The organism is Melissococcus plutonius ATCC 35311 (assembly GCF_000270185.1).
Classification (GTDB): Bacteria; Bacillota; Bacilli; order Lactobacillales; family Enterococcaceae; genus Melissococcus; species Melissococcus plutonius.
On record NC_015516.1, the window covers coordinates 1753154 to 1810824 of the forward strand.

Annotated in this window: 42 protein-coding genes and 7 pseudogenes (2 of these 49 running past the window's edge); 13 read left to right on the forward strand and 36 right to left on the reverse strand. The window is 31.2% G+C overall.

Annotated features, from left to right (window positions below; all coding sequences use genetic code 11):
• From kduI to MPTP_RS07645, 7 genes and pseudogenes are all read right to left on the reverse strand, one after another.
• A protein-coding gene (kduI, locus tag MPTP_RS07620; RefSeq protein WP_013774562.1) for a 5-dehydro-4-deoxy-D-glucuronate isomerase crosses the window boundary here: on the reverse strand, positions 1–396 show its 5' portion. 450 nt of this gene lie to the left of the window's left edge; only the first 396 of its 846 coding nucleotides appear in the window; its start codon is at positions 394–396; its stop codon lies beyond the left edge, outside the window.
• Between the two features lie 15 nt (positions 397–411).
• A complete protein-coding gene (locus tag MPTP_RS07625; protein WP_013774563.1) occupies positions 412–1416 on the reverse strand; it encodes a sugar kinase in 1005 nt (334 codons plus the stop codon).
• A gap of 1 nt (position 1417) precedes the next feature.
• Positions 1418–2067, reverse strand: a pseudogene (locus tag MPTP_RS07630) (bifunctional 4-hydroxy-2-oxoglutarate aldolase/2-dehydro-3-deoxy-phosphogluconate aldolase).
• Positions 2068–2223: 156 nt separating this feature from the next.
• The gene (locus MPTP_RS07635; protein ID WP_013774564.1) at positions 2224–2973 is read right to left on the reverse strand and encodes an IclR family transcriptional regulator; all 750 of its coding nucleotides are present in this window, start codon (positions 2971–2973) and stop codon (positions 2224–2226) included.
• Positions 2974–3042: 69 nt separating this feature from the next.
• Positions 3043–3480, reverse strand: a complete 438-nt coding sequence (locus tag MPTP_RS10075) for a sugar phosphate isomerase/epimerase family protein (RefSeq protein ID WP_231849636.1) — start codon at positions 3478–3480, stop codon at positions 3043–3045.
• Positions 3465–3875 (reverse strand): hypothetical protein, encoded by a 411-nt coding sequence (locus MPTP_RS10080; RefSeq protein ID WP_013774566.1) that lies wholly within the window; start codon positions 3873–3875, stop codon positions 3465–3467. Before MPTP_RS10080 ends, MPTP_RS10075 begins: the two co-directional genes overlap by 16 nt.
• Before the next feature lie 16 nt (positions 3876–3891).
• Positions 3892–4787, reverse strand: a pseudogene (locus MPTP_RS07645) (AraC family transcriptional regulator).
• 212 nt (positions 4788–4999) lie between these two features.
• Here MPTP_RS07645 and MPTP_RS10265 point away from each other — a divergent pair.
• The 3 genes from MPTP_RS10265 (at position 5000) to bglB (ending at position 7760) form a co-directional block, all read left to right on the forward strand.
• A complete protein-coding gene (locus MPTP_RS10265; RefSeq protein WP_013774569.1) occupies positions 5000–5767 on the forward strand; it encodes an MFS transporter in 768 nt (255 codons plus the stop codon).
• A complete protein-coding gene (locus tag MPTP_RS10270) occupies positions 5758–6540 on the forward strand; it encodes an MFS transporter (RefSeq protein ID WP_013774570.1) in 783 nt (260 codons plus the stop codon). The genes MPTP_RS10265 and MPTP_RS10270 overlap by 10 nt, the downstream gene beginning before the upstream one ends.
• 107 nt (positions 6541–6647) lie before the next feature.
• A complete protein-coding gene (bglB, locus tag MPTP_RS07660; RefSeq protein ID WP_013774571.1) occupies positions 6648–7760 on the forward strand; it encodes a beta-galactosidase BglB in 1113 nt (370 codons plus the stop codon).
• 164 nt (positions 7761–7924) lie between these two features.
• On the opposite strand, the gene pepV is transcribed toward bglB, so the two are convergent.
• A complete protein-coding gene (pepV, locus tag MPTP_RS07665; protein WP_013774572.1) occupies positions 7925–9343 on the reverse strand; it encodes a dipeptidase PepV in 1419 nt (472 codons plus the stop codon).
• A gap of 140 nt (positions 9344–9483) precedes the next feature.
• On the opposite strand from pepV, the gene MPTP_RS07670 reads away from it, so the two are divergent.
• Complete coding sequence (locus MPTP_RS07670) at positions 9484–10317, forward strand: NAD(P)H-hydrate dehydratase (RefSeq protein ID WP_013774573.1); 834 nt, start codon at positions 9484–9486, stop codon at positions 10315–10317.
• 248 nt (positions 10318–10565) lie between these two features.
• Here the strand turns inward: MPTP_RS07670 and MPTP_RS07675 are convergent, their stop codons facing one another.
• Both MPTP_RS07675 and MPTP_RS07680 read right to left on the reverse strand, forming a co-directional pair.
• Positions 10566–11297, reverse strand: a complete 732-nt coding sequence (locus MPTP_RS07675) for a pseudouridine synthase (RefSeq protein ID WP_013774574.1) — start codon at positions 11295–11297, stop codon at positions 10566–10568.
• 167 nt (positions 11298–11464) lie between these two features.
• Positions 11465–13126 carry a putative polysaccharide biosynthesis protein gene (locus tag MPTP_RS07680; RefSeq protein WP_013774575.1) on the reverse strand — a complete coding sequence of 554 codons (1662 nt, stop codon included), beginning with the start codon at positions 13124–13126 and terminating at the stop codon, positions 11465–11467.
• 193 nt (positions 13127–13319) lie between these two features.
• Here MPTP_RS07680 and MPTP_RS07685 point away from each other — a divergent pair, with 193 nt between their 5' ends.
• Positions 13320–14852, forward strand: coding sequence for a UDP-N-acetylmuramoyl-L-alanyl-D-glutamate--L-lysine ligase (locus tag MPTP_RS07685; RefSeq protein ID WP_013774576.1), 1533 nt, complete (start codon positions 13320–13322; stop codon positions 14850–14852).
• Between the two features lie 121 nt (positions 14853–14973).
• On the opposite strand, the gene MPTP_RS07690 is transcribed toward MPTP_RS07685, so the two are convergent.
• The 5 genes from MPTP_RS07690 to MPTP_RS07710 form a co-directional block, all read right to left on the reverse strand.
• Positions 14974–16611: a peptide ABC transporter substrate-binding protein gene (locus MPTP_RS07690; protein WP_013774577.1), complete on the reverse strand. Its 1638-nt coding sequence runs from the start codon at positions 16609–16611 to the stop codon at positions 14974–14976.
• 564 nt (positions 16612–17175) lie between these two features.
• On the reverse strand, positions 17176–17898 hold the full coding sequence (locus tag MPTP_RS07695) for a YebC/PmpR family DNA-binding transcriptional regulator (protein WP_013774578.1): 723 nt from the start codon (positions 17896–17898) through the stop codon (positions 17176–17178).
• A gap of 309 nt (positions 17899–18207) precedes the next feature.
• Complete coding sequence (gene apf, locus MPTP_RS07700) at positions 18208–18798, reverse strand: aggregation-promoting factor (protein ID WP_013774579.1); 591 nt, start codon at positions 18796–18798, stop codon at positions 18208–18210.
• Positions 18799–19399: 601 nt separating this feature from the next.
• Positions 19400–19924 (reverse strand): VanZ family protein, encoded by a 525-nt coding sequence (locus MPTP_RS07705; RefSeq protein ID WP_013774580.1) that lies wholly within the window; start codon positions 19922–19924, stop codon positions 19400–19402.
• A gap of 329 nt (positions 19925–20253) precedes the next feature.
• Positions 20254–21378, reverse strand: a complete 1125-nt coding sequence (locus MPTP_RS07710; RefSeq protein ID WP_231849637.1) for a pectate lyase family protein — start codon at positions 21376–21378, stop codon at positions 20254–20256.
• Between the two features lie 138 nt (positions 21379–21516).
• Here MPTP_RS07710 and MPTP_RS07715 point away from each other — a divergent pair.
• Together MPTP_RS07715 and MPTP_RS07720 are read left to right on the forward strand one after the other, a co-directional pair.
• Positions 21517–23321: pseudogene (locus tag MPTP_RS07715) on the forward strand (M3 family oligoendopeptidase).
• A gap of 222 nt (positions 23322–23543) precedes the next feature.
• Complete coding sequence (locus MPTP_RS07720; RefSeq protein WP_013774582.1) at positions 23544–23918, forward strand: TIGR02328 family protein; 375 nt, start codon at positions 23544–23546, stop codon at positions 23916–23918.
• Positions 23919–23985: 67 nt separating this feature from the next.
• On the opposite strand, the gene MPTP_RS07725 is transcribed toward MPTP_RS07720, so the two are convergent.
• The 6 genes from MPTP_RS07725 to MPTP_RS07750 form a co-directional block, all read right to left on the reverse strand.
• Positions 23986–24426 (reverse strand): DUF2188 domain-containing protein, encoded by a 441-nt coding sequence (locus tag MPTP_RS07725; protein WP_013774583.1) that lies wholly within the window; start codon positions 24424–24426, stop codon positions 23986–23988.
• Between the two features lie 151 nt (positions 24427–24577).
• Positions 24578–25468: an SDR family oxidoreductase gene (locus tag MPTP_RS07730; RefSeq protein WP_013774584.1), complete on the reverse strand. Its 891-nt coding sequence runs from the start codon at positions 25466–25468 to the stop codon at positions 24578–24580.
• A gap of 652 nt (positions 25469–26120) precedes the next feature.
• Complete coding sequence (gene trmB, locus MPTP_RS07735) at positions 26121–26768, reverse strand: tRNA (guanosine(46)-N7)-methyltransferase TrmB (protein WP_013774585.1); 648 nt, start codon at positions 26766–26768, stop codon at positions 26121–26123.
• Positions 26769–26879: 111 nt separating this feature from the next.
• On the reverse strand, positions 26880–27659 hold the full coding sequence (locus tag MPTP_RS07740) for a phosphotransferase family protein (protein WP_013774586.1): 780 nt from the start codon (positions 27657–27659) through the stop codon (positions 26880–26882).
• Positions 27660–27934: 275 nt separating this feature from the next.
• Positions 27935–29152 (reverse strand): ABC transporter permease, encoded by a 1218-nt coding sequence (locus tag MPTP_RS07745; RefSeq protein WP_070209689.1) that lies wholly within the window; start codon positions 29150–29152, stop codon positions 27935–27937.
• On the reverse strand, positions 29136–29894 hold the full coding sequence (locus MPTP_RS07750; protein WP_013774588.1) for an ABC transporter ATP-binding protein: 759 nt from the start codon (positions 29892–29894) through the stop codon (positions 29136–29138). The genes MPTP_RS07745 and MPTP_RS07750 overlap by 17 nt, the downstream gene beginning before the upstream one ends.
• A gap of 132 nt (positions 29895–30026) precedes the next feature.
• Here MPTP_RS07750 and MPTP_RS07755 point away from each other — a divergent pair, with 132 nt between their 5' ends.
• The 3 genes from MPTP_RS07755 (at position 30027) to MPTP_RS07765 (ending at position 31997) form a co-directional block, all read left to right on the forward strand.
• The gene (locus MPTP_RS07755) at positions 30027–30461 is read left to right on the forward strand and encodes an HIT family protein (protein ID WP_013774589.1); all 435 of its coding nucleotides are present in this window, start codon (positions 30027–30029) and stop codon (positions 30459–30461) included.
• On the forward strand, positions 30451–30789 hold the full coding sequence (locus tag MPTP_RS07760) for a YtxH domain-containing protein (protein ID WP_231849638.1): 339 nt from the start codon (positions 30451–30453) through the stop codon (positions 30787–30789). The genes MPTP_RS07755 and MPTP_RS07760 overlap by 11 nt, the downstream gene beginning before the upstream one ends.
• Positions 30790–31013: 224 nt before the next feature.
• Entirely contained in the window at positions 31014–31997 is a 984-nt protein-coding gene (locus MPTP_RS07765; RefSeq protein WP_013774591.1) for a peptidylprolyl isomerase, read from the forward strand.
• 218 nt (positions 31998–32215) lie between these two features.
• On the opposite strand, the gene MPTP_RS07770 is transcribed toward MPTP_RS07765, so the two are convergent.
• The 8 genes and pseudogenes from MPTP_RS07770 to MPTP_RS07800 all read right to left on the reverse strand — a co-directional run bounded on the left by MPTP_RS07770 (position 32216) and on the right by MPTP_RS07800 (position 43171).
• Positions 32216–33160, reverse strand: coding sequence for a 3'-5' exoribonuclease YhaM family protein (locus tag MPTP_RS07770; protein WP_013774592.1), 945 nt, complete (start codon positions 33158–33160; stop codon positions 32216–32218).
• Positions 33144–33512: pseudogene (locus tag MPTP_RS10450) on the reverse strand (ATP-binding protein); the annotation flags it as partial. The pseudogene MPTP_RS10450 and the gene MPTP_RS07770, both read right to left, overlap by 17 nt.
• Before the next feature lie 488 nt (positions 33513–34000).
• A complete protein-coding gene (locus MPTP_RS07775) occupies positions 34001–35863 on the reverse strand; it encodes an ATP-binding protein (RefSeq protein WP_013774594.1) in 1863 nt (620 codons plus the stop codon).
• Positions 35860–37092 carry a metallophosphoesterase family protein gene (locus tag MPTP_RS07780; RefSeq protein ID WP_013774595.1) on the reverse strand — a complete coding sequence of 411 codons (1233 nt, stop codon included), beginning with the start codon at positions 37090–37092 and terminating at the stop codon, positions 35860–35862. Before MPTP_RS07780 ends, MPTP_RS07775 begins: the two co-directional genes overlap by 4 nt.
• Positions 37093–37542: 450 nt before the next feature.
• Positions 37543–38304, reverse strand: a complete 762-nt coding sequence (locus MPTP_RS07785) for a formate/nitrite transporter family protein (RefSeq protein WP_013774596.1) — start codon at positions 38302–38304, stop codon at positions 37543–37545.
• A 328-nt stretch (positions 38305–38632) separates the two neighbouring features.
• Positions 38633–40207 (reverse strand): peptide chain release factor 3, encoded by a 1575-nt coding sequence (locus MPTP_RS07790; RefSeq protein WP_013774597.1) that lies wholly within the window; start codon positions 40205–40207, stop codon positions 38633–38635.
• Between the two features lie 376 nt (positions 40208–40583).
• A complete protein-coding gene (locus MPTP_RS07795; protein ID WP_013774598.1) occupies positions 40584–41921 on the reverse strand; it encodes a hemolysin family protein in 1338 nt (445 codons plus the stop codon).
• 98 nt (positions 41922–42019) lie between these two features.
• Positions 42020–43171, reverse strand: coding sequence for an AI-2E family transporter (locus MPTP_RS07800; RefSeq protein ID WP_013774599.1), 1152 nt, complete (start codon positions 43169–43171; stop codon positions 42020–42022).
• A 174-nt stretch (positions 43172–43345) separates the two neighbouring features.
• On the opposite strand from MPTP_RS07800, the pseudogene MPTP_RS07805 reads away from it, so the two are divergent.
• A pseudogene (locus MPTP_RS07805) lies at positions 43346–43779 on the forward strand (GNAT family N-acetyltransferase).
• A 70-nt stretch (positions 43780–43849) separates the two neighbouring features.
• On the opposite strand, the gene ntdP reads toward MPTP_RS07805, so the two are convergent.
• The 3 genes and pseudogenes from ntdP to recX form a co-directional block, all read right to left on the reverse strand.
• On the reverse strand, positions 43850–44383 hold the full coding sequence (ntdP, locus tag MPTP_RS07810; protein ID WP_013774601.1) for a nucleoside tri-diphosphate phosphatase: 534 nt from the start codon (positions 44381–44383) through the stop codon (positions 43850–43852).
• A 174-nt stretch (positions 44384–44557) separates the two neighbouring features.
• Positions 44558–45735 (reverse strand): annotated as a pseudogene (gene mutY / locus MPTP_RS07815) (A/G-specific adenine glycosylase).
• Positions 45725–46534, reverse strand: coding sequence for a recombination regulator RecX (recX, locus tag MPTP_RS07820; protein ID WP_013774602.1), 810 nt, complete (start codon positions 46532–46534; stop codon positions 45725–45727). The pseudogene mutY and the gene recX overlap by 11 nt, the downstream one beginning before the upstream one ends.
• A gap of 113 nt (positions 46535–46647) precedes the next feature.
• Here recX and rlmD point away from each other — a divergent pair.
• Positions 46648–48018, forward strand: a pseudogene (gene rlmD / locus MPTP_RS07825) (23S rRNA (uracil(1939)-C(5))-methyltransferase RlmD).
• 342 nt (positions 48019–48360) lie between these two features.
• Here the strand turns inward: rlmD and MPTP_RS07830 are convergent.
• Positions 48361–48837 carry a Dps family protein gene (locus tag MPTP_RS07830; RefSeq protein WP_013774605.1) on the reverse strand — a complete coding sequence of 159 codons (477 nt, stop codon included), beginning with the start codon at positions 48835–48837 and terminating at the stop codon, positions 48361–48363.
• A 224-nt stretch (positions 48838–49061) separates the two neighbouring features.
• On the opposite strand from MPTP_RS07830, the gene MPTP_RS07835 reads away from it, so the two are divergent.
• The gene (locus MPTP_RS07835) at positions 49062–49772 is read left to right on the forward strand and encodes a prepilin peptidase (RefSeq protein WP_231849639.1); all 711 of its coding nucleotides are present in this window, start codon (positions 49062–49064) and stop codon (positions 49770–49772) included.
• Between the two features lie 201 nt (positions 49773–49973).
• On the opposite strand, the gene msrA is transcribed toward MPTP_RS07835, so the two are convergent.
• The 3 genes from msrA to rpoB form a co-directional block, all read right to left on the reverse strand.
• Positions 49974–50516 carry a peptide-methionine (S)-S-oxide reductase MsrA gene (gene msrA / locus MPTP_RS07840; protein WP_013774607.1) on the reverse strand — a complete coding sequence of 181 codons (543 nt, stop codon included), beginning with the start codon at positions 50514–50516 and terminating at the stop codon, positions 49974–49976.
• A 282-nt stretch (positions 50517–50798) separates the two neighbouring features.
• Positions 50799–54455: a DNA-directed RNA polymerase subunit beta' gene (rpoC, locus tag MPTP_RS07845; protein WP_013774608.1), complete on the reverse strand. Its 3657-nt coding sequence runs from the start codon at positions 54453–54455 to the stop codon at positions 50799–50801.
• A 173-nt stretch (positions 54456–54628) separates the two neighbouring features.
• Positions 54629–57671, reverse strand: partial view of a DNA-directed RNA polymerase subunit beta gene (gene rpoB, locus MPTP_RS07850; protein WP_013774609.1) — the 3' portion only. Its footprint extends 578 nt past the window's final position; the window shows 3043 of its 3621 coding nt (coding positions 579–3621); its start codon lies off the right edge, out of view; it ends in the stop codon at positions 54629–54631.

The following is a 57671-nucleotide window of genomic DNA, read 5'->3' on the forward strand; positions in this document are numbered from 1 at the left end:
GCTGATATAAAATTTTGCTGGATTCTTAGCATCTTCTGATGAAAAAATGACATGTTTGGTTTCTTTACCAATATAATAACCATCTTGTTTTTTCATTGATTCTTTTTGACCATCAATCTCAATGAACCCAGCACCGCCAATATTAATGACTCCTAATTCCCGCCGCTCTAAAAAATAGGTAACTCCTAATTCTTTATCTAGCTTAATCTCAAGCGCAGTGCTTGTTGGAACAACACCACCAAAAATCATACGATCATTATGCGTATAAGTTAAATTAATCTCACCTGGTACAAAGACCTTCTCAACTAAAAATTCTTTTCGTAATTGTTCTGTTGAATAATGACGAATATCTTCTGGACTGTGTGTATAACGGACTTCCATATTTTGACTTTGCATTGTTTAAATTCCTCCCTATCTAATTATTTTTCCAGAACCAGCAGCCATAATTGCTTCTACCTCTGTTACTGTAAACTGATTACAATCGCCATGAATCGTATGTTTTAATGCAGATGCCGTTGTAGCAAATTCAACCAACCGATTAGGATCATAATTACTAATAATCCCATGAAGGATCCCTGCTGAAAAAGCATCACCGCCACCTACCCGATCTACAATAGGTAGCATTTCATGGAGTGTTGATTCATAATAATGATCATTTATCCATAGTGTTCCGATTAAATGATTTTCACTAGCAGAAAGAACTTTTCGCTTTGTCGAATAAAGTACCTGAATATTAGGGTAACGTTTTCTAATTTCTTGATAGTAATAGATCAACTCTTCTTCGTTTCCCTGATAAGCAGGAATTTTTAGAAGATAAATAGCATCTAAGGTTCCCATTGAACAATAATCGACAACCGGTAAAATTTTCTTTAAGAAATTTCCAGCTACTTCTTGATTCCACAATTTACCACGATAATTAACATCAAAACTGATTTTCATCTGATTTTTTTTAGCCAATGAAACAATTTCCAAAATTAGCGTTTCCCAGGTGCTAGATAAAGCTGGTGTAATTCCTGATAAGTGTAGTATATTTGCCTGCTCAAAAAGTGGTGTCAACGACCATTCTACCGTTTTCATTTCTGAAAAACTTGAATATTTTCGATCATAAACAACATTTGCGGCCCGCTCACCCACGCCAGCTTCCATATAATAACTACCTAAGCGTTCTCCACCAAACAATAAATAATCGGTATTCACTTGATAGCAATTTAAATGTTTTTTAACGCCTTCTCCTAAAGCGTTATCAGGAACTTTACTAACAAAAAAAGTTTCATGTCCAAAATTTGCTAGAGAAATCGCAACGTTTGCTTCCCCTCCCCCATAAATTGCCTGAAACGAATGAGTTTCAGACAAGCGGGTACCAACTTCAGTTGCTAGGCGTAGCATAATTTCTCCTAAAGTAACAATTTTTGCCATCTTAATGAGCTCCTTGAACCTGATAGAATTTTTCCATATACTTTTTAGCCATTTCTGTTACCTTATCAAAATCTCCTGTTTTAGCAGGTGCTAATAGATTACCACCTACACCAGCCGCTACTACGCCAGCTTTAAACCAAGCTTCCATGTTTTCTAAATCAATGCCACCTGTTGGCATAATATTTACTTGTGGCATTGGTGCTTTAAAGGCAGAAATAACACTTGGACTATAGACGCTACTTGGAAATAATTTGATGATATCAACACCACTTTTTAATGCTTTCTGCATTTCAGTAATTGTCATACATCCGGTAGATAAGGAATTTGATATAAATTACATAATTCTGCTGTTTCGCTATCAAAACTTGGACTAACAATGTATTCCGCTCCGGCCATAATTGCCATCCTAGCAGTAATCCCATCTAAAACAGTGCCTGCACCAATGATAATATCTTTTTGATCTTGATATTCTGTTGATAATTCTTGAATTATTTCATCTGCTTGTGGTGTGGTAAATGTTAACTCGATTCCTTTCATACCACCTGTAATAATTGCATGACTAACTTTTAATGCTTCCTCTTTTGTTTTACTTCTAACTACAGCAATAATTCCTGCCTGTGTTAATCGATTTAAACTATCTACTTTTTTCAAACTCATTCACCTTTCCTATTTGGAAAATAATTTTATAAATAAGAAACATTTCTCAATTTTTATTATACCTATTTTTTTCTAATTGACAACGTTTTTTTGAAAAACTTTATATCTATACGAAATAATAGAGCCTACAAATAGAAAAGATAGAACTTGCTATAAAGCATTCTCTATCTTTTCCTTGGTAATAATCATTTGCTGAATGATTTTCTGCTTTGTTTCTTCACTTAATCGATATTTAGGAATACTAATACTAAATGCACCTAAAATGGCATCTTGATTTTGGATTGATGCACCAATACAAAAAATATCCTTTTCTACTTCTTCATCATCAAAAGCTACTTGTAATTTTTTAATATCGGCTAATTCTTTTTTTAGTTTTAAGGGATTGGTAATGGTATTTTCTGTATAAGCGATTAATTCAGTCATTGCTAAATAATCATTAATTGCCTCTTCTGTATAATTACTTAAAACAGCCTTGCCCATTGCAGAGTTGTACAATGGACGTGTAATACCAATTTTTGAGGACATTCTAATCGTTTGATTTTTTGGCTCAAGTTTGTTAACATATAAAATTTCATTGGTGTTTAAAATGCCTAAATGAATCGTTTCATCAATCTCCTGTTGCAACTTCTCTAAAAAAGGTTGTGTAGTTTCAAGTAAATCCAATTGTTCTAAATTTTGATTTGCATATCTAATTAGACGAGTTCCAATTGAAAATTTTTTTGCTGGACTTTTTTTTACATAGCCAATTAAAATGAGCGTATCTAAAATTTTTGATGTTGTCGGTGAAGTTAAAGTAGTTGCTTGAGCAATTGTATAAAGTGAACTATTTGGATGGTCGACTAAAAAATCTAAAATTTTTGCTGCTTTAATTAATACAGTGCCATAAGGCTTTTCGCTCATTTTTGTCATCCTCCATATTTCTTTATAAGAAATATGGTATACTATAAAAAAATTTTTAGCAATAATTATTTAATAGCTATTGATAATTTTATCCCTAGCTGTTTGAATCTTATTTCCTGTCGTTCCTTCTAAAATTATGTAAATATATGGCTTTAAATGCTGTATTTGGGTAATTGTTTCTTCAATATTCATTTTGCCATCACCAATATTGGTCATTGTTAATTCTTTTTTTTCATTACTAATAAAGTCCTTCAAATGAATAGCAACAATTTTTGAACCAAAAAGTTGAAACGCCTCTTCAATAATCTTATTGTATTCTAAATAGGTTGTAGGTCGGATTAAATTAGAAGGATCTAAAATAATGCCTAAATTTGAAGAATCGACAGCCTCGATGAGTGCTTTTGTATGAGCCAAATCATAGAGTGGATGGTTAATTCCTGGTTCAATTCCAACAATTACCCCATATTTTTCTGCCTCTTCTGTCATCATTCTTACTGAATCAACCACTTTCTCAAATGCTTCTTCGGTATAATTTTTCTCTGTATAATGCATTCTTTTATCACACAACCTGTTTCTGTAGCAACAATTTTCGAACCAAAGGTAGAAGCATACCGAATATATGTCTTAAATTTGTCAAGTAATACTGTTTTTTGATTTTCATCAGGATGGATAATATTACAGTAACAACTTAAAATGGCAATATTAATTTCATTCTTAGCGAAGGTTTGTTTCACATAATTTCCAAGCCCAGGGGATAAAACAGCAGGTTCCGACAGTTCAGGAAATGATTTCGAAAGAGCTAATTGAATATGTTTAAATCCAACTCTAGCCACCGTTTCTGACAGTTCCTCGATTGTTTTTGTTTGTGGTAAGTCGTGTGCACGTATTCCTAAAGACAACATGGTAATTTTCTCCTATCTATTGATGATAATGATCAAAGTAAAGCATTTGATTACTTTTATTCTGTTTTAAGAATTCTTTTGGTGTTAGATTAAATTCACGTTTAAAGCATTTTAAAAAATGTGAATAAGATTTAAAGCCACAAATAGCAAATATTTCACTTGCTTGTCGTTGCTCTTTCAATAACTGTTTTGCATAGGCTAATCGCCTATTTAGTATAAATTGATGTAAGGTAAAGCCGGTATATTTTTTAAATTCTCTCATAACATAATATTTACTGACAAAAAATGCTTTTTCAATTTCCGCTAATGTTAATGGTTGATCCAGATTAGTGGAAATATATTCTATAATCGCCTCTATTCGTTTATTCTCAACACCGTATTTAGTAATTGACGTATGTTCATCCTGCAATACCAACTGATTTAAATAAATAATAAAATCAATCAATTGTTGCTCATAAAAAATATCGGCGCCAAAACATTTCTTGTCAGGCTGTTTTTTTAATTTTCCCATATATTTCATTAAATGAGCAAGATTAATTTTTAATACTCGACTTTTCAAATGTCCAATGGTTGATTCAAAGCAGGCTTCTAAATGACCTTGCTTAGTAGAACGATTTTGTAAAAATTCAGGAGTCAAAAATATGTATACCCTTTCAAAACAATCGGTTGTTTGTCTGATTATTCGATGGATCTCTTGTGGATGAATTAAAAGAATAGAACCTTCTTCTAAAATAATTTGCCTTCCCCCTAAAAAAAGTAGGCATTTCCATGCAATGTACAATGAATTTCATAAAAATCATGGGTATGATATAGCGTTTTTGATTGATCCACCTGATCTTTTACAAAAAAAATCTCATATTGATCAGAAACCATAGTATTTACATTGATATTTTTCTGTTTACTTACAACCATATCCTTTCTTCCCCTCTTTTACCATTAATCTAAATTTAACATAAATCAATGAATCAACCAAGCTAAATGGCATTTTTTGACAATAATTGAGCAAGGTTAGTTATATTTTTTTCTATTCTGCCTTGCTATACTTTTTATGAAATAGTTTTCAACCGTCTATTTGTAAGCGCTAAATAAATATTCGATATTTTTTTATTAAAGGAGAAAAACAAATGGTGAATAAGCAACATACAGTTAAATGGTATAATTATTTTTCTTATGGCATTGTTGATTTTTTGGGTGCTGGTTCAACCGCCCTAACAGGTGCTTGGTTATTATTCTTCTACACCACTTTTTGTGGATTAACGGCTACCGAAGGAGCCACAATCTTTGCTAGCGCTCGGGTTATTGATGCAATTGCCAGTCCTTTGATGGAAATTATTACAGATAATTTTCATAAAACAGCATTAGGTCGTAAATTTGGTCGTAGAAAATTTTTTATTTTATTAGGTATTCCCTTTGTATTTAATTATGTTTTATTTTGGATTAGTAATCAATCCTTTATTTATTACTTGGTTACATATATCGCTTTTGATCTTATTTACACAATGATTTTAGTTCCTTATGAAACACTGGCATCTGAAATGACACAGGACTATCATAAGCGATCAATTTTTTCAGGTATGCGCTTATTCTGTGGACAAATTTCTGCTTTTTTTGCAGCTTTTATTCCTGGTCGTTTAATTTCTTTATTAGGCAAAAACAATGCCAATTCTTTTTTCTATGCTGCAAGTATCTTTGCCTTTACTTTCATTTTTATTTTAATTCTTCTCTATTTATTTACATGGGAACGTCCAATAGATGAGATTGAGCCAATTACAATAAAACAACAAAAAAAGAAGAGTCCTCTTCACTTCTTGATAAATTTCAAAAAATCTATCTCGATTTATTTTCTACTTTCCGTATCCGTTCATTTAGGATTCATATTCTCATGTATTTAGGTTGTTACATTTCTCAAGATATTTTTTCACAGGTATTTACCTATTTCATTGTTTTTTCTTTAGCTTATACGGCAGTTGTTGCTTCCAACCTACTTAGTATTATTTCAATTGCTTGTATTTTTGGTGTTTTAATTGGGATTTTTACCATTTCACGTTTTAATCCAGCGATCATTTATCGTTTTTCAGTTGCTTTATTTTCAATAGGGATCCTTGGCTTTTTGATTGCTTATGGCATACCAAATGCCAATCGTTTATGGTTACTTTCACTTTCTGGGTTTGTTAGTGGTCTTGGCCGTGGCGCATTAGCCTACATTCCTTGGAACATCTATAGTTTTATCCCAGATGTTGATGAATTGGTCACTGGTAAACGTAGAGAAGGAATTTTTGCTGGTATCATGACTTTTACTAGAAAATCAACACAAGCTGTTGCTGTTTTCCTCGTTGGAATTCTTTTAGATCATTCTGGTTTTATCGCAAAAGCAAGTGTTCAATCTGCCTCTGTCACTCATACTATTGTTTTAATTATGACTATTGGAACTTTCTCCTTTTTAATTATGGGAGTTATTGCTTCCTTTAAATTTTGTTTAACCAAAGAAACACATCAATTATTAATTGAAACAATTGAAGAATTTCGAAAGAATCCTACCTATCAAATGGATGAACAAACAGCAACTTGCTTAAAACAGCTTACTGGTTGGGATCAACAATATTTATGGGGAAATAATAATGTCATCTTTAAGGGAAAGACAACAGAAAAAGCAGAACAAAATTAGCGTTTTATTCTTATTATTCGGTAATCCTATTATTTACTTTTATCGATTCAAATAAGAAATTTAAAATAAATGAAAAATAAATTTTTTATCAATAAGGGGAGAAAAATATGCAAAATTCTGTCATTAACGAGCAACAAATTCAACAAAGTACCATTGATGAAACAATAAAAAAATTGATGAATAATCTTATTACAATTAAAGATACAGATGGTGAGTTTTTATTAGATTTTGATGATATCATCGTTGATGATAAAAGTTGGAATGTTTGGAATTGGCCACAAGGGATCGGTCTTTATGGTATTTATAAATATTGGGAAATAACCAAAAATGAAAAGGCCTGGCAAATTATTATAGATTGGTTTGAACAGCAATTTGCTTTAGGTTCTCCATCTAAAAATGTTAATACAATGGCTCCTTTATTGACTATGGCTTACCTATATGAACAAAGTAACGACTGTCGCTTCCTACCTTACTTAGAAAATTGGGCAGAATGGGTAATGAATGATATGCCAAGAACAGAAGAAGAAGGTTTGGAACACTTTACCTATGGACCAGAAAATATTGAACAATTATGGGATGATACTTTGATGATGACTGTCTTACCCTTGGCAAAAATTGGGCTATTATTAAACCGACCACAATATTTAGAAGAAGCTAAACGACAATTTATTTTGCATACTAAATATTTGTGTGATAAAAAAACTGGATTATGGTTCCATGGTTGGACATTTTTAGAAAATCATAATTATGCTGAAGCCCTTTGGGCACGTGGAAATTGTTGGATTACAATTGCAATTCCAGAAATTATTGATTTGTTAGACTTGAAGCCTGGTGATGCATTCCGAGAATTCTTAATCGAAACATTAAAAAAACAAGTTTCAACTCTAAAAAAATTGCAATCTCCTTCGGGTTTATGGCATACCCTACTTGATGATGAAACTTCTTATTGTGAAGCTTCTGCTACAGCTGGTTTTGCTTATGGATTATTAAAGGCAGCACGTAAAAATTATATTGATAAAGAATATAAAGCAGTCGCCGAAAAAGCAATTTCAGGTCTGTTAAACGAAATAAACGAAGTAGGTGCAGTCCAAAAAGTTTCTATAGGTACAGGATTAGGAGAAGATTTAACCTTTTATCAAAATATACGTACGACAGAAATGCCTTATGGTCAATCTCTCACTATCTTAGCTTTATCCGAATATTTATATGAATATATTTAATTAAGAAAAAAGGTTTGGTGTATTAAGAATTTGACCAATAAAAAGATAGAAAATCTGATCAATATTAATCAGGTTTTCTATCTTTTTTGATCTATTAAACGATTAAAAAACAATCAAAATATCCAAAATATACATTAAAAAATGAACGAAACAAGGTATTTTTATTATTTAACCAAGCGATAAATGGCATCTGCATAAATAACTGCTGATTTAAATAAATCTTCTAATTCCATAAATTCATTTGCTTGATGCATTGTGTCTACGTAGCCTGGGAACATAGCACCATAAGCAACACCACGTTTTAGTAGGCGGCCATAAGTACCACCACCGATAATTTTTTCTTCACCTTTTTGACCTGTATGATCTTCATAAACTTGCAATAAAGTTTTCACCAATGGATCATCAGTTGGTACATAGTGAGGTGCCATATTATGAGAACCCTGACTTGTTTTTACTGAATCTCCTACTGTTTTTTGGACTTTTTGTTGCAATTCATCTAAGGTTGTTCCTTGAGGATAACGGAAATTTAGGGTAACAAGATTGTTATTTTCAGAATTATTATCAACGTCGAAATCAATAATACCAGCATTCATTGTTAAACTACCCATTTTAGTATCTTCAAAAGCAACACCTAATTTTTCACCATAAAAATCTTCATGAATATAAGCAGCCAGCGTATGAATAAAGTCTTTCGCACCACCGCCAAATGCATAGCCATCTAAAAAGAAAGCTAAAAATGTCCCAGCATTGATTCCTGTTTGTGGCGCAGCACCATGAGCTCCTTTTCCAGATAGTTCAATAGTAATTTTTTTACCATCTATTTCAATCGTTCCAGAAATAGGTTGTTCTTTAACATAGATATCAAAAGCAGCTTGCATTTCTAAAGCAGCTTGTTCAGAAGCAACCACTAACTTAGCAATTGCTGTATTAGGTACCATATTTTCTCGTAAGCCAGATTTAAAGCTATTTAAAATATATTCACCTTGATTTTCATTCCTAAAATTTAAACGAATCGTGCCATTTCCTTTTTCTCCATTAATAATTGGAAATTCAGCATCTGGTGAGAAACCAAAATCTGGAGTAGCTTCATGTTTGAAGTAATAATCCATATCACCCCAACCACTTTCTTCATCACTCCCAATAACGAAACGAATTCTCTTTGAGATTGGTAATCCTAAATCTTTAATAATTTTCAGTGCATAATAAGCAGCAATACTTGGTCCCTTATCGTCACTAGCACCACGAGCATAAATTTTACCATCTTTAATCATAGGTTCATAAGGATTGGTTGTCCAACCTGCACTGGCAGGTACCACATCCATATGAGCAAAAATGCCTAATGTTTCTTCTCCTTCACCATATTCAATATGTCCAGCATAATTATCAACATTTTTTACAGTAAATCCATCACGTTCACCATAAGATAACATGTGAAGTAAAGCTTCTTTAGGACCAGGACCAAAAGGTGCATCTGGTGTTGCTTTTGAATCATCACGCTCACTATTAATACGTAAGAGGTTCTCTAGATCTTCAAGCATGGCATCTTTACGAAGTTCTACTTCCTTTTTCCAGTCAATTGTCATTTTCTTCACTCCAATTCATTCTTTTTTTCCCCTACTATAATACCATTCTTTCTATCTAAAAAGGAAAAATTAATAAAATTTTTTTCATTTTTCTATTTGTTTTATAATAAAGAAGAAAATACAAAAGAAAGGAAATCCTAATGAAAAAACTAACATCCTCTATTTTAACCGAACTTATTCAACCTAGACCAGAAAATAGTCACAAAGGGAACTTTGGCAGAATTGTCTTAATTGGAGGAAATAACCAATTTGGTGGTGCAATTATTATGAGCACCCAAGCAGCTATTGGGACAGGAGCAGGATTAACTACTGTAGTTACCGAAGAAAAAAATCATGCACCTCTTCATGCACGTTGTCCAGAAGCCATGGCAGTTAATCTTATTAATCAAGAAGAAATTTCTGCTTTACTGCCTTCTGCAAATGTTGTTTTAATCGGACCCGGTTTAGGCGTCGATTCTTCAAGTCAGCAGTTATTAGAATTAGTTTTAAAGCAGCAATCTGAAAATCAGTGGCTTGTTATTGATGGTTCTGCAATTACATTATTTGCTAAAAAATGGTTACCATTAAATTATCCCCATCATATTATTTTCACACCACATCAAATGGAATGGCAGCGTCTATCTGGTATTCCTATTGCTGAACAGACAGAGATGAAAAATCAATCTGTTCAGCAACAATTAAATACGAACATTGTTTTAAAAAGTCATCGAACAGAAATTTATACAGAAAAAAATCATTACCAAAATCCAATTGGTACACCAGCAATGGCTACCGGTGGTATGGGAGACACCTTGTCAGGTATCATTACTGGTTTTTTAGCTCAATTTGAAGAAAAAGAAATCGCTTTGATAGGTGCAGTCTATTTGCACAGCTATATTGGAGAAGAACTGGGTAAGAAAAATTATGTAGTTCTGCCTACACGAATTAGTGAACAAATTCCTGTATATATGAAATACTTTGAAACACATCACTAAAATTGAAAAGCAATAAAATGGAAAGATTTTTATAGGAATAAACAAGCTCCAATTGACTTAAAACAGAATTATGCGTTATCAAAGAACTCTTTTATTAATAAAACTTTTTATTGAGTTAAGTAGTTTTGATGAAACAAAAAAAAAACGATAAATCATCAATCGATTGTAAGTTTGATGATTTATCGTTCTTCTGTTTGGTTTTTTTATTATTTTCCTGGCTTTTAACTAATTTTTCAAAAAATATAAATTTATTTTTCATTTTTAAATTGTTTTAATTGAGCAAGTTCAACTGTAGTTAATGGTCGATATTTCCCTAATGGGAGGTCACTATCTAGGGATAAAGAGCCCATTTTCAAACGTTTTAAATAGGTTACTCTTTTTCCAATTGTTTCAAACACTCTCTTCACCTGATGAAATTTTCCTTCCTGTATTGTTAAATGAACAATTGTCATTTGATGTCCTTCATCCATTTGATCAATAATGAGTCTAGCTGGTTTTACTGCTTCACCATTCTTCAGAGTAAAACCTTTGGCAAACAGTTTAATATCTTGTTCTGTAACTATTCCATCAATTTCTGCCAAATACTCTTTATCGACATGTTTTTTTGGTGATAATAATTGATGTGCTAAATCTCCGTCATTTGTTAATAGTAATAATCCTTCAGTATCTTTATCTAATCGACCCACCGGGAAAATGTCTTTTCGATAGTGTTTTTTTGCTAATAGATCAACTACAGTTCTTTCGATTGGATCCTTAGTTGAAGAAATCACATTTTTAGGTTTATTTAATACATAATAAAAATATTTTTGATAAACGATTTTTTCTCCTGCATGGGTAACATAATCATCGATTTGAGAAATTTGTTGCTTTCCATCTTTTGCCAAAGTTCCATTCACTTTAATACATTTTTGTTTTAATAATTGCTTAACTTCTTTTCTACTACCTAATCCAGAATCCGAAAGAAATTTATCTAAACGCATACCATACATCCCTTAATTTATATTGATCTGTTCATTTCAAAATAATTGACTATCATTAAATTTTTCTTCCATCTTTATTAAATGATTATCATTTGTATATTTATTAGGAAGATAAAAATTAGACGTAAAAATGAATGATTGATCATCCTTACGTCTAATAAATAAACCTAACTTTTCATTCTTAGTTTTTCTCGTAATCGTATTGAAATATTTCCCAAAAGCTTGTCCGCTAATTTGAATTTTAATGTTAAATACATATAAACAGCTCCACCAAAAGTCGCTACCAAAACAACAATTAAAAAGGATTGAAATCTACGTTCTGGGTTAAGAAATAGATATAAAAATTGTCGAAAAATAAATGATACAACAACCATTACCAATGTCAGTAAAAAGATCAGCAAACTTCGGCGAATCGTTAGGTTCAAATTAAAGCGTGTTTCTTGTTTCAACTTCCTCACAATTAAAACGCAAGGTAAAGTGAATCCAATCATTGAGGCAAGTAATGGACCAAAAGATTCGAATAACCGAATACATGGATACTGAATCAATAACTTCAATGCGAGTCCGTAGACTAAATATTTGATAGCTATCCGGTTCTGATAGATTCCCATTAACATATTTGATACCAACATATAAAATCCTAGGAATAAAGCAGTATAGCAAGCTTCTACCAATAAGGATGTTCCTAGTTTATCGAAACGATAAAATAATGTATAGAGTGGTTTTGATAAAATTATCATTCCAAAGGTTGAAGGAAGCATAATGAACATAAACAATTGTAAATTATTACTAATTAACTTAGAAAGCTCTCTATAATTCTTCAATGTAAACATTTCAGTAATGAGTGGCAACCCGGTTGCTGATATAGAGGTTGCCAATGCTACGACAACCATAGTTAATTTATCTGGATTGGCATTAAATAAACCAAACAATTCACGTAATTGTGTGTCGGAATAATTAGTAAACAGACGCATAAAATTAGAAAATGTAAATTGATCCACCATTTTAAATAACGTAACACCAGATCCAACAATAATAAAAGGAATAGCCTCTTTGATCGTTTCAATTAATAATCTTTTAGTGGGTACATGATGCTCATTCGCACTATGTTCAATCAAATAGTCAAACATTGCTTTTTGCTTATGTAAAAAATAGAATAACACGATAAAACTTGCTAACATTCCAATAAGAGCAGCAAAAGTTGACTGAGTTACTGCAGACACATAATCTCCAGAACCTAATTTCATAATAATAAAAGCAGTTAATAACATGTAAAATACGCGAATAATTTGTTCGACTATTTGAGATAGAGCAAATGGCATCATTTCTTGATTTCCTTGAAAAAATCCACGAATCACACTCATACTTGGAAAAATCAATACCGCTAAACTTAAAGAACGCATAGTAGGAATTAATTCATCACCACCACCAGACCATTTAGCTAAAGCAGGAGATGCGATATACATGAGCAAGGCTGAAACAAAACCTAGAATAGCCATCATTTGTAAAGCACGAATAAAGATTTGGCGACTAATTTTATATTCATTTAGTGAATTATAATGAGATGTTTGTTTAGCAATTGCAGCAGGTAGTCCTGCTGTTGAAATGGTTAAAAACAAAGAATACACCGTATACCCCATTGAAAATAGACTATTTGCCTCTGTTCCATGTGTGCCCATCCAAGCAAACCATGGAATGATGTAAACAGCGCCAAGCAGTCGAGAAATAATATTGCTAGCTGTCAGCCATGCAGAGCCTTTGACCATTTTATCCTGACTAGTCAAAATTGATTCTTCTGACTGTTCAACAGAATTCGATTGATTTATCATATTAGCCTCCAATTATATAAAACATACATCTCTTATTTTAATTGTAAAATTACCGATATGCAACGCTTTTTTCCTTTAATTTTTATTTTTATAAACTTATAATAGATTTATCAAGTTTATGAATAAATGACGTTTATTTAAAAAAATTATGCTATAATTATTTAAATTTTATCATTTAGTTGGAGTGAATAATATGCAACTTTCTTTGAAAACAATTCAAGATTGTTTAGTGAAAGAACAACTTTTAAAAGAGTTTGTCACAAAGGATGCTTGGACGTTTCGTCTACCTAACGCATTTAATAAACAATTTGTCGATCATCTTTCTTATAATTCACAGGATATAACAAAAAATACTTTGTTTTTTTGCAAAGGATTAAATTTTAAAAAAGATTATTTAGTAGATGCTGTTCAAAATGGTCTTTCTATTTACATTTCTGAGCAACCTTATGATGTGCCAGCAGATTTGGGTATTATTGTTTCAGATGTAAAAAAAGCAATGGCTATTCTCAGCATGGCTTTTTACAATTATCCACAGAATAAACTAAAAGTTATTGGATTTACAGGCACCAAGGGAAAGACAACAGCTGCCTATTTTGCGAAGTCTATCTTAACTAATGCAACAAAAGGAAAAACAGCCATGCTTTCTACCATGTGTTCCACGTTAGATGGAAAAACATTCTTCAAATCAAAATTAACAACACCAGAATCTTTAGACTTGTATCGAATGATGAATGAAGCTGTTCAAAATAATATGACGCATTTTGTCATGGAAGTTTCTTCACAAGCTTATAAAATTGATCGTGTCTATCAATTATTTTATGATGTGGGAATATTTTTAAACATTACTCCTGATCATATCAGTCCGATCGAACACCCGACATTTGATGATTATTTTTATTGCAAACGTCAAATTATTGCTCATTCAAAACAAATTATTTTAAATAGAGAAACTGATTATTTTCAATTATTAAAAGAAACCGCCGATTATTTCAATGTTCCAACCATTGTTTATGGAAATCAACCAACTACTGAAGTTGATTATTGGTATCAAAAAAAATCGCAAGATTCATTGGCCTTTACCATTGTTGCTGAAAAAGACTTTCTCTTTATTTCAGGTGACTACCAATTACACCTAGCTGGTGATTTCAACAAAAGTAATGCATTGAGTGCTGTCATTGCTAGTTCTTTATTGGGTGCTAATAAGAAAGATTGTCAAACTGGTATCAATGAGACAATTGTACCTGGACGAATGGAATTACTGAAAAATAAAAATAATGCACAAGTTTATATTGATTATGCCCATAATTATGATAGTCTTTATCATTTGTTATCATTTGTTAAACAAGATCATAAAAATGGTCGTGTTATTGTTGTTATCGGTAGCACAGGAAACAAAGGTATTTCACGTCGAAAAGATTTTGGTGCCGTTCTTTCAAAATTTGCTGATATTGCAATTCTTACTATGGATGATCCAGCTGATGAGGATCCAAAAGCGATCTGCCAAGAAATTGCGAATTCAATTACAACGAATGTAACTAGTTTTATTACTGTAGATCGAAAAAAAGCAATCCAACAAGCTTTAGAGATGAGTCAACCCGCTGATGCAGTGGTACTTGCGGGTAAAGGAGCTGACCTGTATCAAAAAATAAAAGGTGAAGACATTCCTTATGAAGGAGATAGCAATATTGCAAAGGAATTAATTAATCAAGAAATGACTTCATGGTAAAAACAATCAAGCATCACACTTAGATTAACTACAAAATAACCAAGTACGTTTTTAAATTAAACATACTTGGTTATTTTGATTGACTTATTTATTTTTATTGTTATACCAAAAATTTTATTTATTATTTAATCGTAATGTCTTTGTAGTAAGGTGCACCAATTGCACGATAGGTTAGCCCCTTAACTTTATCATTTACCAAGAATGCTTGGGCAGATTGATATAGTGGTGTAATTGGTGAATCTTTCATCATAACTTTTTGTGCATCTAGCAATGTATCCCAACGTTTTTGATTGTCAGTTGCATAAGTTGTTGCAGAATCCTTTAGTAATTTATCATAGTCTGTGTTACTATATTTTCCATAATTTTGGACATTACCTGTTTGTAGTAATTGTAAGAAGTCGTAAGGATCAGGATAGGTTGCTAGCCAACCAGCTAACACGATATCAAAATCACCACTACTCATTCGATCCATTCTATTCTTGAACGGTACACTTGAAACCGTTACTTTTAAACCACTTAGATTTTCAGACATTAATCCTTCGAGATATTCAGCAAGTTTCTTTGAAGAATCAAGATCAGATGTTAGTAATTCAACCGATGCTGTCTTAATTCCTAATTCATTTTTAGCTTTTTTCCAAAGAGCCTTTGCTTCTTTGTTATTTGTTTCAATTAATTTACCAGATTCCTTTGCAAAATCTTTTTTAGTTTCTTTATTTATAAGTCCAGTAGGGACAAAATCTGAGATTTTTTTCGAGCCATCTTTTAAAATATTTTTAGCAATTTGATCTGTATTTACTAATTTGGTCATTGCGTTTCTTGCATTTACATTTGTGAATATTTTGTTCTTTTTACTATTAAAATTATATTGTAAATAGTTCGTTGAAGGATAGTTACGTATCACTAATTGTGGCGTATTTTTTTCTTGATCTACATATTCGCCTTTAATTTGGGTGACATCTACTGCATTTGATTTAAACAAGTTAACGTTTTTACTAACCTCTTTACTTACTTGTACGTCAACTTCATTTAAATTCACTTTTTTTGCGTTATAATAATTTTTATTTTTTTCAAATTTCCAATCAATCCCTGTTCCATCCCAATCTTTCATAACAAAAGGACCATTATAGATCATATTCTCACTATTTCTTCCATAATCTTTGCCTTTTTTTTCTACATATTTTTGATTAAGTGGATAGAAAGTTGGTCTTGCTAATAATGATGATAAATATGGAATTGGATGATCCAAATTAATTTCCAATGTATAATCATCTATTGCTTTAACACCTAAATCTGTACTTGGTTTTTCTCCCTTTGTAATTGCTTCATAATTTTTAAAACCATCAAATAAATAGATATACTCAGAACCTGTCTTTGGATCTGTTGTTCGTTGCCAAGAATAAACAAAGTCTTTTGCAGTTACTGGTTCACCATTGCTCCATTTCGCATTTTTTCTTAATTTGATTGTATAGGTTTTTCCATCATTTGTTGGCCTAGCTACCTGTTCAGCAATACCAGGAATTGGTACACTATCTTTGTCAAATAAATATAATCCTTCCATTACTTGAGTAAGTGCATTAAAACTTTCTTCATCTGTTGCTTTTGAAACGTCCATTGTTGGTATTTCAGCATTTGCAACGACCTTTAATACTTGTTTTTGTTCTGAACTATTCCCTTCTTTATTGTTTTCTGAACCACCACATGCAGATAATGAGAACAACAAACCACTTGCTGTTATTGCAGTAAATAGCCACTTTTTCATTCAATTGTTCCTCCTAAATTTTATTATTAAAGCTTTTTAGATAAAAGCTATTAACTCATTGTATTCATAATTAGGTTCCTATATATTGCTTACTATTTACTCATAAATAAGTTTTTTATTGTTTATATCAATAACTGTTATCCCTAGATGGGTTTTTATATTCGATGATTGCCTCAATTGATGAATAGAATAACTACTATTTCAATCATCTTTCCAACAAAAGAAATACTATGTAAATTTTTTATTTCAAATGTTCATTAAATATCAATCTAATGATACTTATTTAATATTTTTTCTAAAAATTTTTATTCCTTTGCTTAGTTAATGTCTAATTATAGCAAGCTAAATTATAATTTAATGAAAATATAAATGCAATATGAAAATTATTTAATTATATATTAATATTAATCACCTCATTTGTTCATCAAAATGTAAAATTGATTAAAAAATAAAAGTTCAGCTGCTAATAAACTTAGACAACCAAACTTTTTATTAAAGATGATTAAAAAACATTAGCTATTCATTCTAAGATTAATTAATACAAAAAAGAAAAATAAAATTTTCTTAATCAGCAGAGGTAAATACCTGGGTTACATCATCATCATCTTCTAACCTATCCACCAATTTTTGTAATTTTCCAAGTTGTTCTTCATCTAGGGTGACGGTAGTTTGAGGAACTATTGTTAACTCGGCTTGTGCTAACTGATAACCAACCATTTCTAGTGCATCACGAACAGAGACGAAATCTTCTGGTGACGTATAGATTTCAAAAACTTCTTCAGAAACCTCCATATCTTCAGCTCCTGCTTCAAGAACTGCTTCAAGCATCTCATCTTCATCAATTTCTAATGCTTCACGTGTGATTACTATATATCCTTTACGGTCAAACATATACGAAACGGAACCTGTTTCACCTAGAGAACCACCATTTCTTGTAAATGCTACTCGTACATTGGTGGCCGTACGATTTCTATTATCTGTTAATGCATAAACTAAGATCGCAGTGCCACCCGGTCCATATCCTTCATAGGTAACTTCATCATAATTCTCTCCATCTGTTGATGAACTAGCTTTTTTTATTGCACGATCAATATTATCATTCGGCATATTTGCTGCCTTGCCCTTATCTACGGCCAATCGAAGACTAGGATTCATTGCTGGATCTATGCCACCAGTTTTGGCAGCCATATAAATTTCTCTAGAAAGTTTTTGAAAAATTTTTCCTCTTTTCGCATCTTGTGCATTTTTTCGTCCTTGAATGTTATTCCATTTACTATGTCCTGACATGATAATTTCTCCTTTGCGTGTCTCTTATTAATCTTATTTTACTACTCTCGATTTTGAATGCAATTAAATTAGAAAATAAATCTAGCAGTAAGTAGGATTTATAAAAAATAAATCATCCTTTCATTTATTACTGAAAAGTTTGAAAATATTAAATAAAAAGTTTAATTGATGTTCAGTTCTACAAAATTATATGATAGACAAATAAAGCAACAAACAAGTCGGAGACATTATCTATAACTTGTTTGTTGCTTTATTTTATATGTATGTAGTATAGGATAGTAACCCTTCAAAACATTTATGTATTAAAGTTTAGTACCAACCATGACTCATCCAAAATGTTTGTGCTTGTTCCCAAGAACCATAACGTTGCGCTACATAATTATCAGCTGTGCGTTCTTGGTTTGCTGGTGAGTAATCGCCATTTAGATATGAAGCATCTAATTGATATCTCCCAATATACTTACCATTTGTTGCATTATAAGAACCACTTGATTCTCTTTGAGCAATCCATTCCTTTGCAGAATTGCTATCTACAGCACTGGTTTGGTTTGTAACAGCTGATGCTGGCGCTGGTTGCTGTACAGGTTGTGAAGCCTGTTTCTGTTGTACGGGTGCTGCTTGTTGAGCAGATGCTGCTTGTACAGGTTCAGCTTGTTGGTCAGCTGTTTTGATTGTTAGTTGTTGACCTGTATAGATCATATCTATATTAGCAATACTGTTATCTTGAGCAATGCGTTGAATCAATTGATTACCTCCGCTAAATTGTTTAGAAATAGCAGATAATGTATCGCCAGATTGTACTGTATATAGACTGTCTGCATGAGCATTTGAGGCTCCTAAAAATAAACCAAATCCTGCTGCCAATGTCGTTCCTAATAAGATTGCTTTAAGTGATTTCATAGTAATCTCCTTTATGTAATTATTATTTCGTCGCTCTTAACAACAATCAATACTTTACCATCTATTTATGTTGCGTAGGTAAAAGGCGTGTAACAATTCATTTCAATTATTAATATTATATAACTATAAAATTAAATAATGTTTTTAATACTATACTTTATGTTTTTAACTCTTAATAAATAAGAAAAATACCTAAAAAACAAACAATTAGTAATTATTTTTTTGATATTTACACATATAATATTTAATAATAAAAATATAATAAATATCTGAAAAATATTCGATCAATTTGATTAATTAGAAACAACTAGATAAGTATAATATTATTATTTTTTAAATTTAATAATAAATTCTCTTTTTATTTATTACTTATTCAATTTAAAATACAAGAAAAATGCTTTTTTATAGTTGGTTATCAAAAATTGACTTATTTTTATTAGAACCTTTATTAAAAAATAAAAGCATAAACAAATTTTAATTCATTAAAATCTGTTTATGCTTTACTTTTAAATAGCAAATACTAAATATTCCTTCAATCTGTATGTAAGCTTCATAAATATAAAAAATTGACAATTATAAAAAAGGAGTTTGTTATTGATAACTAAATAATTCTACTTTTTATTTGTTTGCCTTTGAAGAAAAAAAGCATACTCCTATGGCATCCTATGGCAACAGCTGTTAATGCACCAATTGAATCTAACATGACATCTTGAAAAGAAGGTGTTCGATCGCCTGTAATCATTTGATGAAATTCATCCAAACCAGCATAACCAGTTGCACTAAGCCATGAAATAATGCCCGTCAATAAGATACTTTTTATTTTTGGAAGCAATCCAAGAAACCAACTTCCTCCCAAAATAAAATATAATCCATAATGGGCGCCTTTTCTAATAAAAAATTCAATAAACTTAATATATCCTTTTGCTTGAATACTGACTTCATTTTCATCATATTGAAAACAAATGCCCTGTAATTGTTTCTCAAAAGGATGATGTTTCAATAGATGGTCTAAGGGGCTAACTAAAGATTGTTGGGTATAAGTTTGTGAAGAACTATAAAATAAAAGTGCCATCACAATAAAGGCAATCATAAGATATAGATGGCTATTTTTTTCTAATTTTTTCATTTTTTCCCTCATTTATAAAAACTATTTTTAGTTTTATAGTACCTTTTTTTAATTATTGAAACAATTCATTTCTATAAAATTTTGTGAAAAAAATTAACAATAATCAACCAAACATTATGATTCATACTTTCATTCAAAAATTGATTCACTATTTTATTAGTACCCTCCTACTATGTAAAACATCTATCAAAACAATAATCAGTTTCTTTTAATGCTTGAAGATAACTAAAGAAACAACAGGATATTCCTATTAATAAATAATAGAAAATCTTGTTATTTCCTTATCTTTCTATTTATAAAAATTTTTAATAACCTTGTCTTTTATCTATTTAATTTAGGGGACCAGCATGATGCCGTACAAATTCTTCTACCTCATCAACAGCCATTGAACGATAGGAATAATAATCAATTGGACGCCATTTCACACCATCACTAGGTACAGCGGGATACTTTCCAGTAGGTTCATCATGATCAAAACAACTATTTTTCAATAAATTATTCTTATTTAATAAATAACCCATGGGATCTGGTACTTTATTTGGATGTCCCCAAGCACGTTTTGTGTTAACAAAAACATTTTCTTCTGCATAAATTTTAGCACCACTTCCTGCACCAATACCATAAGAAGAAATATCTGTATATAAATTATTTAATAAATGCACCTCACCAAAACGAACACGTGGATTTCTTTGATCAGTTCTGTTAAACCAATTATAGGCAAATGTTATTTTTAATTTGTTGTTATCTTGTGTACTGTTTTTATCTGAATGACCAATTAAACTTGTTTTGTTATGATTTGTAAAAATATTGTTTGAAAGTGTTATCCAATTAGCACCTTTTTTAATATCCATCAAGCCATCATGACGATTTTTTCCTTGTGGCACTTCACTGGCAATCCAGGGATCATCTGTAAATTTATTATGATTGATCCAGATATGCTCACTGCTTTCAATATTAATTGCATCAATTTCCGTAAAATCTCCCGGATTTGCTTGTGTATTACCTGTAGTTATGATTCCACCTTTTCCATCTGGACGTTCCCCCTTAGCAAAAGACAAGGCATTGGTTAAATTTAGGTTTTTAATAATAACTTGTTTTTGTTTTTTTATTCGTAGACCACTACCAGTAATCTCTGCATCTTTTCCCATACCAATAATCGTTTTATTGGATCCAACATCAATTGTTACTCCTGGTGAAAATTCGAATAAATTAGTTAAATCAATTTTTCCTACAACTTTTACTATTGTTGGTCTATCTCCTTTGACTGCTTCTTTTAATTGAGCTGCAGTATAAACAAATTTTTCCTCTCCACCTACTCCGCCTATTGTTCCTTCACCGACACTTGCAAAGCCAAAACTATCTTCATAAGCTAAATTTTCAGCACTCAAAACCGTTTTGTCGATAAAGAAGAACGTGGATATGGAAAAAATAGCAAACAACAAATACTTTTTCAATTTCTTCACCTCACTCATTTAATCTATTAAAATTATATAATTTTTATTATCCAAACACAAATGTTACATGTTGGTAAAAATCATAGATCATAGAATATATGTTATACTAAATAAAAATATTGGAAAGAAGGAATAAGTATGGATTATTCACCAAATTGGGATTTGGAAAGTATTTTTCCAGGTGGTAGTCATTCAGAGAAACTAGAACAACAAATGGAACAACTAAAAAAACAAACAACACAGTTTCAACAATTAATTGAAGGCTGGTTCCCTGAAAAAGACTTAGAATCAAGCAAACTTACTGAAATTCTACTACTTATGCAAACCATTTCTGATAGCTTTGATCAATGCGGAAATTTTATTGAAAATCTAATGTCTGCCAATACAAAAGATACACAAGCAAATGTCTTAAATAATCGTTTATTTACTTTACTTCCGGCTATTCAATTGCTGAAACCACCTTTATTAAAAAATTAACCTATATTAATGATGATCAATGGCAAGTATTAATAACCAGTAAATCGTTCAAGCCTCTTACCTTTCGTTTAAATGAAATGAGAAGTGAAGGAGAAAAACTACTATCAGAAAACGATGAGAATATCATAAATACTCTCTCACTTGATGGACTAAAAGCTTGGAGTAGTCATTATGATACAATTGTCTCTAGTATGGAAATTCCCTTTAAAGATGAATCTGGAAACATCCATCACTATTCAATTGGACAAGCAGCCAACAAAATGACTAGTGATGCAAATAAAAAGGTACGTCAATAGTTTTTTACCATTTGGGAGCAAACTTGGTGTGAAAAAGCACCTTTATTTGCAGATACTTTAAATCATCTAGATGGTTTTCGCTTATCAAATTATAAATTTCATAAAATCAACGACTTTTTAGAACAACCTTTAAAAGATAATCGTATGAGTAAAAAGACACTGAACACATTGTGGGCAACAATAGAGAAAAACAAACAACCTTTTGTTGACTATCTAACAAGAAAAGCTAAATTATTTGGAAATGACAAGATGGAATGGCAAGACCAAGAAGCACCTGTTATTCTTGGAAATTTAAAAGAGCAGTCCTTTAGCTATAATCAAGCAGCTGCCTTTATTATTGAAAACTTTCAGGCTTTTAGTCCTAAAATGGCTAAATTTGCCGAAATGGCTTTTCAAAAAAATTGGATCGAGGCAGAAAATCGTCCACATAAACGACCAGGTGGTTATTGCATTGATCTACCAGAATCAAAAGAATCAAGAATTTTTATGACTTTTAATCATTCAATCAATGAAGTTGCTACACTGGCACATGAATTAGGTTATGCTTTTCATAGTAGTGTCATGTGGGATTTACCTCAACTAAATCGTGAATATGCTATGAATGTTGCAGAAACAGCAAGTACCTTTGCCGAACTGATTGTTTCATATGCCACATTAAAAAAAGCTAAAACCAAAGAAGAAAAAATAAACCTATTGGATAATAAATTACAAAATGCTAATGCTATGTTTATGAATATTCACGCTCGGTTTCTCTTTGAAACAAACTTCTATACAGCACGTCAAAAAGGATTCGTGGGAGAAGAGGCGATTACAGAGTTAATGCTGCAAGCACAAAAAGACAGTTACCAAAATTGCCTAGCCAGTTATCATCCACATTTTTGGGCAAGCAAACTGCATTTCTTTATTGATGAACCACCTTTTTATAATTTTCCTTATACTTTTGGCTATCTTTTTAGCATGGGCATTTATGCTTATGCGAATCAGCAAAAACGTGCCTTTGAAGATCACTATATCGCCTTATTAAGAGATACTGGCTCTATGACAAGTGAAGAACTCGCCCAAAAGCATCTAGGTGTCGATCTAACAAAACCAGATTTCTGGCAAAGTGGGATTGATCAAGTAGTTAAGGATGTTGAGTTATTTATGGAATTAACGGAATCTTATATCTAAATTATTTTTTCAATTGAGAGAGGGATATTTTCTTTTACCCTCTCAATTTTTGATAAATATTAAACCATTCTCAATAATCCATCCACCTATTCACTATTTTTTATTGAAATTAATATTATTTTATTGACAAATACCTTTATTTTATCTAGTTTCTTCTCTTTCTTTTTAATTTTAAATTTTTCATGCTACAGTTTTTATGAAAAGAAAAGGGAGGTTAGGAAAATGCGGCTCTGGCATGAAGCACTTATTCCTTTATTACCACGTCAACAATTACTTGGTCAACATAGAGAAATTGCGGCATTAAGAGGAAAAGGTTGGGGGAAAAAACATAAAACAGTCAATTATGTCTTTTCCTATTCACCATTTAAATTGTTTCAATATCATCTTTTAGTTATGTATGAAATGCAAAAGAGAGGATATCACCCAAACTCCTTGTGGTTTAATCCTCTTTATCGGGGGAAACACCTATCCTCTTATAATTTCTTAATCTATGAACCAATTACTTCACCTATCTATCCAGAACATGATGAACAATATTTAATAGAATGTTTAATCAATCTAGCAGAAAAAAATATTTTTCCCTTTTCAGTTATTTAACTTTTTATTGATTAATTAGTATACCTTGCTATGAACTGTATAGGTATATTGTTAGAAATAAATCATTTTATTTATTATTGTTTGGTGGATTATTTTTATTATACGTAACAACCTTTGAATTTTTATAGTGGGCTATTTTTTGCGCACGAGCCATTGCTTCTTGTTGTGTTGAAAATGATCCTGCTGGATGCTCAGCTCCCTTTGTTTCTACATACCATTTATTATCTTCAAAGTAAACCATCACATCACTATTCCATAATTCCGTATTTACTCTTTCTTTTCTATGCGGACTATTTTTTTGCGGATTTGGCTGTTTTGCAAAATCTTCTTTTTTGTTTGTGGAAGCATCTCTTTCCCATCTTTCCGCTTCAGCTGTAGCAATTGGGATAGCATGACTCTCCGGATAACCTTCTTCAATCAAAGCATTCGCTATATCAATTGCTTTTTTTCTAAGTAATGGATCAAAGTTTTTGAATGAACGTGGATAATCATTTAAATCCCAAGGCACTCTTCTTCCTCCCTTATTTCCCGATCTAATCCTACCAATGATGTGAAAAATAATAACAACGGTAGAATAAAACAAAAGAAGTTGACTAATAGAATAGATTTAACTATTAGAATATCCTGCTTGTTTATTCTACCGTTCAGTTTATTTTACATTAAAGGAATCTACCACCTGTTACACCATAAATTTGGCCTGTAACAAAGCTAGCTTCTTCTGAAGCTAATAAAACATAAATAGGCGCTAATTCAGCTGGTTGACCTGCACGACCCATTAGATCAGCTGGTCCATGACCAAAAGTAGGAATATTTTCAGTTATTTGTCCACCACTAATTTGTAATGCTGTCCAAATTGGTCCAGGTGCGACCGTATTAACCCGAATTCCTTCTGATGCTACCTGTTCAGAAAGTCCTTTACTAAATGCAGCAATTGCAGCTTTTGTAGCCGCATAATCGACTAATGGTTCACTTGGAGAAAAAGCTTCAATTGAAGTAGTAGTTACAATGCTTCCACCTGCTGGCAAGTAATCTAAAGCTTCCTGAACAATCCAATACATAGAGATAATATTTACTGTAAATATATCTTTAAGATGTTGACTAGGAATTTGTTTAATATTACTATAGGCAGCTTGTATTCCAGCATTCAATACTAACGTATCGAGTCCACCTAACTCCTTGTGTGCATTGTGTACGAGTTGACGTGTAAAAGTTTCATCTTTCAAATCACCTGGAAGTAAAACAGCCTTGCGGCCAGCTTTTTCAATCCAACTTTTTACTTCTTGTGCATCATCTTCTTCACTTGGCAAGTAATTAATGGCTACATCTGCGCCTTCTCTTGCATAAGCAATAGCCACTGCTCGACCTATTCCTGAATCTCCACCTGTAATTAATGCTTTACGCCCCTCAAGCTTACCAGCACCTTTATAAGTAGACTCACCACAATCAGGTACTGGATTCATTTTTCCTTGTAAACCGGGATATTGTTGTGTTTGTTCCTTAAGTTTTGCATCAGGAAACTGTGTTCTAGGGTCTTTAATTTTTTTGTCCATACATTTTCCTCCTATCATTTTAGTTATTAAGAATAAATGAAATAAGCAAAAGAACATTCGATTGCTATTTCTTTTCTTTAATGAAAAAATTGGATTCAAAACCAATTTCTATTTTAAGCTTAGTATAGAAAAAAGCCATTTTCAAATGATATGCATAGAGATTTTATCCATTCAAATTTATTTCATAAAATGGTATTTTGATCATTCACTAATTATTTATACTATAATTATCATTCATCATTTGATCTATCTAAATTTAGCTAGAAATATTTACTTACTTTTATTTAATGATTATATACCTATTTTTCATAATCTCTATTACAATTAGGCAAACAAAAAAGCCTTATATAAAGTAAACTTACTCTACATAAAGCTTTTTTACAAAAAATTATCTATCTAAAAATGAAAAATATCCAAATAAATTATACTAAATTGATTAAACATTTAAGTAAATTTATTCTACTGCCAAAGTAGTTGAGAAAAAATAGATTATTCTATCTCTATTTTTATTAAAAAGACTACCTATCAATCGACTAGCCAACAGATATCAACTATAAAACATAGTTTATAGTTCATTCTATATAACTTTACTTGCTTAATAGAGAACAACATTCATTTTAGTTCTATTCTTTAGATCATAATCTTATTGTGTTTAGTTAGTAATAGGGAATCGAGCTTCTACACGATAAATAGTTTGATTTTTAGCCACAAATTTTTCTTCATATTCTGTCATCACGTTTCCTTCATAATTGCTATTATGTAAGTCTAACCAAACTTGCTCTAAAATCATACCATATTTTGAAAAACTACTAAGCGAATATTCAAATAATGCACGATTATCTGTTTTAAAATGTATCTCGCCATTTGGTTTTAAAATTTTTTCATCTGTAGCTAAAAAATTTTTTGAAGTTAATCGTCGTTTTTCATGTTTTGCTTTTGGCCAGGGATCAGAAAAATTTAGATAAATGCGATCAATCTCACCTTCTGCAAAATATTGTGTTAATGTTCTTCCATCCACATGTAATAATTGTAAATTAGGTAATGGGTTTTCAATCAATTTATCTAATGCCATTGATAACACACTGACTTGCATATCAATCCCTATATAATTAATTTCTGGATGTAATCTTGCCATTTCAATAATAAATTGCCCTTTGCCTGTCCCTATCTCAATATGTATTGGATGATCATTTTTAAATCGTTCATACCATTTTCCTTGCCATTTTTCTGGTTCATTTGCCACAAATTGGGGATACTCAGCTAGAAGCTGAGCGGCTCCCTGTCTATATCTTACACGCATCTTTTCTAAATTTCCTCTCTTATATAAGTATAACGTCAACATAGGATTAAACATTATTCAAAAATAAATTATCAAAAAGTATTTTTCATGCTTTTTGATAATTTATTTTTGTTAATGACCGAATATTTTCTTTAACTGGAGAATTTCCATGTTTGTTTCTTTTCTTTCACCAATTTTATAATGATGAAAAATTTCTTGTAAAAAACTAAATAATACATACCAATAAACGCGCTTCATTACTTTATCTGTAGGTCGTAATCCATAAGCTAGTAACCATTGATTCCAGTTTGCTTGTGAAACATGGTGTCCTAAGATCATCCCTAAGTCTATGGCTGGATCTGCCAGCATAACAGAATTCCAATCTACAAGATAGAGATAATTATTTGAAAGTAACCAATTCCTATAATTAACATCACCATGAACAACTCGGTAATCATCTGTAGAATAATCCGGTAAATTTTCTTCTAAATAATGAATAATTTTTAAAAGGTAAGAATTGTTTTTTAATCCCTTAGGTAAAAGTTTTCGATAGTTATCAAGCATTACTTGAGGTGTAACTATCTGACCACCAATTTTTCTTAACATTTCTTTTAACATATAAGAATGATGAAGATGATACAACACATCAATAACATCGTTTCGTTGTCCAATTTCATCCGTTTTTAATAACCGACCATCCAACCATTCTTGGGCCGTTAGAACATCACCATTAACTGTTCGTTTTGTCCAAACTAGCTTAGGAGCAATTCCTTCCTTGGATAGCGCTGCTAAGAGTGGAGAAGTATTTCGTTTAATGAACACTTTTTCTGTTGCTCGTGTTCCCATGTAGGCTTGACCAGTTGCTCCTTTTATTGGTTGTAACTGCCATTCATTATCCAGTTGAAATTCCATGGAAACTAACCCCTTATCCTACACTTTTATTAACTCTTTTATCGCAGCGTCTCTTATTGTATCTTCCCTCTATTGCTACGTCAAGTTTATACCAAATTCTTTTATAAATTTTGGTAACTTTTTATCTAGTATTTTTTATGAAACAACTTTTATAAATTTCTTCTACATTTATTATACTGACTAACTATTTTTTTTGTAAAAAATAACTCTTAAAAGACCAATAAAATTTCAATTATTAAGATAAATTATTCTTATTTAATTGACCTGTCTATCATTTAATCGTTGATTTTTTTTAATCGATAAGCCACATACCATTTAGAAAAAATTAAAACTTCAACTATTAAGAGACCGAAAATAAAGCATGCCTCTAGTTTATTCGCTAAGGCAACCAATAGACAAATTCCAAACAAGATAACAGCTATTAATAAAAGTCCCGTAATTAATTGATTCACTGCCTTCTTTTTCTTCTCTAATGGAACAGGATACAATTGTACCATTACCATATAGTCAAATTGAGTATAAATCGGAATTAACTGGAATCCAATCAAATAGATAAACAATAAAGAGACGCCAAGAGCAAACCAGAATTCTTGAATGAAAAATAAAAGAATCATGCCAACAATGACTAAACGAATAAACAGTCCACTATAAGCCGAACGTCTAATAAAACTATGCATATACAAGTAAAGATAGGTATTCTTTGATTTTTGTTTTACTTGGTTAAGAAATGGGTCAAAGACCTTTCTTCGTTTTATACTACTTGTCACCTCAGGAACATCGGTAAACAGATGAATAAATTGATAAATACGATAAATACGATTTTTCTCTTTTTGAATCATTTTTTCCCAATCTAGCAATACTTGATTTTGTGTTTTCTTCAATAAGAAATAAAAAATGAATATTTGTAAAAAAGCCAGTAAATTTCCTATATATGGAAAAAGATATAAACTAAGAAAGATAGCTATTGTACTGATTATAAACCATAAACTCCACCATATTCTATAATGAAATGAAGAAATTTGGTATAACCCATATTCCTGTAAAAATAAATGGCCTATTTTTAAACAAATAAACATAACTAAAAAGTAAAAGAACGTATCAAAAGTTAATTTGGTTGAAACAACAAGCAAAGGTAACATGATTCCACAACCAAATATGTACAAAATAAATGGAAAAATGAGTGAATATTGACAAGCTTTCTTAAGATAGTCTGTCATTTTCTTTTCTTTTGGTAAAATAAATACTTCATCAGCTGCTTTTGCTAGCGTTACAAGCCGTCCAACTTGCAACATCAACAACCAAACCACTAAAACAATAATTCTGCTCCAAAAAAAATTTTTTGGTAGTTGTTTTAAAATTTGTGAATAATAAAATCCAAAACCACCAAATAAGAAAATGCAAACTAATACAAAATGGTCATTTAGTACATAACGCATATATTTCATCATATGTTTCAAATGATAGGATAGACGAGTGTTATAAAGATTTTTCATAGGTTTCTTTCTTCTCTCCTTCTTTTGTTAATGCAACATAAATATCATCAAGTGAAGAATTAGGTAAATTGAATTCATTTCTCAATCTATCAAGAGAACCAATTGCACGAATCTTTCCTTCATGTAAAACAATAAATCGATCACAATATTTTTCTGCTGTAGCTAAAATATGGGTAGACATTAGAATATCAGCTCCCTGTTTACGCATCTCATCCATTAATTCTAATAACGAACGAATAGCTAAAGGATCTAATCCCAAAAAAGGCTCATCAATGATATAAAGACTGGGCTTAATTAGAAAGGCACAAAGAATCATAACCTTCTGCTTCATTCCCTTGGAAAAATTTGTTGGAAACCAATCCAATTTATCTTCAAGTCTAAAAGTCTCCAGTAAGGATTCTGCTCTTTTAAAAGCTTGATCTTTTGGTATATCATATGCCATTGCAGTAATTTCTATATGTTCACGTAATGTCAACTCTTCATATAATGCAGGGGTTTCTGGAATATAGCCAATTTTCTTTCGATAACTTTCTGGTTGTGTTTGCAATGTTTCTCCATCAATTGAAATTTTTCCTTTTTGAGGTGTCAACAAACCAATAATATTTTTAATTGTTGTACTTTTTCCAGCCCCATTTAATCCAATTAAACCAACCATTTCACCAGCATTCACTTCAAAATTAATATCTTTTAAAACAGGAATATGGCCATATCCACCTGTTAAGTGTTCTATTTGTAAACTCATTTTTTTCCTCCAAAGTTAAGCATACTTTTTTTTATTATACCATGAACATTTCTAGTCGTTTATATTTTTTCTCCCACTTATAAAACAAGTATGTTAAAGTAAAATAAATGGTAAAGAAAAGAGGTTTAATTAATGGAAAATTGTATTTTTTGTAAAATTATTCAACAAGAAATTCCTGGCTATAAAATTTATGAAGATGATCAGGTATACGCCTTTTTAGATATTACCCAGGTAACAGAAGGACATACATTATTAGTTCCTAAACAACATGTTTCTGATATTTTCAGTTATAATCAAGAAATGGCAGCTGCTATTTTCTCATGTCTGCCAAGGATTGCTAAAGCATTAGAAAAAACTTTCCCAACAATGAAGGGACTTAATATTCTTAACAATAATAAAGAATTGGCTTACCAAAGTGTTTTTCATTCTCATATTCATTTAATTCCTCGTTATACAGAAAAGGATGATTTTTCAATTCATTTTGGTAATCATCAAGAAGACTATACCCCTGATTTGATGACAAAAATTGCTGATTCTATTGCAAGCCAGGTAATAAATGATGCGTAAATTAACTAGTGGATTATTATTCGGCTCAACTATTGGTACTATTACTGGTCTTTTTCTTGCTCCACACTCTGGCAAAGAAACTCGAACAAACATTAGAAATAGTACAACTGATTTTATATATTCAGTTCAAGATACCCATGAAAAAATCATCAACGTACAAAAGGCAATTGGTGAAATAAAAGAGGTAAGCAAGACAACTATTCCTATTTTAACAAAAGAATTAACTAGAGATATCGAAAGATATCATTTTCAAATGGAACCACGTATACAACGGGCAACACAACAAGTTAAAAAGATTCAATCAGAATACCTAAATGTTGAAAAGTAACGTAATAATTAACAATATTGATAGTATAGAATTATTTTTATTAACAATATTTTAATATTTAAATAATATCTTTTTTTAAAAAAACAAACTATTTTTTCGAAAAAATTTTAATTGAAGTATGAAGATTGTTTGAAACTATAGAAATTCACTTTCTTTTATTAATTAAATTGTGGTATAGTTACTAATGTGAAAATTATTTAAAAAAACTAGGAGTGCTTAATAAAATGAAGAAAAAATTAGTTTTAGCTGCTGCAGGCGTATTCAGTGTTTTTGCTCTCGCAGCGTGTTCATCATCTGATAAAAATGAAGATATCGCAACAATGAAAGGATCAACAATTACCGTTCAAGATTTTTATGATCAAATCAAACATGAACAATCAAGTCAACAGCAAGTAATGCAAATGATTGTTTACAAAGTTTTTGATGATAAATATGGCAAAAAAGTATCTGACAAAGATGTTGATAAACAATACGATGAGACTGCAAAAGCAGCAGAAGCGCAAGGAACTACTATTGAAGATTATTTAAAACAAAATGGTCAAACAGTAAAAGAATACAAAAAAACAATTAAACAAGGTTTAGCTTACCAAAAAGGTATAGAAGATCATATTAAAATCTCAAACAAAGATTTGAAAACAGCATGGAAATCATTCCATCCAGAAGTAGAAGCTCAAATTATCCAAATTCCTGCTGAAAAGGATGCTAAGGATATTAAGAAACAACTTACAGATGGTGGAGACTTTACAAAAATTGCAAAAGAGAAATCAACAGATAATCAAACCAAAAAAGACGGTGGTAAAATCAAATTTGATTCTCAAACTCAATCTATTCCTCAAGAAGTGAAAGATGCAGCATTCAAACTAAAAGATGGTGAAGTTTCTGAACCTATTCAAACAACAAACAGTTCTACTTACCAATCTTCTTATTATTTAGTTAAGATGAATAAAAACAAAGCTAAAGGCAATGATATGAAACCTTATAATAAAGAATTAAAGAAAATTGCCAAACAAACAAAAATGAATGACCAAGCATTTACTACAAAAGTCATTGGTGATGAATTAAAAGATGCAAATGTCAAAATCAAAGATGATGCTTTCAAAAATATTTTAGCAAACTTCACAAAAACAAATGATTCATCAAACAAATCTTCAAATAACCAATCTAAAGATGTAAAAGACAACGCTAAAACAAAAAATTCTAATAAATAAGATTAAATAAAAAATACAGAGAATAAATTATTCTCTGTATTTTTTATTTATAATTTGTTAACCAATCATACATATAAACAATAACTTAGACAATCAACGTCTTAATCATTCAATAAAAATCCTACACTAAAAACAAAACCAAATTATGCTATTTTTATAATTAATTTAGACAGTAGATCATTCATTAGTATTAACTATTTTATTCAAAGTTAAATTCTTCAAATCGTTTTAGGCACATAAAAACTGCGTTTGTCCATTCCAAAAATTCGTTCTGTATATTTACCAGGTTCTGTTTGTTGAATTGCCTGTTTCATCATTTGAATAGAAGCATCCATTGTGTCAATTTGATGTAGAACTTCAGCTTCCATAATTCTTGGACGTACTGGTGAACCATATTCTAAGAGTCCATGATGTGCTAGTACCATATGTCTTAAAAGAATAACGTCTTCTGTTGATTCATCAATTTTAAGTGAAATACATGCCTTTGCGATTTCTTCATCGACTAAAACCAAATGGCCAATCAAATTTCCAGATAAGGTATATTCGGTTGTCAGATTTCCAGATAATTCAATTACCTTACCTAAATCATGAAGAATAATTCCTGCATAAAGTAAGGAGGCATTTAGTATAGGATATTCATTGCAAATCGATTTACCTAAACGAAGCATTGAGAGAGTATGATAAGCTAATCCACCAGTAAATGCATGATGATTTTTTTTAGCTGCTGGAAATTGATAAAATTCTTGCTGGTATTTTGTTAATAAATATCGAACAATGCGATTCCAATTCGGATTGGTAATTTCAAATAGTTGCTGATTAATTTCTTGCAGCATATCCTCCTTTTTCAAAGGGGATTGTTCCATGTAAGACTCCGGTTGGTTCGGCTCATCTGAATGTGCTAAGCGCATATGTATAATCTTTATCTGTGGTCTTCCTTGATAATTCTCTCTTTTACCATTCAACAATACTACCTGTCCAGAAACAAAATGATTGATTTCTTCCTCTGAAGCATCCCAATATTTTCCATCAATTGTGCCAGAGGTGTCTTGAAATGTAAATGCGATAAATTTTTTGCCATTTTTAGCTACACGTATTTCGGCCACTTTAATCAATACATAGGATTCAAACAATTCGTCTACACTTAATTCATGAAGTTTTTTCATTTTTTTCTCCTTCTAGATAAATAATTGGTTGACTTAACTCTTGATAATAGCTTAACATTTCTTGATCAGAAGAAAAACAAATGATTTGATATTTTCTCCCAAATTCTTTAAATAACATTGCTAATTGATATTTTCTAGTTTCATCATAATGTAACCAACCATCATCAATAATGATTGGGCAAAGAGGTTTTTCTTGTAAGGATAAAAAAGCAAATCGAACAGCCATAATTAATTGATCTTTTGTTCCAGATGAAAGATCATAAATAGTAAAATATTGTGAATTTTTGTCAATAACATAAATTACATTATCAATTATTTGTACAGTTTGATAGTTATCGGCAGTTAATAATTGAAAATAATAGGAAGTTTGCTTCATCAATGCAGGCAATTGTTTATCTGATAGCTCTGTTAACAGATCCATCAATAATTGACCCGCTAATTGATTAATGGTCCATTCCTGTGCCAATTCATCTATTTCTGCTTTTAAATCTGCTTGTTGCTGATAAAGTTCATCCAAAGAACCATTTGTTAGAAATTGTTGTTTAGCATAAAGTAGTTTTTGTTCATCTTTTCTTAAATCTTGTGTTTGATTGATTAACTCGTTCAATTCCCCGTTTAAACGTTCAAACTCAGTAGCTAACTCTTCTTTTGTTATGATTTCTTTCTTTTCAAAAATTCCTGTCACCATAGATTCTAATTCTAATTGATGTCTTTTTTGTGCTTGTCGTTTACGCAAATATTTTAACTTAGATTCAATCATAGTTACAGAAGAAATATGATAGCGAATCAATAAAGGCTGCAATGAATCTAATAACTCTTGTTTTTGATTTTTCAATTCATTTATTGTATGTTTTTTAATTTATCTAATTGATCATCTTCAGCTATACGAAAACTTTCCATCTGCTCAGCAAAATTATTAATAAATTCTAATTGTTCATCTAATGACTTACCTTGAAGTGGTAAATAATCGGTTAGCTGATTGATCTGTTTGATAAACTGTTGAACAAAGGCTGCATTCTCTTTACGTTGGATCGTTAAATCATCAATGGTATGTATCAGAAAATGATAGCGTTCAATATCTTGTTTTTGATTTATCCAAAAATCAAGCTGATCCATTCTCCCTAAATGATTTGCTTTTGCCTGTTGTTTAATATTATGCATTAATTGTTTTTCTTTTTCTTTAATAAGTTGTAATTGTTCCTGTAAGACGTGTAATTGTTCATTTAAATAATCAATTTGCGAAAGTTTTTCCTGCCATTGTTTTTTTTCCTCTTTTAACAGATTCTTTGTTTTCATTTTAAATGTATATAAAATAAACATAATAGGAAATATTTCAACGATTAAGCCAAAATACTTGATTGGATTTGGCAATAAAAAACTAATAAAAAGAATACAAATAACACCAAAAATTCCCAAAAAATAATATTTTTTCTGCTTGTTTGTTATGATTTTTGGATGAAACATTTCTTGATGTTCAGCTTCAAAAATAGTTAAACTATTTTCCTTGACATTAAGTTCTTCTTTTTTTATTTCTAGTTGATTTTGTAACTGTTGTGCATGTTTTTTATATTCAGATAACTGTTTTTTTAAATTTTGAATTCCTTCCACGTTCATTGTTAATTGGGGAGGATATGCTCGACTCCACTGCCAACATTTTTCTAAAGATTCTATTTCTTTTTGATGTTTAATACAAGATTGCTCTAACCATTCCTGATCTAAAATTAACTGTTTGATCAACTTTTTTTGTGACAAAAAAGATTGAATTGTCTCTTCTTCTTTTAAATAAAATTGGTAATCATCAATTAATTTTTTATCTACTTCTTTTTTGACTTCTTTTTGCTCAAGTTCCAATAACTGACTGGTTAAAAATTGATATTTCTGATAGCCTTCTTCTAATTGATGCCAATCTTGCTTATTAATAGTTATTGGTTCATCAAGAGATTTCAACGTTTGAAGCTCTTTATAAATAGCAAAATTTTGTTTCTTACTTTCTACCTTAGCTAGCTCTTGTTTCTTTTTAGTAATCAACTGTTGGTTATTTTGGATAAGCGTTTGTTTTTCTTTAATATTCTTTGTTATTTGTTGAAATGAATATTGCTGTTCTTCTTGTTGGTTAATTTTTTCTTGCAATTGTTGATAATTCTTCAACTGTTGATTTAAGGGTGGTTGAATTCCTTTTCCACGATAAATCATTTGTGCTGTCTTAAGATATTCAGCTTTTTTTATTAATAGATTCTGACTACCTGAGATACCAAGAGCTAACAACGATGTCTGCAATTGTTCTTCTGTTAATTTTCCTAATTCGTTTAACTGTTCTTGCTGAAAAGTAAAGACTTCTTGAAAGAGTTCTTTTGTAAGTGGATAAAGGATTTCTTCTAACTTTTTCTCATCCCCTACCTGTCCATTATAATAAACTTTTGCTTGTCCTTTATTTTTGTCTTTAAAACGTTCAATCTGGATAATTCCATAAGTAGTATGTTTAATCCATAATCTACCACCATAAGCACCACCATTTTTGGGCAAAAATTCTCTCTTTTTTTTTCCTCTTGCAGGAAATCCAAATAGAATGGTTTGGATAAATTGATAAATAGTCGATTTTCCCGCTTCATTTTTTCCATTTACAAGTTGGTTGTTTTCAGTAAAATTAATTTTTTTTTGCTGCCATTTACCAAAGCCCACAATCTCGATTGCTGTTATCTTCATGAAGGATCCTCCTGAATAATAAAATCCTCTGAAATTTTTTTGTATGTTTGATCCACACATTGTTGTCGCCATTTTTCATCAATCGTAAGAATTTTTGATCCTACTGGATTTTCTGTTAACTCTCTTGTTATATCTGAAAAAATTGTTGGTTGCAAATAATTTTTTGCGAGTTGGTGAATTAACTCAGAAGTTGCATTAAGGTAATATTTATCATCTTTTTGGTTATTATTAATAACAACATCTGTAATCCATAAATTATTCAATTGATTTTGTAACAATGCCTCATGCAGATAACTTAAAAGTTCTTTATTTTTTATTGCTATTTGAAATGTTTCATTAAGGTGCTCGATATGGTTAATCTGCAATTCTACCAAACAGAATTGTTCAATATCTATAAATTTTTGTGCTAAATAATTCATTAAAAAAGACAATACTTCTTGAAGACTTTGACATGTTTCCAATGAACAATTGCATTTATGCCAACAAACTTCAGCCACCGACTCAAACTTGAGAGTTGGTTTTGCTTGATTAAATTCAACAATTGCAATTCCCTTGACATCTCGCTCTTTTTTTGTATGTCCTTGTGGTGTGCCTGAATAGGCAATCAGTGGTTTTGTGCTGAGAATTTGTGGTTGATGGATATGCCCAAGTGCCCAATAATCATATCCCTTAGCTTTCATCTCACTTAAAGAAAAGGGAGCATATCTTTGTTCACTGCCTCTTATTGAATCACCATGATAAATACCAATATGAATAGCTGCTTTTGAATCTCTTATTGGAAAATTTGTTAATTTATCTTCATTAATCCAAGGATGTTCATAACTAAAACCAGAAATTGCAATTGTTTCCTTTTGTTTGCTTAATAAATGAATTGTTTCTACCTGTTCACTAGCAAATACGAAAACATTTTCAGGAAAAGCAAACCAATAACGATCCTTATTATAATAATCATGATTACCAAAAGTTAATACTACAGGTATATTGACTTCCTCTAGTCGCTTTAACTCATTAATGAACAATGATTGCATCTGAATAGACGTAAGGCTTTGATGAAAATTATCGCCAGCAAAAATAACTAAATCAACATCTAAAGCTATTGCCTTATTAACAATTTTTGTTATCAATGTCTGATTTGCCTGCTGTAATTTTTTTATAATGACTTCAGGAAGATTTTTCAATCCTTCAAATGTACGATCCATATGAAGATCTGCTGTATGTAAAATTCTCATAATTTTTCTCACAATCGTTTGAACTTTTTTCTATTTTATCATTTTCTATTGAATTGGTTAAGTAAATATACGAAAATTCGTTCGTGCATTTTTTATTTGTAATTCATTTATTCTAATCTAACTTACTTATAAAACATTTCCTTTCAATTATCTCATGAATAATAACTATTTTATAGTATTATTTATCTATATATATTAAACAATATATAAATATATTATAGACAATTTTAATAAGATATAATCATATAGCTATCTAACAAACAACAGATTAAATGTCTCTATAAATAAAGTGAACAAATCTGCTAAACAGTTGTTCACTTTAATCGTATAAATAATGATAGTTTATCCTAAGTAACATTTCTATATAAATATTTTTCAGTATTGAATATTACCTTCTATATTTATATTAAAAAATTCCATAGTTGTTTAGACTATGGAAAAAGTAAAGTATTAATGCTTTTTATAACTTAAATAGTAAAAACCTGATACAAAAATACTACCGCCAATAATATTACCAATATAAACAAAAATAAAATTTTGTATAAAACGAAGCCAACTTAAATCTCCCTCAAAAATAGCAGCTGGAATAACAAATGCATTTGCTACACTATGTTGAAATCCAATGGCTACAAAGATCATGACTGGAAACCAAATTCCTAGCAATTTTCCCGCTGCATCTTTTGCGCCATAGCAGAGCCATAAAGCAAGACCAACGAACCAATTACAGCCAATTCCTGATATAATTGCTTGTCCCCATGAAGCTTCCACCTTGTGTTCTGCTAAGGATCGAACTTGATTAAGATAGACACCAGTATGTGTTAATCCTAAAATATGACCAAAAAAATAAGCAACAAAAAGTGCACCAACAATATTAGCAAAAGTAATTGTAAACCAGTTTATTATCAAATCTTTTAAAGAAATTTTCTTGCCCATATAAGCACAGCTAACTGCCATCATATTTCCTGTAATTAACTCTCCACCAGCCATTAAAATGACAATCAATCCGATTGGAAAGACAGAAGACCCAATTAATGCTTGAATGCTTGCTAGATTTGCTGGAATGGAAGCAGACACACGAATATAGGCTAAATAACCTAATGAAATCATTGCGCCACCAATAAAACCTAAAATCAATTTAGCTAGTAGCGGTTTTTCAATTTTTTTCTTTCCATTATCAATACTAATTTCTAAAATTTCATATGGTGTAAACACTATTCTCTCTCCTCTATTATTCCTTCTCCTATCACTTTACCGTGAAAAAAAAATAATGCAAGATGTTTATTGGTTTTAACAACGCTTACAATCAAATTTTTTCTGATACTTAGTAATTTTTAATTAATTATTCTTAAATATTTAATAAAAATAATCCATTTAAGAATAAAATTCCTAAATCTTATCTCTGATCTATAATTAGCTGAAATAAAATAATTTTTCATGATTAATAATAAAAAATTTCTCTTACCTCAATGGATAAGAGAAGAACAATCTATTAATATATCTATCTTACTTCAGCAAAACTAAAAACGGCAAATCTAAAATGTTACATCAAACTTTTTAGTTCTACCTTTGGATATTTATCTGCAAACCAACACATGGCAAATTCATTTTCAAATAAGAATAAGGGTTGATCAAACCGATCTTTTACTAAAATATTACGACTAGAACTCATTCTTTCATCTAAATCAGCCGGTGAAATCCAACGAGCAATCTTATTTCCCATTGGTGTCATAATAACTTCTGCATTATATTCATTCAACATACGATAGCGGAAGACTTCAAATTGTAGTTGACCAACGGCTCCAATAATGTATTCATCAGTTAAATAAGTTTTATATAATTGGATAGCTCCTTCTTGTACAAGTTGATGAATGCCTTTATGGAAAGATTTTTGTTTCATCACATTTTTTGCTGTTACTTTCATAAATAATTCAGGTGTAAATAAAGGCAATGGTTCGTATTCAACATTTAATTTTCCTTGGTATAACGTATCACCAATTTGATAGTTACCTGTATCATAGATACCAATAATATCACCTGCAACTGCTTGATCAACCGTTTGTCTTGCATCAGCCATAAATTGAGTGACATTACTTAATTTAATTTTCTTATCGGTACGCTCAAGTGTAACATCCATTCCTCTTTCAAAAGTTCCTGAACAGATTCGGACAAAAGCAATCCGATCACGATGAGCGGGATTCATATTTGCTTGGATTTTAAATACAAAACCAGAAAAATCCTTCTCATATGGACTAATCTCCTTGCCAGTTGTAGTCTTATGCGAATAAGGAGCAGGTGCAAACTTTAAAAATGTTTCTAAAAAGGTTTGTACACCAAAATTAGTTAAAGCAGAACCAAAAAATACTGGTGTCTGCTCACCCTTAGCAATTTTTTCTTCATTAAAAGCATCGCCTGCCTCAACAAGCAATTCAATATCTTCTAATGCTTGTTGATATACACTGTCTTGATGAAGAGGTAAATCACTAGCAATATCACCATTTTTTAAGGGAATAAACCGTTCATTATTACTTGTTTCTGGACGATAAATTTCTATTCTTTGATTATAAATATCATAAATACCTTTAAATCCTTTTCCCATGCCGATTGGCCAATTCATTGGATAAGATTCAATATCTAAAAGTTCTTCTAATTCTTCTAACAATTCTAAAGGTTCTCTTCCATCACGATCAAGCTTATTAATAAAAGTAAAGATCGGAATCCCTCTTTTTTTCACTACTTGAAATAGTTTTTTTGTCTGTGCTTCTATTCCTTTAGCGCTATCAATAACCATAACTACACTATCAACGGCCATTAATGTACGATAGGTATCTTCTGAAAAATCTTCATGTCCTGGAGTATCCAAAATATTGATATGTTTTCCTTGATAGGCAAACTGCATAACAGAACTAGTTACCGAAATCCCACGTTGCTTTTCAATTTCCATCCAATCAGATTTTGCAAAATTACCAGTTTTTTTGCCTTTAACAGTTCCAGCTTGACGAATTGCGCCACCAAATAATAATAATTGTTCAGTCATTGTTGTTTTTCCGGCATCTGGATGAGAGATAATAGCGAAAGTTCTTCTGCTGTCTACTTCATTGTTTTGATCTATACTCATTTTTTTCTCCTTATATAAATGGTTTAAAATAAAAAATTTAATAATCGTTCATTTTTAATCGTTCATTTTTGTTATGAAAGTGCAACTATTTTCAACTCTTGCTAGTATAGCATGAGTTAAAAATAGAATAAAGAAAACTCAGTATTTAAAATATAACTCTTTTAATTAACTTTTCTGAAATAAGCGAATTAAATAAAAAACTCAAAAAGAGACTGAGGTATTAATACTCAGTCTGACATTTTATAAATGAGAACAAGAAGATAACCCAATAACTTTTCTCAATATTAAGAATGATGCAAATATTAACTATTTGTTTTTCTATTTATCGATGGATAAAACCTGCCATCTAAATATGTTCTACATTCTCTTGATACTTCTAGCGATGATTTTCCCCAGGTTCTTCATCGACATTATGATCATGAAAAATAACTCTTAAAACAAGTAACCGTGTACCTTCCACCTGTTCAGAAGTTAGCGTTAAATTATTGACATTAAAAGAAAGCTTTTCTTTTTCATCTGGAATAGTTCCTAAAGCAGTGATTAGATAACCTGCCATTGTATCTACATCATTCATATGGAGATCTGTTTTAAACACTTCATTAAATTCGTCAATTAACATTCTCCCTTGGATAAGGTACTCATGTTCATTTACCTTTGAATAAAGATTTGCAATTTCATCGGATTCATCATCAATTTCACCGACAATTTCTTCAAGCAAATCTTCCAAGGTCACTGTACCAACTACACCACCATATTCATCTAGTAAAATAGCCATTTGGTTTTGTGTTCGTTTTAACTCATAGAGTAAATCATCAATAAAGACAGTTTCAGGAACAAATAAGGGTTCTTGTAAAAGTTTCCTTAAATCGATATTCGCAAATCCATCTTTATAAGCCGCTTTTAATAAATTGTTGGTATGTAATATACCAACAATCTTATCTTTATCTTCTTTGTAAACAGGAATTCTTGAATAATTTTCAGTTAAAATTGCATTAAGAACTTTTGGCACATTATCCTGAATATCAACCATGAAGGTATCAGTTCTTGGCACCATTACTTCCCGAGCAACCTTTGTATCCAAAGAAAATATTCCTTGAAGCATCTCAATTTCATCGTTATCCAAACTACTTTCTGTTTCAAGCATATATCGAATTTCTTCTCTAGATAGTTTTGGATTTTCATCAGTAAATGTTATCGGTGTTATTCGTGTCAATAAGTCTGTAGAAACAGACAGTAACCAAACAAATGGTTGTGTAAAGAATCCAAGCACTGTAATCAATATAGAAGTGAAATTCAATACTTCTTCAGGTCGATTTAATGCGATTTTTTTAGGATACAATTCTCCAAATACAATTGCTATATATGTCAATAATACTAAAATAAAAATGCTTGAAAGACTTTTAGCAAGTGGCGTATTACCAAAAACAACTGCCAATCGACCAGATAGCGATTCTGTCAATGACGCTCCCGATACAATGGTCACTAAAGTAATACCTATTTGTGTCGTTGATAAATAATTAATTGGATTTTTAAGAATACCCAATAGTTTTTTTGCCTTTACATTTCCCTCTTCTGCTTTTTGCTCAATACGGTTCCGATTTACAGAAGCTACAGCTAATTCAGAAGCTGACAAAAGAGCATTGAATAAAGTAAAAATAATTAATAATAAAATTTGTAAAATAAGCGACTGACTATCAGGGTCAGCATTGTTCATAATTTTTTCTCTCCTTAAAAGTAATAAACGATAGCAATGTAACTGTTTTTATGCAGTCACGGTGAAATCGTACCATAGTTAACCAACAAATTCAATTATTATTCATCACTTTGTTTTTTCCCAATTAGCTGGTTTTCATTACCAGTAAATTCAGAAGTTACTTTTTCTAATCGACTTGTTTTTACTACATTAAATAAATAAATAAAAACAATTCTACAAATTGCATAAAAAGGAACACCAAGAAAAATTCCTAATAACCCTGCTAGATTACCTGCAACCAATAGAATTAAAATGATTGTAAGTGGATGAATTTTTAGTGACTTTCCAATTACATTTGGATAAATAACATTCCCATCAATTTGCTGAATAATAATAACAACTATACAACATAAGATAGCTTTAAATGGTTCACTAAACACTGTAACCAAAACAGCTGGTGCAAGTCCAAGATAGGGACCTATATAGGGAATAAGATTTGTCAATCCAGCAATAATCCCAAATAAGAAAGCATAACGAACTCCCAATAGAGAATAACCAATAATAGTAAATGTACCTACAAAAAGACATTCAATGACCTGTCCACTAATATAATGTGCCAAGGTTTCATTCATTTGATCTAAAAGTTGGATAAGTTCATCGCGCCGCTTGGACGGTAAAAAATGACGTATGCTTGGAATTACCCGATTACTATCTCTTAACATATAAAATAAGATAAATGGAACAGTTATAATTGTAATGGTCGTTGAGGTCACTGTAGAAACAATCATACCTAAACGACTGGATAATCCACTTAAAAATTGTTGAATAATTTTTCCATAGGAAATGTTTAATTTATCAATATAACTCGTTAAATTGACCTGTCTAAAAATTGGTAAACCAGCAATATGATATACCCATGTCTTTACCTGAGCAAAAAAATCAGGCATATTTGTAGCCAAACTAGCAAGTTGCTTGGCCAAACTTGGAATAATACTCACCAAAGCAAAAAGAATAATAACAAATAAAAGCAAGAAAACCAAAAGAATAGCATAAAGACGTTTTATTCGCATTTTCACCAATATATTTACAATTGGATTCAAAACATAATAAAAGAAACCAGCAATTAAAATTGGTGCAAATAAAGTTGAAAAAAATGTGCCAATTGGTTCAAACAAAAAATTCAAATTTGTTAAAATAAAAATAAAGGCAGCAATAATTAATAACTCTAAAGACCAAAAAAACAATTTAGATTTTCTCAATTGATCAAGCAATCAATAATCCCCCCTATAATAAATAACATCGGTTAGAATAAATCTATTTCTTCATTCAATAGATAGTTTTTTCTAATCTATTTCATCTATTTTTAAATGAATAATATTTTTTTCTATCTTTATTTCATGTATAGCTAAGTTGTCAAACAAAAACTAGAAAGAAGGTTGCTCTATATGAAAGTAGTTCATACAAAAGATACAACTAGTGATACCTATATAGATGCCTTAAAAATAAGGCAGCACGTTTTTATAAATGAACAACATATAGCTAAAGCTATCGAAATAGATAAATATGAAGCAATCAGTATTCATTTTGTGCTTTATTTGAGTAACAAGAAAGCAATAGCTACCTGTAGATTACGCCCATTGGAAGATGGAAAAATCAAATTAGAAAGAGTCGCAGTGGAAACCAACTATCGAAAAAAAATTATGGGACTATTTTAATTAAAGCAGCTGAAACATTTGCCAAAGAACAAGGCTATCATCAAATCACTTTAAACGCTCAGCTACCAGTAGTTAATTTTTATCATCAGTTAGATTATCAACAAATGGGTAAAGCTTTCTTAGAAGCAGGTATCAAGCATCTACCGATGGAAAAAAATTTATAAATAATTGAAATGATAAAAGTGAAAGAGAAAAAAATCTCTCTTTCACTTTTATCAAACTACATCACATCAATCATCGCTTTAATAACTGTTGATAACGCTGATACCAAATATCTACGTAAGCATCTGAGAATGGTCCTAAATGATTATCCATCCAACTGACTAAAATTTTGACATTTTCTTTAAGAATGATATCAATTTCCTTTGGATAGTTCATTCGTTCACTATGAAATTCATATTCATCAACATCCAACAATCTTTTTTCACCATCTGGAAATATCTTAATGTCTAAATCATAATCAATATACTTTAAGGCTTCTTCATCTAATAAATAAGGTGAAGCCAAGTTACAATAATACGAAATTCCTCTTTCTCGAATCATCGCTATGATGTTAAACCAATATTTTTGATGGAAATAAACAATTGCTGGTTCACGAGTTACCCATCTTCGACCATCAGATTCAGTTACTAATGTATGATCGTTTACACCAATCAAAGAATACTCACTAGTTTTTAGTACCATTGTGTCACGCCATGTTCGATGTAAATGTCCATCATGTTTATAACTTTGAATAGTTATAAACTCGCCTTCCTTTGGAACTCCCATAAATATCCCAACTTTCCCCATAAGCAGAAATAATTGGTCGGGTCTTCTCTGCATTGGTATCATGTATAAGTATATCATACTTTTTAACTTTGCATACTAGGGAGTTTATTTTATTTATATTTACTTTTTATTCAATAAATAATTCAATTTATTTCTAATATAATATATTGATTTTTATTTCTTTTGCTTTTTTAATAACTCAATCATTTTTTTTTGAGATTTAGGAAACACAAAGTCATTAAATTGTTGTTCCGTCACAAATAATTGATTATCCTCATTAGAATTTGATCCTATTAGTCGACCATAAAAAACTAGAATATGCCATTTTAGATGACTAAAAACATGAGTAACCTCTCCTAAAGAACGTTTTTGCCAAACTACTTGTGTTTTTTTCGCTAAAATTTCTGGTATAATTTCTTCAGCTACCAAAATATCTTCCTCTTTATCGATAGACAAAGTTAGTTGTTCCACAGTCTCTTTCACCCAATTTTTTTGAAGAAACGTAAATTGTTGTTTTGATATTTCTTCAATTGGAAAAAGCCACATATTCGCTAGCAATCCTTCTGAACCACGTTGTTCTATTAAAAATTCTTTATTTTTATTTTCAATAATTGTACCTATATAATAAACATCTTTTGGTTTACTTTTTTAGTTTTGACTGGATAGTTTAACATTGATTGATCTTTAAATCCAAAGCAGTAAGCTTGAATAGGACAACTTTCACATTTAGGTGTTTTTGGTGTACAAATAGCAGATCCTAAATCCATCATTGCTTGATTAAAGTCACCAGGTCTTTCCTTATCCATAATTGTCCGCATGGCTTCATCAAATATTTTTCGACTATTTGCTTTTGTAATATCAGCATCAATTTTAAAAAGTCGACTCACTACTCTCATGATATTTCCATCAATTGCTGGTTCTGGTAAATGATAAGCGATACTTCCAATAGCGCCTGCAGTATAAGGTCCTATTCCTTTTAGTTTACGGATTTCATCTATTGAATCAGGCATTTTGCCATCATAGTCAGTTAAAATTTGTTGGGCAGCTATCTTTAAATTTCTTGCTCTTGAATAATAACCCAGCCCCTCCCAAGCTTTTAACAATTTATCATCTGGCGCATTGGCTAAGTCATAAATAGTAGGAAACCAATCCATAAATCGATAAAAATAATCAATAACTGTATCTACTCTTGTTTGCTGAAGCATAATTTCTGATATCCAAATACGGTAAGGATCTAAATTGACTCGCCAAGGTAAATTCCTTTTCTCCAATTCATACCAATGTAGAAAATCTGATTGAAAATGATCAATTGTCGAATGATTCCATGTTTTCCATAATGCTTTATTCATCATTCTCTTCCTCTAATTCTTTTTCATTTATATAGGTTTGGATTAATTCATAATCAAATCCCTTTCGAAATAATCCTTGCTTGACCTTTATTTGTTGTTTTGCTAATCCAAGTTTCCGACTTTTTTCCCATAACTGATCACCATATTTTTTTAGCAATTTCTTTTCTTGTTCTTCATCTTTTTCAAGCTGAAAATTATCCATAACTAAATCAATAATTTCACTTTTGAATCCTCGCTGAAACAAATAAACTTTTATTTTTTGAATGGCTTCTTTAAAACTCTTATTCTGATAACGTTTAATAGATTTTTCTACAATATGATTTGCAATACTTATTTGTTCATCTGGTGTAAAAATAAATAGTGCCTGTTGAATGAGTGTTTCATCTATTCCTTTCTTTTTTAAATATTGTTGAATGAGTTGTGGTCCCTTCTCACACATTTGAATAGCTGTTCTTACATAGCTTTCGCTATACGTTTTATCATTAATCAATTGTAATTGTTTTAATCGTTCAATAATTTTTTGACAATCAGTCACTGAATATTCTTTTTGTCTTAAATAATCAAAAATTTCTTTTTCAGAACGTAATTGATAACTTAAATAATTAAGTGCCAATTCCAACCCACTATCAAAGTGATTAGATTTTTCAATATGATTGATCAATTCATCAGATATCTCTTGTCCTTTTAATAAAAGATAATTAATCAACGTATCTTCCGATACGTGTAAAATCTTTCCAGAAGAAAGAGTTAGTAAATAAAATGGTGGTTTGTCCTTTGTAATATGTGTAATTGTATCCGTCATCTGTCTCACCCCGGTATAAGAACATACATTCTACTATATCATAGAATCCTTTAAAGCTAAACTAGTAAAATTATGTTAAAATAAAAAAAACAAAAGAAAAAAGGAAGAAATCAATAGTGCAACAACTAAAAATTGATCAAATTATTCGATTAAAAATCAAACGTCTAGGTATTAATGGAGAAGGTATCGGTTACTATAAACAATTTATTGTCTTTGTGCCAAATGCTTTACCAAAAGAGGAAGTTGATGTTAGGATCGTTGTCATCACTCCAAAATTTGCAGAGGGAATCATTAAAAAAATACATAAAAATTCACCAGAACGCATAACACCGGATTGTCCAGTTTATGAAACATGTGGAGGTTGTCAGCTCCAACATTTATCTTATGAAGCACAATTAATTTTCAAACGAGATTTATTGAAGCAAGCTTTGGCAAAATTTAAACCAGAAAATTATTCTAATTACCCACTTCATAAAACACTTGGAATGAAAAATCCTTGGAATTATCGAAATAAAGCACAATTCCAATTAGCACAAACAAACAATAAAATTTATAGTGGTTTATATCAAGCAGGATCGCATCAAATTGTAGCTATTGACAATTGTCCAGTACAACAAACTGTTATTAACGACATAATACAAAAAATTATCAAAATTCTAAACAATTATAATCTCCCTATTTATAATGAACAAAAAAACAGTGGAATTTTTAAAACTTTAATGGTTCGTAATAGTATACAAACAGGTAAAGTTCAAGTTGTCTTTATTACTCAGTCAAAAAAATTTCCAAATAAATTAGCAATTATACAAGAAATCATTCAAAAATGACCAGAGGTTATCTCGATAATGCAAAATATTCAAAATGAGAAAACTTCAGTTGTCATGGGTGAGGAAACTATTCACCTTTGGGGAGAACATCAAATTGAGGAAAAAATCAATCAAGTAACGTTTAGGCTTTCTTCACGAGCTTTTTTCCAATTAAATCCTAAACAAACAGAAATTTTATATGGTGAGGCAATTAAGGCATTAGATCCTCTTCCAAGTGATAAAATTATTGATGCTTATTGTGGTGTTGGTACTATTGGAATAAGTATTGCTAGGAAGGTAAAAGAGGTACGTGGAATGGATACTATTCCACAAGCTATAGAAGATGCTAAACAAAATGCAAAAAAAGTTAATGCAACAAATACTTATTATGAAGTTGGAAATGCAGAAAAGCTATTACCTAAGTGGTTAGAACAGGGATTTATACCAGATGGTATCATTGTTGATCCACCAAGAGTTGGTTTAGATAAAAAGTTGCTTCAAACAATCTTGAATTTTCCACCTAAAAAACTTGTATATATTTCTTGTAATGTTTCTACATTGGCAAGAGATTTGGTAAGCTTGACCAAAGTTTTTAAGGTTGATTATCTTCAATCTATTGATATGTTTCCACAAACCGCACGTTGTGAAGTTGTTGCCAAACTTACAAGAAAAAAATAAATTTCCATTTAAAATCTTTATAGAAAGTTCAATTACATCACCTAATACTATTATAATAAGTATTTGTTACTGTTACCAATTATAAATATATAGTACAAAATTTTGATAGTTAACAAAATTTTATAGCTTTGTATATTGTAAATTTGTTGATCTTTACTACTTTAATTATTTAGCTGAATTTTTATAAAAACAAATATAGGACCTAAATTTATTAATTTAAGTCCTATCTTTGTTTTTGATTTAAATAAATGATATTATGCAATAGTTTTTTAGCCAAAATACAAAAATTTTTGTTTTAAAATCTATCTATTTTCTTTTCTTATTTCTTCATCTTTAAAGCTGTTATTTTGTATCTGGATCAATTTCTGGTGCTTTTCCTAATTTTGCCTGCAACATCCAGATATTTTTCTCCAGAGCAGCCTTATGTGCAATTAGTATATCCTGTGTAGATAAATCATTTTCATTACCTGAAACTTCAATACCTTTTTCATATAAACCTTCTAAATAACGATAACCTGCTACCAAGTTTTCCATTCGTTCTGGAATGGTACGATTCCAATTACCAATTTCATCTTTGATTTTAGTATTATCAGCAAACTCTTTCAAGGTGGCATAAGGGGAACCATCAAGAGTAATTAAACGTTCTGCTACATCATCAAGTTGTGCATTGATTTCAGCCATATAATCATCCATTTTTGGATGAAGAGTAAGGAATTCTGGGCCACGCATATACCAATGAGTTTGATGAATAACCACAGCAAATTGACTCAAATCAGCAACCAATTGATTTAAAATTTTTTTCGTTTGTGTATATTTCATTCTATATCATCTCCTATAATTTACTAACCAAATTATAGTATGAATAGATGAAAAAGTATAATTAAATCATTTAATTTAAATAAATTTTAATTAAAACTTATTTTAATTGAAATTTTACAAGATAAATTTAGAATAATCATTTATCAATTCACTTCAACTTTACTTAGTTTAAGCATATTTAAAAAATAAAATAAACAATTTTACGTAATTTACTGTTAAGGAGGTTGATAATTATTTCGTTTAATTATTATTGTTTTATATTTATTTTTGGTTGTTGCTTAGGTTCTGCAAGTGGTGTTATCGCAGAACGATTACCTATGAAACAACCAATATTTTTTACTCATTCACAATGTATTCATTGCAAAAAAAAGCTTGCATTTATTGATCTAATTCCTATAATTTCATGTTTAATTCAAGGTTTTCACTGTCGTTATTGCCTTAAACAATTGCCCAGTATCTATTTAGTAGAAGAATTATTAGGTGGATTTTTTTCCTTGCTAGTCTTAAAAAATGGTATTGATTTTTCTTCCTTTTATATATATATTTTTTTGCTTCAGGCTTTTTTATTATCACTAACTGACTTTTTATATTGGAAGGTAGAACCAAAAATCCTCTATCCACTATTCTTATTTTTATTAAGCTTACACCTGTTTTTAAATCAAACACTATTTTGGAAAACGGGTATTGGTATCTTTCTTTTATTTACTTGTTTTACCTATTTTACTAACAACAGTATGGGATATGGAGATGTTATTTTACTCAGTTGCTGGAGTATCCTATTAGGTCATATAGCCATCCTTCATATTATTTTTTTAGCCAGTATTAATGGACTACTCTTTTGTATTATTAATAAATTATTATTTAAAAAAAATTATCGAAAAATTCCATTTGTGCCTTTTTTAAGTATAGGTTTATTTTTTTATTTGTATATATAATTTAATTTAAAGTAAATAGATAAATAAGAAATTAAGTTTATTTAAAAAAGCAAAAATTTTAACAATTATTGCCTAAATTTACACAGTTTATCTAATTATGCTTAAATAAATTATTGTTATCATGTTCATTTTTACGAATTAAAACTGTCGGAACGTAAATCCCATTGATTTTATTCCGACAGTTCTAAATAATTTTTATTTTTAATCTTCTTTGTTAGTTTTCCAATTTTTACGAATAAATCTTGCTCTTCCAGATCCTTCTCTATACATATTGTAGTGTAATGAATTTTTTTTATAGTAATCTTGATGATAGTCTTCCGCTGGATAGAATGTTTTAGCTGGTTCAATTTGTGTCACAATTTGTTTATCAAAACGACCACTTTTTTGTAATTTTTCTTTTGATTTTTCTGCTATTTCTTTTTGTTGCTCATTATTATAATAAATAACTGGACGATAAGAATCTCCTCTATCAGCAAATTGACCAAATTCATCTGTTGGATCTGTCTGTTGCCAATAAATGTCAACTAATTGTTCATATGAAATAATTGATGGATCGTAAGTAATCTCAACTGCTTCTGTATGTCCAGTCGTACCAGTTGTCACTTGTTCGTACGTTGGATTTGACACATCACCACCGGTATATCCAGACACAACTGCAAGAATTCCAGGTTGTGTATCAAAAGGTTTTACCATACACCAAAAACAACCACCAGCAAAAATTGCTTTTTCATAATCTTTTGCCATTATTCTTCCTCCCTTATATTACAGTTTTTACCATTATTCTTAACTTTATCATAAATTCTTACAAGAAAAAATTAATTAATTTTGAACAAATAAAAATGATTCATCAATAAATTAAGCAACATTCTATTAATCAAATTAAAAATAGGCTAGTTTGTTATACATGAATTGCTAAAATAAATATATAATCAAAGTTAACTTTATCTATATCTAATCATTTTTATTGTTAATAAAAAAACAAGTTAGTAAAACTAGTAAAGTTTTACAACTTGTTTTTTTTAAAAATTATTTATTTAACTCATTTAAAGCATCTTCAGCTGCCATTTGTGCTTCAATATCAGAAATGCTATACACATTTTTACTTGTTTCTTTTACTTCTTTTGGTTCCATGTTCCGGTAACGAGCCATTCCTGTGCCAGCAGGAATGATTTTACCAATAATTACATTTTCTTTCAAACCAAGCAACGGATCTTTCTTTCCACGAATTGCTGCATCTGTCAATACACGTGTTGTTTCCTGGAAAGAAGCTGCTGATAAGAAGCTATTTGTTTCTAATGAAGCTTTAGTAATACCTAATAATACTGGACGACTTGTTGCTGGTATACCACCAACAATTAATGTATCATAATTACGATCTTTAAATTCTGATATATCCATTAAAGTACCTGGTAAGATTTCGGTATCACCTGGATCCATAATACGAACTTTTCTCAACATTTGACGAACCATTACTTCAATATGCTTATCACCAATTTCCACACCTTGCATGCGGTAAACTCGTTGTACTTCACGCAATAAGTAATTTTCAACTGAAAGAACATCACGTACTTGTAATAATTGTTTTGGATCGATGGATCCTTCAGTTAATGGTGTTCCACGATGAATATTATCTCCTTCAGCAACCTTCATACGTGCTGTGTAAGGGACAGTATAAGTTCTTGTATCTGTATCGCCTTTAATTGTTACTTCTTTCGTACGAGTTGCTGGGTCCTCAGTAATTGCAATAACTTCACCGGTAACTTCAGTAATTACAGCTTGACCTTTTGGATTACGTGCTTCAAAAATTTCTTGAATACGAGGTAACCCTTGAGTAATATCATCTCCAGCAACTCCGCCTGTATGGAAAGTACGCATAGTCAACTGTGTACCTGGTTCACCGATAGACTGAGCTGCAATTGTTCCAACTGCTTCACCAACCTCAACATCAGAACCGGTTGCCAAATTACGTCCATAACAATGATGACAAACACCGTGTTTAGTATTACAGGTAAATACAGAGCGAATTGTTACTTTTTCAATGCCAGCATCAATAATTTCTCTAGCAATGTCTTCAGAGATCAATTGATTTTCACCAATAATTACCTTTTTAGTTTCTGGATGGATCACTGATTTTCTCGTGTAACGCCCAATTAAACGTTCTTCTAAGGATTCAATAATCTCGTTTCCTTCACGAATTGCCTGAATTTCAAGACCTCGATCTGTACCACAATCATCTTCACGAATAATAACATCTTGAGCAACATCGACTAGACGACGTGTCAAATATCCAGAATCGGCTGTTTTAAGTGCCGTATCTGTCATTCCTTTACGAGCACCATGAGTTGAGATGAACATTTCTAATACGGATAGTCCCTCACGGAAATTAGAAATAATTGGTAATTCCATAATCTGTCCATTAGGAGCTGCCATCAATCCACGCATCCCAGCAAGCTGAGTAAAGTTAGAAATATTACCACGAGCACCAGAATCAGACATCATAAAGATTGGATTTTTAGCATCCAAACTTTCCATCAATTCCTGTTGAATTTCATCTTTTGAAGCATTCCATACAGCAATAACTCTCTCGTAACGTTCAGTGTTTGTAATTAATCCACGACGAAATTGTTTTGTTATGATGACATCAACTTGCTTATGAGCTTCATCGATAATTGCTTGTTTTTCATGTAAAACCATGATATCAGCAATCCCAACTGTCATTCCAGCATAGGTTGAATGTTTATATCCTAAATCCTTCATTCGATCCAGCATTTTAGATGTTTCCGTGACATGGAATCGTTTGAAGACTTCTGAGATGATATTTCCTAGATTTTTCTTCTTAAACGGCAGAATTAATTCCTGTTCTTTAATATGGGCAGGAATGTCTACCCCTGCTTCAACAAAGTATTTATCTGGAGTTTGAACAGTCAGATTATAATCTGTTGGTTCATTTAAATAAGGAAATTCCATTGGCATGATTTCATTGAAAATAATTTTTCCAACGGTTGTAATTAAAATACGTTCTTTTTGCCATTCAGTAAATGGTTTTTCGCCTAATAATGTTGTTTGAACACCAATTCTTGAATGCAAATGCACATAACCATTCTGCCAAGCTAATACTGCTTCATTCATATCACGGAAGATCATTCCTTCGCCTTCACGATCTTTTTCTTCCATTGTCAAATAATAATTTCCTAAAACCATATCTTGTGACGGCGTAACAACTGGTTTTCCATCCTTAGGATTTAGAATATTTTGAGCAGCTAACATTAACATTCTTGCTTCTGCTTGAGCTTCTTCATTCAACGGTACGTGTACCGCCATTTGGTCACCATCAAAGTCAGCATTATAAGCTTCACACGCTAATGGATGCAACCGAATGGCACGTCCTTCAACCAATACTGGTTCAAATGCCTGAATACCTAATCTGTGCAGTGTAGGTGCCCGGTTTAATAAAACCGGATGTTCTTGAATAACTTCTTCCAAAATATCCCAAACTTCATCTTCTTGACGTTCAATTTTTCGTTTAGCATTTTTGATATTCGTAGCAATTTCACGCTGAACCAACTCACGCATCACAAATGGTTTGAATAATTCAAGTGCCATTTCTTTTGGTAGTCCACACTGATACATTTTTAAAAATGGACCAACAACAATAACTGAACGACCCGAATAATCAACACGTTTTCCTAATAAGTTTTGACGGAAACGACCTTGCTTTCCTTTCAACATATGTGATAAGGACTTTAATGGACGATTCCCTGGTCCAGTTACCGGACGACCACGTCTACCATTGTCAATCAATGCATCTACCGCTTCTTGTAACATACGTTTTTCATTTTGAACAATAATGTTCGGTGCATTTAAATCTAATAATCGTTTTAACCGATTATTTCGGTTAATTACACGTCGATATAAATCATTCAAATCAGAAGTAGCGAAACGTCCACCTTCAAGCTGAACCATTGGTCGTAAATCAGGTGGAATAACAGGAATAACGTCCATAATCATCCAACTTAATTGATTACCAGAAGATCGAAATGCTTCAAGTATATCCAAACGACGAATAGCACGTGTCCGTTTTTGTCCTTGTGCTGTTTTCAACTCTTCTTTTAATTCAGCTACTTCACCTTCAACATCAACATTGTCAAGTAACTGCTTAATTGCTTCTGCACCCATCGCAGCAGTGAATTCTTGTCCATATTGCTCACGTTTTTCTCTATATTCACGTTCTGTCAATAATTGTTTCTTTTCAAGTGATGTATTTCCAGGCTCAATAACTACATAAGAGGCAAAATAGATAATTTCTTCCAAAGCACGCGGACTCATATCTAAAACTAGACCCATTCGTGAAGGAATTCCTTTAAAGTACCAAATATGTGATACAGGTGCTGCTAGTTCAATATGTCCCATTCTCTCACGACGTACCTTAGAACGAGTAACTTCAACGCCACAGCGATCACAAACAATGCCTTTATAACGAATTCTCTTGTACTTCCCACAGGCACATTCCCAGTCTTTCGTTGGTCCAAAGATTCGCTCACAAAACAAACCTTCACGCTCTGGTTTTAGTGTTCGATAATTAATAGTCTCAGGTTTTTTTACTTCACCATATGACCAGCTTCTAATTTTTTCTGGAGAAGCTAATCCAATTTGCATACTTTCAAAATTATTTACATCGATCAAAAGGAATTCCCTCCATTTCCTTGATTGTCAGATGTTCAAAATAATTCCTTTACTATGAAAAATCTGTATTAAAATAAACAGCTATTTATTTTTACAGATCTTTCATATCTGGCGGGAAAATATTTTTAAACTTCTTATCGCTTTGCTTTGCTTTTTTAAAACAATTGACGTATCTATTTATCTAAATCATCTTCGGCTGTTTCAAATTTTTGAATTGTATCATCTGCTTCATCATCATTTAAAGCATATGCTTCTTGTTCCAATTGTTTTGCCGATTGCTGCTCAGCAAATTTTGTTAATGCATCAACAGTGATCAAATCGTCATCATCATCATCCATGTCTCTTAACTCAATTTCTTTTTCGTCAATATTTAATACACGCATGTTCAAACCTAAGGCTTGGAGTTCTTTGACCAGTACTCGGAATGATTCAGGAACACCTGGTTTTGGAATTGGCTCATTTTTGACAATAGCTTCGTAAGTTTTTACACGACCAACTACGTCATCAGATTTGTAGGTTAAGATTTCTTGTAAAGTATAAGCTGCACCATAAGCTTCCAATGCCCATACTTCCATTTCACCAAATCGTTGTCCACCAAATTGTGCTTTCCCACCTAGAGGTTGTTGAGTAACTAATGAATAAGGTCCAATTGAACGAGCATGTAATTTATCATCGACCATATGTGCTAATTTAATCATGTACATGACACCAACAGATATACGATTATCAAACGGTTCACCGGTACGCCCATCATATAAAATAGTCTTAGCATCACTAGCCATACCTGCTTCACGAACAGTTTCCCAAACATCTTCATCAATTGCTCCATCAAAGACTGGTGTAGCAACATGAATACCTAATTGACGGGCAGCCATTCCTAAATGAAGTTCTAACACTTGTCCAATATTCATACGTGATGGCACACCTAAAGGATTTAACATAATATCAATTGGTGTTCCATCTGGAAGAAACGGCATATCTTCTTCCGGCATAATTCTAGACACAACCCCTTTATTTCCATGACGACCAGCCATTTTATCTCCTTCGTGGATTTTCCGTTTTTGAACAATGTATACACGAACAAGAATATTGACACCTGGAGATAATTCATCGCCCGCTTCACGAGTGAAAATCTTGACATCATGAACAATGCCACCACCGCCATGTGGTACACGAAGTGATGTATCACGTACCTCACGTGCTTTTTCACCAAAAATCGCATGCAATAAACGTTCTTCTGCTGAAAGTTCTGTTACGCCTTTAGGAGTTACCTTACCAACTAATAGATCCCCATCATGAACTTCAGCACCGATTCGAATAATTCCCATTTCATCTAGGTCTTTTAACGCATCTTCTCCTACATTAGGAATTTCACGAGTAATTTCTTCTGGTCCTAATTTTGTATCTCGTGCTTCAGATTCATATTCTTCAATATGAATAGAAGTGTATACATCATCTTTAACCAAACGTCGACTCATAATAACCGCGTCTTCATAGTTATAGCCTTCCCAAGTCATAAAAGCGACCAAGACATTTTGTCCTAAAGCCATTTCTCCTTCTTCCATCGAAGGACCATCAGCTAAAATATCCCCTTTTTCAACTTTTTCACCTAAATGGATAATTGGACGTTGATTATAACTTGTTCCTGAGTTTGAGCGACGGAATTTTGTTACCATATATTTGTCTAAAGCACCATTATTTCTTCGAACACGAATCTCAGATGCATCAACATATTCAACTACACCATCATATTTACATAATAAGGAAGCACCTGAGTCATGAGCTGATTTGTATTCCATCCCAGTACCAACAAGCGGTGAATGTGGTGAAACCAATGGAACAGCCTGACGTTGCATGTTTGCTCCCATTAAAGCTCGGTTGGAGTCATCATTTTCTAAGAAAGGAATACATGCAGTAGCTACTGCAACTACTTGTTTTGGTGAAACATCCATGTAATCCACTTTCTCAACAGCAACTTCTAAGTTTTCGCTTTGAAGACGAGCCATAACAACATCCTCAGCGAAGGTACCATCTTCATTTAATGGTGAATTTGCCTGAGCAACAATATAATGGTCTTCAATATCAGCAGTTAGATAGTCTACTTGATTTGTTACTTGGCTTGTTTCACGATTCACTCGTCGATAAGGTGTCTCAATAAAGCCAAATTTATTTACCTTTGCATAGCTAGATAAGCTATTGATCAATCCAATATTTGGACCTTCGGGTGTTTCAATTGGACACATACGTCCATAGTGAGAGTAATGAACATCTCGCACTTCATAACCAGCACGATCACGTGTTAGTCCACCAGGTCCTAAAGCAGATAAACGACGTTTATGTGTCAATTCACCTAGCGGATTTGTTTGATCCATAAATTGTGATAATTGTGAAGAACCGAAAAATTCTTTAATACTAGCTACTACAGGGCGAATATTAATCAACAATTGAGGTGTTAGTGTTTCAGTGTCTTGGATAGACATCCGTTCACGAACGACACGCTCCATTCTTGCCAAACCAATGCGAAATTGATTTTGTAATAATTCACCAACCGAACGAATTCGGCGATTTCCTAAATGGTCAATATCATCAACATTACCAATACCTTCCATCAAGTTGAAGAAATAACTCATTGATGCAATAATATCAGCTGGTTGAATTGTTTTTACATCATTTGTTGGATAATTATTTCCCACTACATTAATTACTCGTTCTGGATCTTTAGGCGAAACAACCTTAATTGTCTGAACTGTTACAGGTTCAGTCGCTACACCATCCTCACTTGGATAGTAAGTAATGCTGTTTAGGCCATGATCAAGGGCATCATTCAATGTTTCTATTACTTGATGAGTTAGGATTGTTTCCTTCTCAGCAAGAATTTCACCTGTTTCTGGATCAACAAGGGTTTCACCTAATGTTAGATTTAATAAACGAGTCTTTAAATCTAATTTTTTATTTACTTTATAACGACCCACACTTGCTAGATCATACCGTTTTGGATCAAAAAAGCGAGCATTTAATAAGTTACGTGAACTGTCCGCTGTTTTTGGTTCACCTGGACGTAAACGTTCATAAATATCTTTTAATCCTTCTTCAGTACGTGAATCATTTGTATTTTTATGTAAATCTTTTTCAATTGTATTACGTAAACTTTCACTATCTCCAAAGATTTCAAAAATCGTATCATCTGATCCAAATCCTAAAGCACGAACAAGAACA

Bases quoted from the DNA above. Each gene is read 5' to 3' on its own strand.
- MPTP_RS07625 (WP_013774563.1), bottom strand. From the start codon at position 1,416: ATGGCAAAAATTGTTACTTTAGGAGAAATTATGCTACGCCTAGCAACT.
- MPTP_RS07635 (WP_013774564.1), bottom strand. From the start codon at position 2,973: ATGAGCGAAAAGCCTTATGGCACTGTATTAATTAAAGCAGCAAAAATT.
- MPTP_RS10080 (WP_013774566.1), bottom strand. From the start codon at position 3,875: ATGTTGTCTTTAGGAATACGTGCACACGACTTACCACAAACAAAAACA.
- MPTP_RS10265 (WP_013774569.1), top strand. From the start codon at position 5,000: ATGGTGAATAAGCAACATACAGTTAAATGGTATAATTATTTTTCTTAT.
- MPTP_RS10270 (WP_013774570.1), top strand. From the start codon at position 5,758: ATGTATTTAGGTTGTTACATTTCTCAAGATATTTTTTCACAGGTATTT.
- bglB (WP_013774571.1), top strand. From the start codon at position 6,648: ATGCAAAATTCTGTCATTAACGAGCAACAAATTCAACAAAGTACCATT.
- pepV (WP_013774572.1), bottom strand. From the start codon at position 9,343: ATGACAATTGACTGGAAAAAGGAAGTAGAACTTCGTAAAGATGCCATG.
- MPTP_RS07670 (WP_013774573.1), top strand. From the start codon at position 9,484: ATGAAAAAACTAACATCCTCTATTTTAACCGAACTTATTCAACCTAGA.
- MPTP_RS07675 (WP_013774574.1), bottom strand. From the start codon at position 11,297: ATGCGTTTAGATAAATTTCTTTCGGATTCTGGATTAGGTAGTAGAAAA.
- MPTP_RS07680 (WP_013774575.1), bottom strand. From the start codon at position 13,126: ATGATAAATCAATCGAATTCTGTTGAACAGTCAGAAGAATCAATTTTG.
- MPTP_RS07685 (WP_013774576.1), top strand. From the start codon at position 13,320: ATGCAACTTTCTTTGAAAACAATTCAAGATTGTTTAGTGAAAGAACAA.
- MPTP_RS07690 (WP_013774577.1), bottom strand. From the start codon at position 16,611: ATGAAAAAGTGGCTATTTACTGCAATAACAGCAAGTGGTTTGTTGTTC.
- MPTP_RS07695 (WP_013774578.1), bottom strand. From the start codon at position 17,898: ATGTCAGGACATAGTAAATGGAATAACATTCAAGGACGAAAAAATGCA.
- apf (WP_013774579.1), bottom strand. From the start codon at position 18,798: ATGAAATCACTTAAAGCAATCTTATTAGGAACGACATTGGCAGCAGGA.
- MPTP_RS07705 (WP_013774580.1), bottom strand. From the start codon at position 19,924: ATGAAAAAATTAGAAAAAAATAGCCATCTATATCTTATGATTGCCTTT.
- MPTP_RS07720 (WP_013774582.1), top strand. From the start codon at position 23,544: ATGCGGCTCTGGCATGAAGCACTTATTCCTTTATTACCACGTCAACAA.
- MPTP_RS07730 (WP_013774584.1), bottom strand. From the start codon at position 25,468: ATGGACAAAAAAATTAAAGACCCTAGAACACAGTTTCCTGATGCAAAA.
- trmB (WP_013774585.1), bottom strand. From the start codon at position 26,768: ATGCGTGTAAGATATAGACAGGGAGCCGCTCAGCTTCTAGCTGAGTAT.
- MPTP_RS07740 (WP_013774586.1), bottom strand. From the start codon at position 27,659: ATGGAATTTCAACTGGATAATGAATGGCAGTTACAACCAATAAAAGGA.
- MPTP_RS07745 (WP_070209689.1), bottom strand. From the start codon at position 29,152: ATGAAAAATCTTTATAACACTCGTCTATCCTATCATTTGAAACATATG.
- MPTP_RS07750 (WP_013774588.1), bottom strand. From the start codon at position 29,894: ATGAGTTTACAAATAGAACACTTAACAGGTGGATATGGCCATATTCCT.
- MPTP_RS07755 (WP_013774589.1), top strand. From the start codon at position 30,027: ATGGAAAATTGTATTTTTTGTAAAATTATTCAACAAGAAATTCCTGGC.
- MPTP_RS07760 (WP_231849638.1), top strand. From the start codon at position 30,451: ATGATGCGTAAATTAACTAGTGGATTATTATTCGGCTCAACTATTGGT.
- MPTP_RS07765 (WP_013774591.1), top strand. From the start codon at position 31,014: ATGAAGAAAAAATTAGTTTTAGCTGCTGCAGGCGTATTCAGTGTTTTT.
- MPTP_RS07770 (WP_013774592.1), bottom strand. From the start codon at position 33,160: ATGAAAAAACTTCATGAATTAAGTGTAGACGAATTGTTTGAATCCTAT.
- MPTP_RS07775 (WP_013774594.1), bottom strand. From the start codon at position 35,863: ATGAAGATAACAGCAATCGAGATTGTGGGCTTTGGTAAATGGCAGCAA.
- MPTP_RS07780 (WP_013774595.1), bottom strand. From the start codon at position 37,092: ATGAGAATTTTACATACAGCAGATCTTCATATGGATCGTACATTTGAA.
- MPTP_RS07790 (WP_013774597.1), bottom strand. From the start codon at position 40,207: ATGAGTATAGATCAAAACAATGAAGTAGACAGCAGAAGAACTTTCGCT.
- MPTP_RS07795 (WP_013774598.1), bottom strand. From the start codon at position 41,921: ATGAACAATGCTGACCCTGATAGTCAGTCGCTTATTTTACAAATTTTA.
- ntdP (WP_013774601.1), bottom strand. From the start codon at position 44,383: ATGGGAGTTCCAAAGGAAGGCGAGTTTATAACTATTCAAAGTTATAAA.
- recX (WP_013774602.1), bottom strand. From the start codon at position 46,534: ATGACGGATACAATTACACATATTACAAAGGACAAACCACCATTTTAT.
- MPTP_RS07830 (WP_013774605.1), bottom strand. From the start codon at position 48,837: ATGAAATATACACAAACGAAAAAAATTTTAAATCAATTGGTTGCTGAT.
- msrA (WP_013774607.1), bottom strand. From the start codon at position 50,516: ATGGCAAAAGATTATGAAAAAGCAATTTTTGCTGGTGGTTGTTTTTGG.